Origin of the sequence: Streptomyces sp. NPDC058246, from assembly GCF_042881985.1 — a bacterium.
Classification (GTDB): Bacteria; Actinomycetota; Actinomycetes; order Streptomycetales; family Streptomycetaceae; genus Streptomyces.
This window is the reverse complement of the sequence record NZ_JBHVWZ010000018.1, coordinates 57,120-114,387: the sequence shown is the minus strand read 5'-3', so window position 1 is coordinate 114,387 and position 57,268 is coordinate 57,120. Positions and strand designations below refer to the sequence as shown.

Here is a 57,268-nt window from a genome sequence, read left to right as displayed (position 1 = left end):
CCCTCGCCATCGGCGTCTACTGCGCCCTCGCCGGGCGCGACGTCTCCGACGCCCTCCTCCTCGCCGTCAACCACTCAGGCGACAGCGACTCCACCGGATCCCTCTGCGGCAACCTCCTCGGCGCCCGGTACGGCGACCACCGTCTTCCCCAGGAATGGCTGGAGCGGGTCGAGGGCCGCGCGCAGATCGCCGCGCTCGCGGACGACTTCGCCGCGGAGTGCCTACGGGGGTGAGGGCGGGGTGGGCACGAGTCCCCAGCCAGTCCTGCGCCGAGGCCGAGGCCGTTAGGCCGATACGGGGGTCCGGGGGCGGAGCTCCCAGGTACGGGACCGGAAGCGGTGGAGGGGGCGAAATCCTGTGGCAGGCTGAGGAAGAGCCCCCGCACCCCCGAACCCCGCGTCGTACGAAAGGACCGAGGTCATGGCTGTCGAACCGTTGTCGCAGAAGGAGATCGAGGAGCGCCTGGCGGAGCTGCCGGGCTGGTCGGTGGACGGCGACCGCCTCGCCCGTTCCTACCGCCTCGGCTCGCACTTCGCGGCCACCGCGATGGTCGTACACATCGCCCAGGTGCAGGAGGAACTCGACCACCACTCCGACCTCACTCTCGGCTACAACACCGTCTCCCTCACCGTGAACACGCACAGCGTCGGCGGCGCCGTCACCGAGCTCGACTTCGCCCTCGCCCGCAGGGTGGAGGACCTGGCCCCGGGACATGGGGCGAGGTGACCACGTGCTGGACTACGACGAGGAAGCCGACGAATACGACGCCACGCGGGGCGGCGAGCCCCGCGCCGCCGCGGCCGCCGACGCCGTGCTCGGCCTCGTCCCCGAGAGCGCGCACAGCCTGCTCGACGTCGCCTGCGGCACCGGGATCGTGACACGACGGCTCGTCGCCGGGCGGCCTGGGCTCCGGGTGACGGGCGCGGACGCCGCGCACGGCATGGCCCGACGGGCGGCGGCGCGCCTACCGGGGGCCGTCGTCCGCAGCGACTCCCGTCAACTCCCCTTCGCCGACCGCTCGTTCGACGCCGTGTCGGTCATCTGGCTGCTGCACCTGCTGGCGGACGCGGGGACCGTCGTCGCCGAGGCCGCCCGCGTCCTGCGCCCCGGCGGCGTCCTCGTCACCACTGTCGACAAGGCCGCCGCCCACCACGTGGACAGCGACATCGACGCGCTCACCGCGCCCTACCGCACGGAGCGCGCCACGGACGAGGCCGGACTCGTCACGGCGTACGCCGCCGACCACGGGCTGCTCCCCAGCGGTACGGCCCGCTTCCGGGGCCACGGCCAGGGACGGACACCGCGCCGGCTGGCCCGCTACGTCCGCAGCGGCGAGATCTACGCGGCGGGCGGCACCGCGCTCGCCGAGCGCATCGAGGCGCTACGGGACCCGGACTCGCCGCGTCCGGACCCCGAGTTCACACTGCGGGCGTTCCGGAAGCCCTGAGCAACCCGAGTGCCGCGTTCACGCGGCTCGCCGCCGGGTGAACTCCATGACCCAGTTCGTCACCCACGTCCTCTCCCCGTCCACGGAGAACGCCTGCTCCCAACGGCCGTCGTCCCCGAGATCCCCGACCACAGGAACCGCACCCGCACGTGCTTCCCGTCGTGCGTGTCGTCCCCGTAGAACTCGCCCCGCCCGTCACTGAATTCACCGATCACCGGTGGGAAGAGCCTGCCGCTGCGGCTGGAGGACCAGTTCAGCGACCACTCCCGCGTCGCGGGGTCGAAGAGTCGCAGAGTGAGCCCCGTCCAGCCCTGCCCGGGCACCGCCATCTCATCCAGATTGGCGGCCCCGTCGAACAGGCTCCAGCAGCGGCTCGTGGCCGGGAACTCCTCCCAGCCGCTGCCGGCGTCGAGGAAGTCGGTACGGCGGCGGTGGTGCACGTCCCACTCGCCGTGGAAGAAGTCGAAGTCGTGCGCGCCGCTCATGAGCGGTCCCCCGTGGTTCCCGCGGGCAGGGAGTCGGTCAAGTAGGCCTCCAGATCCGGGACTTCCGGCGCGAGCAGGTGCCGTACCCAGGCGTCCCGCTCGTGCAGGATCGGCGGCAGCTCCCAGACACAGCCGATCCACGGAAGGCCGGGCGTGATGAAGTGGGCGGGGTCCCGGTCCGGGCAGCCCAGCACTGGCTGGCCCGCCGACGCGCCCCGGAAGTGCAGGACGTTGTCCCACACCCAGCTGTAGGCGTTGAGGTACGCGCCGTCGTCGCCGCCCCGGTGCAGGACGACGAAGGTCGCGGGCGGGGTGCCGTCCGGCTCGGGGAGCAGCTCGGGCAGTATCGCGTACGCCGCCTTCTCCACCTCGGGTGCGATGCCCGCCGGGTCGGCGGTGACGTGGTAGCGCTTGATCCACCGTCCCGCCACCTCGATCGGCGGCGGCACGGTCAGCAGTTTCTCCAGGAAGGCCATGTGAGGAAGCTAGGCCCGCTTCACTGACACCTTCTGTCAGTGAAGTCTGGGATTCTGGAGCGGTGAAGTCAGCACGGCTCGTCTCGATCCTTCTGCTCCTGCAGACCCGCGGCCGGATGACGGCCGCCGAGCTCGCCGAGGAGCTGGAGGTGTCGGTGCGGACCGTGTACCGGGACGTCGAGGCACTCGGGGCGGCCGGCGTCCCGTTGTACGGCGACGCGGGCCACGCCGGCGGCTACCGCCTCCTGGACGGCTACCGCACCCGTCTCACCGGCCTGACCACCGACGAGGCCGAGGCCCTCTTCCTCGCCGGCGTCCCCGGACCCGCCGCCGAACTCGGCCTCGGTTCGGTCCTGGCCGCCGCCCAGCGGAAGGTGCGCGCCGCCCTCCCGCGCGAGCTGCGCGCGCACGCCGACCGGATCAGCGGCCGCTTCCACCTCGACGCTCCCGGCTGGTACGCGGACGCCGGCGACACCCCGTACCTCCCCGCCGTCGCCGACGCGGTCTGGAACAGCCGGGTCCTGCACATCCGGTACCGCCGCTGGCGCGAGCCCACCGACGTGGAGCGCCGCCTGGAGCCGTACGGCCTGGTCCTGAAGGCGGGCCGCTGGTACGTCGTCGCGGGCCCGGGCCCCCGTACCTTCCGCGTCGACCAGATCCTCGAACTCAGCGCATCCGACGAGGAGTTCACCAGGCCGGACGACTTCGCTCTCGCCGCCTACTGGTCCGCCTACCAGCGGGACTTCCACGAGCGACTGCACCGTTCGCAGGCGGTCGTCCGACTGTCCCCGGGAACCCGGCTGAGCGGCCCGGCGGGAGACGCGGTGGCGGCCAACGGCCGTCCCGACAAGGACGGTTGGACCCGCGCCACCGTTCCCATCGAGTCCGTGGACCACGCCCACCAGGACTTCCTGCGCCTCGGCACGGACATCGAGGTCCTCGAACCCGCCGAGCTGCGGCAGCGGATCGCCGAGACGGTCACCACGCTGGCCCGCAGGTACGCGACATAGCGGAGAACGCCGGCCGACGAGCGGCCGCCGTATCCGAGCCGCTTCATCGGCGACGGGGACCGACGCGTACGTGTGGAGGAAGCCTCCGGGCGAGTCCGACGGATCCACGCCGTGACGGCTCGCCGGGGTCAGCCCTCCCGGAACAGGCCCCGGCGGATCGCGAACTCCACCGCCGAATAGTCCCCGTCGGGACGGTCCAGCTCGTAGGGCACCGCCGGATACAGCGGCGGCTGCGCCATGAGACGGGGGCGGCTGCCATGGTGCGGCTGGGCCGCGTGCACCAGGAACGGGTGGCACAGGTAGACGTCACCGGGGCGGCCGGTGGCGTACCCGAGCGGCCGGTGCGCGGACGCCTCCACCAGCCGCGGGGCGATCTCGAGTCCGGACACGCCGTCCTCGCCGTACGGCTCCAGCAGTGGCGGCACGTCGAGGTGCGAGCCGACACGGATACGGGTCGGGGCGTCCTCCTCGGTCACCTCGCTGAACAGGAACAGCATCAGCAGCGCCCGGTCCCTCGACCGCAGATTGGCGTAGTGCCAGGTCGCGCCCTCGGGAAGATAGCTGCCCTCGATGTGCCAGCCGGCGTCGTCCGGCTCCTGCGTGTGCGGGAACCGCAGCGGGAAGCCGCCCAGGGAGTAGCGCGGCACCCAGCGGCCGGCGCCCACCAGCAGGTCGAACGCCTCATGCAGGGCAGGGGAGTTGGCCGCAGCCGCGAACGGCCCCTGCGCCATGCCGCCGACCCGGACCACGGGGTCCTTCCAAGTGCCGGGGTCGTCCGGGTCGTACCCGGTCTCCTGCCACAGCAGCCGCGCGCAGTCCTCGGCGACACGCGGCGGGAAGGCGCCCTCGATCCTCACGAAACCGTCTTCGAGGAAGCGCTCCACCAGCTCGTCGTCCATCGGGCCATCGTCGGAGATCCGCCCCCCGCGCCGCATCCTGTTTTTGCCGCCTTCGCAACAGGACTGGCCCGTGCGCGGTGCGTCGTCGCACGCTGGCCGCACCCGAACGAGAGGCTGACACCATGGCGCACCGCCCGCACCACGATCCCGGTCATGATCAAGGTCACGACCACGACCACGGCCATGGTCACGGCCACGGTCCTGACGGCACCGACATCGACTGGGCCGAGATGGCCCCGCATCTGGAGTCGCAGGCGGAGCTGTTCGCCCCCGTGTACCAGAAGGCGATGGCCTGGCTGGCGGAGGAGGTGACCGATCCGGGGCTGATCGTCGACGCGGGCAGCGGTCCCGGTGTGGTGTCGGGTCTGTTCGCCGAGGAGTTCCCCGGCGCGCGGGTCGTCGCGGTGGACGGCGCCGAGCCGTTGCTGGAGCGGGCCCGCGCCCGGGCCGCCCGCCAGGGCTTCGCCGACCGGTTCGGCACCATCTCCGGTGAACTCCCCGGCGTACTGGCCGAGTTGGAGTACCCGGCCGACCTGCTGTGGGCGAGCCGCAGCCTGCACCACCTCGGCGACCAGCGGGCCGCGCTCACCGCCTTCGCCCAACGGCTCGCTCCCGGCGGCACCCTGGCCCTCCTCGAGGGCGGCCTGCCCCACCGCTTCCTGCCCCGGGACATCGGCATCGGCCGGCCGGGACTGCAGGCGCGGCTCGACGCGGTGGAGGAGGAGTGGTTCGCGCGGATGCGGGCCGACCTCCCGGGCAGTGTCGCCGTGACCGAGGACTGGCCGGCCCTGCTGACCGCCGCGGGGCTGAAGCACACCCGCACCCGCAGCTTCCTGCTGGACGTGCCCGCACCGGCGCCCGACCGGGCCCGCGCCTACGTCGCCGCGTCCCTCGCCCGCCTCCGCGGTGCCCTCGACGAAGCCGTCGACGCCGACGACCGCGCCACCCTGGACCGCCTCCTGGACCCGGCGGACCCGGCGAGCGTGCACCGGCGACCGGACGTGTTCGTGCTGTCGGCGTACACGGTGCACACGGCCGTACGGCCCGGGTAAGTCCCTCGCCGAGCGATTCCGGGGCCGAGATCAGCACCGCCCCGGCCGCGCGTACACGCTCACCCGGGCGCCCAGCGCCGCGCGCGTCCCGCACTCCTCGAAGTGCTCGGCGAGCAACCGCCGCTTCGCCGCCTCCTGAGGTGTGGCGTCCACGGGCTGCCCTGCCGGATCGCGCAGGACGACGATCCGCCGCGCGGCGAGGACACGGGACCGGACGACGGACGGGGCGACCTCGGTGCCGTACAGCGTGCCGGAGTCGGCCGGGCCGCGGTCCAGGGCCAGGTCGCGCGGGCCGCGCACGGAGTCCGGGTCGACCAGGGACCAGACGCGGCGCCGCGCGGGCAGGTAGAGGACGCCGTCGGCGCCCTCGGCCGCCGCGCGGACGGCCGCGGCCACCGCGGTGACGTCGTCGACGCGGCTCTGCGGGGTACGCAGGTGGAGGGCGACCGGCAGCAGTGCCGCGACAGCAGCCCCGGCGGCGAGCAGCGCGCCGGCCCGGATCAGGCCTCCCGCGCGCGCGAGCCGGTCCAGTGCCGCGCCGGCCAACAGGGCGGTACCCGCCTGGCCGTAGAGGACGTAGCGGTCCACGTACAGCGGCTTGACCAGCGACACCAGCAGGAGCAGCAGCCCGGGGAGGACGAACAGGGGCAGCGCCAGCGGCACCAGGCCCACGCGCCCGGCGCTCCGGCCCCGCGGCAGCAGCGCGGCGCAGGCGGTGCCGAGGGCCGCCACCCCGGCGAAGCCCACGAGCGCCCCGGCCCCGATCCCCCCGATCCAGGACACCTGCTCCGACTGGCCCACGCTGAACGCGGCCGGCGCGGCCACCCCCACCGCGACCGCGAGCGCGGCCCGCGCCCACGCCCGCCGGGCCGCCCGGGGTACGGCCACGGCATGCGCGGCGAGCACCAGCACCGCGAACTCGTGCAGCAGACAGCCGGCCAGGAGGACGGCAGCGTAGGCGACCCAGGACCGGCGGGTGCGCGACTCCACCGCGCGTACCAGCAGATACGACGCCCAGACCACCAGCGCGCACACCAGCGCGTACGAACGGCCCTCCTGCGCATACCGCTGGACCGGCGGCAGCAGCGCGAACACCACCCCGGACAGCAGCCCCGCGCGCGGGCCGGCGAGCCGGTGCCCGAGCAGCGCCAGCGTCCCGGCCGCCGCGGCGACCGACAGCACCGACGGCAGCCGCAACACCAGCAGCGGGTCGGCCCCGGCGAAGACCCGGAACAGGCCGTGCATCAGCAGGTAGTACAGGCCGTGCACGGCGTCGACGCGCTCCAGTGTCCGCCCCAGCTGGGGCAGTCCGCGCCGCGCCATGTCGTACGTCACCGCCTCGTCCCGCCACAGGCTGCCCTCCCGCCGTACGCCCCACAGGCCGAGGGCCAGGGACAGGGCGACGGGGGCGAGCGCGTGCGGACGGGGGCGACGGCGGGCCACCGGCGGGGCGGTGACCGGGAGGACGGCCCTCGGGGACCGTGTGGTGGTGGCGATGGCGGACTCCGGTGCGTGTCGGGACGACGGGCCCCGGTGAGCGGGGCCGCGTGGCGGTGCACCGACGAGTCCAGCCACGGACGGATTGATGGGCAGCCCTGGTCACGGGCGCCAATCAATCGACGTACCGGCGTTGTTAGCGTGGAGGACGGCAGCGATCGACGGGGGAGACGCATATGGGGCGCCGGGAGAAACCGCTGGATCCGGGAGCCGGGGTGGTGCAGCGGTTCGCGTACGAACTGCGCAAGCTGCGCGACGAGGCGGGCACGCCGACCTACCGCGCGATGGCGTCGAGGGCCGGGTACTCCGGGCCCACACTGTCGGCGGCGGCAGCGGGGGAGCGGCTGCCCACCCTGCCGGTCGTCACGGCGTACGTCACGGCGTGCGGCGGCGACCCCGAGGAGTGGGAGCGGCGCTGGCGGGCGGCGGTCGCCGAGGCGGCGGGCGCGCACGCCACCGACGACGAGGAGGAGGGCCCCTATCCGGGCCTCGCCCGGTTCGACACCGGCGACCGGGACCACTTCCACGGCCGCGACGACCTGATCGCCGAACTGGCCGCCCTCACCCGCCGCACCAGGTTCGGCGCGATCGTCGGCGCGTCCGGCAGCGGCAAGTCGTCACTCCTGCGGGCCGGTCTGATACCCGCGCTCCGCGAGTCGCCCGACCCCGGACAGCGCCCCGCCGCCCTCCGCGTCCTCACCCCGGGCGCCCACCCGGCCCGCACCCACGAGGCCCTGTTCACCCCGCACGACGCCCCCGGTGACACCCTGCTGGTCGTCGACCAGTTCGAGGAGGTCTTCGCGCTCTGCGCCGACACGGCCGAACGTGAACTGTTTCTCGGCAGGCTGCTCACCGCGTGCGACCCGGTGTCCCGGCTGCGCGTGGTCCTGGCCGTCCGCGCCGACTTCTACGGCCGCTGTGCCGAACACGCCCTGCTCGCCGAGGCGTTGCGCGACTCCACGCTGCTCGTCGGGCCGATGCACGCGCAGCGGCTGCGGGAGGCCGTGGTCCGGCCCGCCGTCGCGCGCCGGCTGGTCGTCGAACGCGCCCTGACCGCCCGGATCGTCGCCGACGTCGCCGGCGAACCCGGCGGACTGCCGCTGATGGCCCACGCCCTGCGCGAGGTCTGGCGGCGGCGCGCCGGCAAGACCCTCACCCTCGCCGCCTACGAGGCCGTCGGCGGCATCCGCGGCGCCGTCGCCCACACCGCGGAGGAGGTGTACGCCCGCAGCACCCCCGCCGAGGCCGCCGCCACCCGCGCCCTGCTGCTGCGCCTGGTCACACCAGGCGACGGCACCGAGGACACCCGGCGCCCGGCCGACCGCGCCGAACTCGGCACCGGCCGAACGACCGCCCGCGTCCTCGAACGCCTCGTCCGCGCACGCCTGTTGACCGTGGACGGCGACACCGTCGACCTCGCCCACGAGGCGCTGCTCGGCGCCTGGCCCCGGCTGCGCGGCTGGGTCGACGCCGACCGCGAACGCCTGCGCGCGCACCGCCGCCTCACCGAAGCGGCCCGGAACTGGGCCGAGTTGAAGCGGGACACCGGGGCGCTGTACCGGGGCGTGCGGCTGACGCAGGCGCGCCAGGCGTTCATCGAACAGGGCCCGTACCGTGGGGAGTTGAGCGCACTCGAACGCGACTTCCTGACGGCGAGCGTCGAGTCGTACGACCGCGGGCGGCACACCGCGGCCCGGACGGCCCGTCGCCTGCGCGGGCTCAGCGCAGGGCTCGCCGTGCTGCTCTGCCTCGCCGTGGCCGCGGGGACGGTCGCCTGGCGGCAGAGCGGGGTCAGCGCACGCCAGCGCGACCAGGCCGAGGCCCGCCGGATCGCCGCGCTCACGGACACCCTGCGCGCCTCGGACCCGCGCACCGCGATGCGCCTGGCCCTCGCCGCCTGGCACACCGCGGACCTGCCGGAGACCCGGACGGCGCTGCGCACGGCGGCCGCGCAGAGCGAGCAGGACGTGTTCACCCAGCCGGAAGAGGGCGGCCGAACCCCCAACGCGCCCGCCTGGCTCAGCCACGACGGCCGCGTTCTCTCCACGGTGGTGCACGACAGGGTCGTGCAGTGGGACGTGCGGACCCACCGGCGCATCCGCTCCGTGGAGCGCCGCGGGCTGTCCGCGGGCGTGGTCGACGTCAGCGCGGACGGCCGGCTCGTCGCCTACCGGGACCCGGGTCGCGGGGGCGCGGTGATCGGCGGACTGACCGATGGCAGCACCCGTCGGCTCGGCGCCGGCTCGTGGACGGACACCGACGGCGCGTTCGGCCCGAGCGGACGCACCTTCCTCGTCCGGCGCGCCGCGGGCGGGCATGCGACGCTCGAAGTCTGGGACGTGCGACGGCAGCGCGTGCTCTTCCGGTACGACCACGGCGCCGACGACGGCGCACTGCCGACGCAGAGCGGCGACGGCCGCTATCTGGCCTGGTGCTCGGAGTACGGCGGGCGGTTGCGGATCCTCGACATCGTCGAGCGGCGCCCGGTCACCACCCGGGTGCCCGCGGCGACCGAGCGGGCGCTGTGCCGGGGGGACGAGCTCACGTTCACCGCCGACAGCCGGGCCGTGGCGACGGCGGCCTCGGACGCCATCGTGACCTGGGACTTCCGCACCGGCCGGGAAAGGCCCCGGCTGCCCCTGGCGGGCGGCGGACACGTCGTGGAGTTCGCCGGTGACTACGCCCTGACCTGGAGCGAGGGCACCTTCGCACTGTGGCGCACCGACTTGCCGGCGCCCGCGGACGACGGCCGGCGCGAACCGCTGCTCACCTTCCCGATCGCCACCTCGGCGGTCGGCGACATCCGCCTGGACCTGGCCGACGGCGTGCTGCGCTACCGCGAGGGCGGCCGGACCAGCGCCGTGGGCACCTTCACGCTGCACGGGCTTACGGGCCGGGCGTGGCGGGACGGGGCGGCCAAGACCGCCGCGTTCGACAGCCGGGGCCGTCCGGTCCGGCCGCCGGCCACCGGGCAGGGCTCCGAGCAGGTGGCCGTCGACCCCACGGGCCGTGTCGCGCTGACCACCGAGGGAACGCTCGTCGACGTGTCAACGGGCAGACGCCGCAAGGGAGTCAAGGGAATCGAGGGAGAGGACATCCTCCGCACGGGTGCCTTCAGCCGCGACGGGAGGTACCTCGCCGCGGCCGACTACCGTGGCCGTGTGACCCTCTGGGACGCGCACACCTGGCGCAGGACCGCCGTGCTGAGGCAGGTCGGCTCCACCGCCGACGGGACGGCCCTGGCGTTCTCCGCCGACGGCGCGCTGCTCGCGGCCGGCATGCCCGACGGCTCCGTCGAGGTGTGGGAGACGGCGTCGCCCGCCCTGCCGCCTGCCACCCTGCCGGTCGGGGACGGGCCGGTGCTCGCCCTCGGATTCACCCCGGGCGGCGACGAGATCCACGCCGCCACACCTCATCTGCCCGACCGCTCCGGCCCGTTGACGCCGTCGAGGGCCTCGGCCACGGTGTGCGCACGTGCCGGAGGCGGCCCGACCTCGACCGAGTGGCACCGCTACCTCCCCTCCGTGCCGTACCGCACCCCCTGCGGTGACGCTTGACTTCGAGAGCGCTCCAGGTGATGAACTCCCCTTCGTCCGACTCGACACAGGGGGTATCACCATGACCGACTCTCCGGTCGCGCTCATCACCGGCGGTGGCAGCGGCATCGGCGCAGCCGTCGCCCGGCAGCTGCTGGACGCCGGACAGCGGGTCGCCGTCACCGGCCGCGGCGAGCGGCGCCTGCGCGACTTCGCGGCCGAAATCGGCGACTGTGAGCGCCTGTTGACGATCGTGGGGAACACGGCCGAGTACGCCGACGTGCGGTCGGCGGTCGACAGCACGCTGAAGGCCTTCGGCCGGCTGGACACGGTCGTCGCCAACGCCGGTACCGCCACCCACGACTCGGTCGCCGACGGCGACCCGGCGGGCTGGACCGAGATGGTGCTGACCAACGTGCTCGGCCCCGCGCTGCTCGTCCGCGCCTCCATCGACGCCCTGAAAGAGACCCGTGGGCGGATCGTCCTGGTCGGCAGTGTCGCCGGGTTCGTGCCGACCCCCGGCAACCTCTACGGGGCGACCAAGTGGGCGGTGACCGGTCTCGCCGAGAACACCCGCCGTCAGGTCACCGAGTTCGGCGTCGGGGTGACGCTGATCGCCCCCGGCCGCGTGGAGACCCCGTTCTGGGACAGTTACGGCAGCCTCCCGCCCGGCCATCTCCTCACCGCCGACCAGATCGCCGACTCGGTCGTCTGGGCGATCCGGCAGCCCGACGGCGTGGACGTCAACACCGTGGTCGTACGGCCCATCGGGCAGCCCAACTGACGTACGCGGGAGGCCCGGTACCGCACCCAGGCCGCGGTACCGGGCCCTTCTCCCCTCCCGGCTCAGTTGTTCTGCAGGAACTGTTTCGCCAACTGGTCCCCGAGAGACACCGCCGCGCTGTGGCTCTCGATGGGGGAGACCTTGGAGTTCTTGAACAGGATGTACGTCACGCCGGAGTCGGTGCCGCCGGTCGCCGGGTCGGGGTCGATACCGAGCGCCTTGGCCGTGGCGTACGAAGCCTCGCCGATGATCTTCGTGGGGCCGGTGTCGCCGACGACCGCGTACTCGACCTTGTTGTTGTAGATCACGGCGACCACCCCGCCGCCCTTGATGCCCGCGCTGGAGTAGTTCCAGATGCTGCTGGAGCTGGGCACGACGACGTACGGCAGCGACTCGGCCTTCAGGGGCTTGTCGTCGGACTGGTGGAAGGCCGTGTCGTTCTGGTACCAGGGGTCGCGGTTCTCATTGCAGTTGGTGGTCCGCTGGCCGTCGCAGTCGATGTCCATGTCGGCCTTCCAGAACACCGCGCCGTTCTTGCCGCACACGGGGACGGTGGCCGAGGTCTCGTCGTCGGTCTTGTACTTGCCGTTCGATATCTGTGAACAGGACGTCACCTTGGCGAGCAGGTCGGCCGCGCTGACCGAGCCCTCCCGTGCGGACGTCGGGGCGGTGGTGCCGGAGGCGTTCGCGGGGAGCACGCCGGCGGCGAGCAGGGCGGCCCCGGAGGCCGCGGCGAGGGTCAGTGTTCGGATGCGCACTGTGGGGGACCCTTCTGTTAGGAAAGTTTCCTTACCGAGTGCCGTACAAGGTGGACCTCTTTACGTGGCCGCGTCAAGTCCCCTGGCGCAAAGGCGGGAGCTCTGTGTCGTTTGCGGTGATTCGCCACCGAGAGAAGACTGGAGATATCGAACATTCCGGATATTCGGGCCGGATCTTCCCGTGCAGTCAGTCACGCATTCCCGGAAGGCGAGGGGCCATGTTCGTACGCAGCGTTTACGTGACCGGCGATCCCGCCAAGGTCGACACGGCCATCAGAGCCATGAACACGGAGGGGCGGGACCTGCTGGAAGAACGCCCCGGCTACCGCGGAGCGGACGTCTTCGTGGACCGGGAACTCGGCAAACTGCTCGCGGTCAGTTGGTGGGAGTCCGAGGAGTCCCGGCACAACAGCGACGAGGTGATGCGCGAACGCCGGTCGGCGCTCCTGGAGCCGTTCGCGGGGACCGTGTCGGTCCACAACTACGAGGTGGCGGTGTTCCACGGGGTCCAGCACCCGAGGGCGGGCGGCGGACTGCGGGTCAGCAGGCTGGAGTTCGACCCCGCGGACACGGACCTGCTCGCCGACACGTTCCGGGCCACCGTGCTCCCACGGCTCGAGACCCTCGGAGGGCTGGCCAGGACGTCCCTGTTCGTGGACCGTGAGCGTGGACAGGGGATGGTCGGCGCCCTCTTCGCCGACCGCGAGTCCCTCGCCGCGTCCCGCGCCGGCCAGGCGGTCGCCCGGCACGAGGGGGCGGCCAAGGCGCATGTCACCGTGACGGGACTGGAGGAGTTCGAGGTCGTCCACGCGGACGTGCGCGTCGACTGACGCTCCCCGTACGGGGGTTGGCCGACGGGGTGGCCCGGCGCGCTACGTGGCCCGGCGCGCGTAGGCCCCGCCGTGCCGGATGCACGTACGCCCCGCCGTGCCGGATGCACGTACGCCCCGCCGTGCCGGATGCACGTACGCCCCGCCGTGCGGGAGGCCGCGCGGCGGGGCGTACGTCGTACCGAAAGTGCGGTCGTACCGAAGCGGGCGTCAGCCCATGTCGAACGTCGCCGGGTCGGGACCCAGGCGACGGTCCTCGTTCAGAGCCGTGATCGCCGCGATGTCCTCGGCGTCCAGGGAGAAGTCGAAGACCTCGATGTTCTCCTTGATCCGGGACGGGGTCACGGACTTGGGGATCACGATGTTGCCCAGCTGGATGTGCCAGCGCAGCACGATCTGGGCCGGGGTGCGCCCGTGCTTCTGGGCGATGGCGACGATGGCCGGGACCTCAAGGAGGCCCTTGCCCGAGCCGAGCGGCGACCAGGCCTCGGTGGCGATGCCCTGCTCCGCGTGGAACTCGCGCGCCGCGCGCTGCTGGAGGTGCGGGTGCAGCTCGATCTGGTTGACGGCTGGGATGACCGACGTGGCGTCGAGCAGCTTCTCCAGGTGCTCCGGCAGGAAGTTGGAGACGCCGATGGCCTTGGCGCGCCCGTCCGCGTAGAGCTTCTCGAAGGCCTTGTACGTGTCGATGTACTTGCCCCGGGACGGCAGCGGCCAGTGGATCAGATACAGATCGATGTACTCCAGGCCGAGCTTCTCCAGTGAGGTGTCGAAGGCGCGCAGCGTCGACTCGTACCCCTGGTCGCCGTTCCAGAGCTTGGTGGTGACGAAGAGATCCTTGCGGGGGATGCCGGCGGCGGCGATGGCCTTGCCGGTGCCCTCTTCATTGCCGTAGATCGCCGCTGTGTCGATGCTGCGGTACCCGGCCTCCAGTGCGGTGGTGACCGCCCGCTCCGCCTCGTCGTCCGGCACCTGCCAGACGCCGAAGCCCAGCTGCGGCATCGCGACGCCGTTGTTCAGGATGATCGGGGGGACCTTGCTCACGAGCTCTCGATCCTTCAGTCGTCGGGTGGTACTCCCATGGTCAACGATCACGGGCCGTGATGCATTCCTGACCGGTGGATTCCCTGTGGATTCATGGTGAGGACCGGTATTGGGCGCGGGGTCCGCGTCGAGGTTGGCCGGAAATGGGTCCGGCCTTCTCGGTCCGGACCATCGACCGGATCACGTCGGCGAGCGCTAGCCCATCAGTGGTCCGACCGTGACCGCGACAGCCGTGCGCGACGACGGCGCCGGCGCTGTGCCCGGCTCAGGCCCGGTACAGCGCCTCGACCTCCGTCGAGTACGCCTTCTCGATCGCCTTCCGCTTCAGCTTCAGCGAAGGCGTCAACAAGCCGTGCTCCTCGGTGAACTGGTGGGCCAGTATCCGGAACGTGCGGATCGACTCGGCCTGCGAGACCAGCGTGTTCGCGGCGACCACCGCGCGCCGCACCTCGGTCTCCAGGTCCGGGTCGCGCACCAGCTGCGCGGGCGACAACCGCGGCTTGCCGCGCATCTGGAGCCAGTGCTCGACGGCCTCGGAGTCGAGGGTGACGAGGGCCGCGATGTACGGCCGGTCGTTGCCGACGACGATGCACTGGGCGACCAGCGGATGGTCGCGGACGCGCTCCTCCAGCACCCCCGGCGAGACGCTCTTGCCACCGGAGGTCACCAGGATCTCCTTCTTGCGCCCGGTGATGGTGAGATAGCCGTCCTCGTCCAGGGAGCCCAGGTCACCGGTGGCGAGCCACCCGTCGTGCAGGGTGGCGTCGCTGGCCTTCTGGTTGTTGAGGTAGCCCTGGAAGACGTTGCCGCCGCGCAGCCAGATCTCGCCGTCGTCCGCGATGTGCACGGTCGTGCCGGGGATGGCCTGGCCGACGGTGCCGAACCGGGTGCGCTCGGGCGGGTTGGCGGTCGCGGCCGCCGTGGACTCGGTGAGCCCGTACCCCTCGTAGATGACGACGCCCGCACCCGCGAAGAACAGTCCGAGCCGCCGGTCCATCGCCGAGCCGCCCGACATCGCGTGCTTGACCCGGCCGCCCATCGCGGCGCGCACCTTGGAGTAGACGACCTTGTCGAAGAACTGGTGCTGCATGCGCAGGCTCGCGGAGGGGCCGGGCCCGATGCCCCAGGCCTTCGACTCGATCGCGTCCGCGTAGCGCACGGCGACCTCGACGGCCTTCTCGAAGGGGCCCGACTTGCCTTCCTTCTCGGCCTTGCGGCGGGCCGCGTTGAACACCTTCTCGAAGATGTACGGCACGGCGAGGAAGAAGGTGGGCTGGAACGCGGCCAGGTCCGGCAGCAGGGCCGCGGCGTTCAGCTGTGGCTGGTGGCCGAACTTGACCTTCCCGCGGATCGCCGCGACCTGCACCATCCGCCCGAAGACATGCGCGAGCGGCAGGAACAGCAGGGTGGTCGCCTCGTCACCCCGCTTGGAGTGGAAGACGGGCTCCCAGCGCTCGATGACCGTGTCCGCCTCGAACATGAAGTTCGCGTGGGAGATCACACAGCCCTTGGGGCGACCGGTGGTGCCGGAGGTGTAGATGATCGTCGCGACCGACTCGGGCGTGACCGCGCGCCGGTGCCGGTGCACCACCTCGTCGTCGATGTGCGCGCCCGCCTCGTACAGCTCCTGCACGGCGCCCACGTCGAGCTGCCACAGCTTGTGCAGCTGGGGAAGCCGGTCGACGACCGTGGCGATCGTCATGGCGTGGTCCTCGTGCTCCACCATGACGGCCGACACCTCGGCGTCGTACAGCATCCAGAAGACCTGCTCGGCGGAGGAGGTGGGGTAGACGGGCACGACCTGGGCGCCGATCGTCCACAGGGCGAAGTCGAAGAGCGTCCACTCGTAGCGCGTACGGCACATGATCGCGACCCGGTCCCCGAACCGGATGCCCTGGGCGAGCAGGCCCTTGGCGAGAGCGAGTACCTCGTCGCGGAACTCGGCGGCGCTCACATCGCGCCACTGCCCCCGTTCGTCCTTGCGGCCGAGGGCGATACGCAGCGGGTCCTCCTGGGCATGGTCGAAGACGACGTCGGCCAGGCCGCCCACCGGCGGCGCCGACGCCAACGGAGGGTTGGTGAACTCGCGCAATCCCGCTCCTAGTGGCGCTCCGCACAGCGCCGTGAAAGCTACCCCACCCGGCCGTCGGGCGGGAGGGGGGTCCAAGCGCCGGGTGTCGCGCCATATGCACAGGTCAGTCGTGGAAATGCCCGCACAAGGGGAAGGGCCGGACAGAATCGCTTACGGTTCCGTAGGTTTCTGGCCCGTAATCTCCACGGAATCTGTACGACCCGATTACGGTACGCGGCGCCTCGGATACCGGACGTGGAACATCCGCTTCCGGCCGCTGCGCGGTCCCCGCGGGGCCCTGGTGACGTCCCTCGCGCCGTCCCGTGCGGCCTCCGGGTACGTGGTGTCGAGCCGGCCCCGGAGGCTTCGGGGCCGGCTCCGACCGGCGTCTCGGGCGGCACCGGCGAGAGCCGGAAACCAGCCATCCGCCGTCACCTGCCGGACGCCGTCACCGACGAGACGCCGTCACCGTCTCGGCCGGTGCCGCGGCCTCGCTCGCCGCAGGGCGCGGTGTCCGCACCAACACCAGTACCAGCGCACCGGCGATCATCCCCGTCACACCCGCGGCCACCGACACCGTGTCGAGCCCCGAGGCGAAAGCCGCCCGCAGCGTGTGCTCGGACAGCGCGCCCCGCAGCGCTCCGGCGCCGCCGCCCGCCAGCGTGTGCGCCGCCTCGTGCGACAGCGTGTGCTGCATGCGGGAGGTGAGCACCGTGCCGAAGACGGCGACCCCGAGCGCGTACCCGAGCTGCCGGACCGTGTTGACCGCGCCGCCCGCCATGCCCGCCCGCTCCGGCGGCACCGCGGCGAGCGCGGCACCGGCGATCGCGGGGGAGACGAACCCGGTGCCGATCCCCACCAGCACCAGACCCGGGACCAGCGCCGTCCAGCTCGCGCCCGCGTCCAGCACGGCCTGGCAGAACACGCCCGAACCGATCAGCAGCAGCCCGCCGCCTATCGTCAGCCGCGCGGGAACGCCGTGCAGCAGCTTTCCCGCGAGGATCGCGACCACCACCGAGGCGCCCGTCATCGGCAGCAGCGTGAGACCGCCGCGCACCGGGCTCATGCCCAGCACCGTCTGCATCCAGATCGAGAGATACGGGATGACACCGAACGCCGCTCCGTTGAAGGCGAGCGCGCCCACCATCACGCCCACGAAGGCGGGCTTGCGCAGCAGCGACAGATCGAGCAGCGGATGGGCCACCCGCCGCTCGACGAGGACGAAGGCGACCAGCGCCAGCGCCGCGAGGGCGAACGAGCCCGTCGTGACCGTCGACGTCCAGCCGTCGGAGCCGGCCCGCACCACCCCGTACGTCGTCGCCCCCGCGAAGCACGCGAACGCCGCCGTGCCCGCCCAGTCGATGCGCATCCCGCGGGGACCGCGTGATTCGGGCACCACCTTCAGGGTCAGCCACACTGACGCCACGCTCACCGGCAGGTTCACGAAGAAGATCCACCGCCAGCCGGGCCCCTCGGTGAGCAGGCCGCCGAGCACCGGACCGACCGCCGCCGCACCGCCGCTCACCGCGCCCCACACCCCGAGCGCCGCCGACCGCTGCCGTCCGTGGTAGACCGAGCCGAGCAGCGGCAGGGTCGTCGCGAACATGGCCGCCGCGCCCAGGCCCTGCACCGCACGGGCGGCGACCAGCATGCCCGGCCCGGACGCCAGCCCGCACAACAGCGACGCCACCGCGAACAGCGTCACGCCCGCCACATGCACCCGGCGCCGGCCGAGGATGTCCGCCGCCGCTCCCACCCCGAGCAGCAGAGCGGCGAGCGCGAGCGCGTAGCCGTCGATCACCCATTGCAGATCACTCAGCGACGCGTGCAGCGCCCGCGCCATGTCCGGCAGGGCGACGACGGCGATCGTCACGTCCAGCAACAACATGAACGTCCCCAGGCACACCGCGGTGAGCGGCCCCCATGTGCGCATGTCCTCAACTCCTCGTCGTACGGTTACGTGTGCCTCCGTACGATGGGGTTGTTCCGGTTGATCGCGGTGACCGCGGGCGTCCGATCGGCGTAATCCGACAAGGGCAGGCCTCATGGAGATGGAATCCCACACCTTCGACAAGCTCGATCTGCAGCTGCTGGCGGCGCTCGAGCTGAACGCTCGCGCGCCCTTCAGCCGGATCGGAGCGGTGCTGGGCGTCTCCGACCAGACGATTGCGCGCCGCTATCGCAGGCTGTGCGCCGAGGGCGGGCTCCGCGTCGTCGCCGTCCGCGACGCCCAACGGCTCGGCCAGGACCAGTGGATGCTGCGGCTGCGCTGCGCCCCCGACAGCGCCGAGGCCATCGCGCAGGCGCTGGCCAAACGCCCCGACACCGCGTGGATCGGCCTTGCCGCGGGCGGTACCGAGGTGCAGTGCATGACGCGCCCCCGCAGCCCCGGTGACCACGACGACCTGCTGCTCGGCAGGCTCCCGCGCACCCCGAGCGTCGTGGAGATCCGCGCCCACCAGCTGCTGCACCGCTTCTACGGCGGCCCCCAGGGGTGGCTCGGCAAGTTCGCCGTGCTGACGGACGAGCAGATCGCCGGGCTGCGCCCCGAGCCGTCCGGGGGCACCGGACCCGCGCGGATCGACCCCGAGGACGAGCCGCTGGTCGCCGCCCTGGAACGCGACGGACGCGCCACCTACCCCGAGCTCCAACGGGCCACCGGCCGCTCCGAGTCCGCCGTCAAACGCCGGCTGGCCGGGCTGATCGCCTCCGGAGCCGTGTACATCGACGTCGAGTACCACTCCGAGATCCTCGGCTACCCCCTCGCCGCCTGCCTGTGGATCACGGCCGCCCCCGCCGCCCTCCACTCCGTCGGCGAGGCTCTTGCCACCCACGACGAGATCGCCTTCGCCTCCGCGACGGCGGGCTCCTCCAACATCGTCGTGACCGCCGTCGCACGCGACACGGCCGCCCTGTACGCCTACCTGAGCGGCCGGCTCGGCAGCCTCGAAGGCGTCCAGTACGTCGAGACGACCCCCTTCCTGCGCCGGGTCAAGCAGCTCACGTACGCGCGGCCGGCCCGCCAGCGTCCGGTGTGATCCGAAGAGGCCGGGTCCGCAGAGGCAGGGTCCGCAGAGGCCGGGTGGGTTCGGAGAGGAGGTGAGCCGAGCGCAGTGACCCGAGCGGCGGGGAGCCGGGAGCCAGTGACCGAAGGGGCGGAGCCGAGAGGCGGTGAGCCGAGAGGCGGACTCTAGGCCTGGAACTCCGTGAGATCGATCCCGTACACCCGCAGATCGTGCCCCGTACCTGGGTCCCGTGCCGTGCTCTCCGCGTGCATCCCGAGTTTGTCCAGCACGTTCGCGGACGCGGTATCGCTCGTCCGGCAGACGGCGACGACCCGGTCGAGACCGCGGTCCTGAAGAGCGAACTCGAGCGTGGCCTGGGCCGCCTCCGAGGCGTACCCCTGCCCCCAGAACGGCCGCCCCAGCCGCCAGGCGACCGCCACCTGGTCCGCGACTTCGGGCGGCGAGTCCACCACGTGGAGGCCGACCGCTCCGGCCAGCTCGCCGGATCCCAGGAGCTCGACGGCGAAGATCCCGAAGCCCTCCTCGTCCCACTCCTCCTCCCACGCCTCGATGTCCTCGGCGGTCTCCTCCAAGGAGCGCCCCGCACCGTCGCCGATCCAGCGCATCACCTCGCGATCGGCGTGGATCTCGGACAGCGGGACGAGGTCGTCGTCGAGCCAGCGGCGCAGGAGAAGACGGGGGGTGCGGATCTCGGTCATGGCCCCATCCTGCCTTGCCGGTCCGGTACCGGGATCTAGGGTGCCGTCCCGGCGGCGGTGAGCAGGTAGACCCCGTAAAGGAAGGAGGCCGCGGCCAGTGCGGTGAGCAGGGCGACGACCGCGCGGGGGCGGGCGCGGGACAGCGGCAGGGCGATCGGGAACAGCAGCGGGAACGCGGGGAGCAGCAGGCGGGGTCTGCTCGCGAAGTAGTGGGCGCTGCCCAGGGCCATCACCAGCAGAACCGCGCTGAAGACGAGCAGCGGCAGGGGTTGCCGGTCCAGCACGCACAGGGCGAACAGCAGCACAGCGCCGAAGGCGATCCAGGCCGCGACGTAGTACGAGAAGCTGTTGTGGTGGGTGACCAGGTGCACGAGCATGTGCAGGGTGTAGCGGCCGAAGTCGAAGCGGGAGCCCCAGGCGGCCTGTACGCCGAAGTAGCCCGTGGGGCTGTGGACCTGCGCCCCGACCCACGCGATGTAGCTCAGCCAGCCGACCGGTGCCACGCACGCGGCGACCCAGGTCCGCGCGCCGATCGGTTCGCCGTCGTGTCGTCGGCGCCGTGCGTCGACCGCGAGGGCGGCGATCACGGCGGCGACCACCGCCACACCGTTGGGGCGGCACAGCCCGGCCGGCACCGCGAGGGCCGCGGCGGTGAGCCGATGGCGTGAAAGGGCGGCGTACAGCGCCCAGGCGCCGAAGGCCATCATCACGGGCTCCGTGTACGCGGCCGTCAGGATGACGGCATGCGGCAGGACGGCCCACAGTGCCACGAGGGCGACGCCGACGCGTCGCCCGTAGAGCAGTTCGCCGACCGCGTAGACGCCCCAGGCGGCGACGACCGCGCCGGTCCAGGCGATCAGGAGCGCGGCGTCGACCTCGCCGATCCGCAGCACGCTGTGGAGAGCGCGGATCATCCCCGGATACAGGGGGAAGAAGGCCCGGTCGTCGTAGAGGACGGCCTGGCTCCGGCCGCCGGGGACGATGGTGGTGCCGTAGCCCTGCCGGGCGATACGCCAGTACCACTTGCTGTCCCACTCCAGGCCCAGCACCGTCCGCGGATGCCGGCCGATGTGCCGGGACCAGACGGCCAGCACCGCCATGCCGGTCAGCCGCACGGCCACGAACAGCGCCAGCGCGGGCATGGCCCTGCGCAGTGTGGGCCGGGCTCCGGGCGGCAGGGCGAACCTCGGCCGCCGACGGCTCCGCACCGCCTGCGGGCCGTGGTCGGCCCGCGGATCCGACAGCGGCGACACGCGTTCGGCTCCGGACACGGACAGCTCCCTTCGGCCGTTGCGGAGGACGACCGAACGGCGCGACGACCCCATGGGGTTCAGGTGAACGGAGGCATGAAAAGTCTGAAAGGCCCGACTCTCCGATTCTTGCGGCAGCCACCCCACCGCGCACGCCTGCTGAGCCGGACGGACCGTCCGCCGCACGTCGTGGCAGCCACCCCGCCGCGCACGCCCGCTGAGCCGGACGGCAGTCACCCCGTCCGCCGCACGTCGTGGAAGCGACCCCGCCGCGCACGCCTGCTGAGCCGGACGGCGCTCGCCCCGTCCGCCGCATTTCGTGGCGGCCACCCTGCCGCGCACGCCCGCCGCTGAGCCGGACGGCGCTCGCCCCGTCCGCCGCACCTCGTGGCAACCGCCACCCGCGGACGACGTGATCCGGGCGGCGACGCCTCTAGCCGCGCGGTCCCGGCTGCCGCCGTAGCAACCGGTCGCCGCCCCCGAGGATCGCCCCCGCCAGGGCGTCCGCCGCCCCCTGCGCGGACGGCCGCCGCCGGCCGTGGACGAGGACGAAGTCGACCTCGCCGAGTTCCGGCAGCCCGGCCCGCTCCGGGACCCGCACCAGACCGGGCGGGACGAGTCCGCGTGAGTGGGCCATGACGCCCAGGCCCGCGCGGGCGGCGGCGATCAGGCCGTTGAGGCTGCCGCTGGTGCAGGCGATGCGCCACGGCCGCCCCTGCCGTTCCAAGGCCTCCAGGGCGAGGGCGCGGGTGATGCCCGGCGGAGGGTAGGCGATCAGCGGGACCGGGCGGTCGGGGTCGAGCCGCAGGCGTTCCGCGCCGATCCACACCAGGCGGTCGTGCCAGACGAGTTCCCCGCGCGGGTCCTCGGGGCGCCGTTTCGCCAGCACCAGGTCGAGCCTGCCCGCCGCGAGCTGCTCGTGCAGGGTGCCGGAGAGCTCGACCGTCAGTTCCAGGTCCACCTCGGGATGGTCGTACCGAAAGCCCTCCAGAATCTCCGGCAGCCGGGTCAGGACGAAGTCCTCGGACGCGCCGAAGCGCAGCCGGCCGCGCAACCGCGTCCCGGTGAAGAACGCCGACGCCTGCTCCTGCACCTCCAGGATCCGGCGCGCGAAGCCGAGCATCGCCTCGCCGTCCTCGGTGAGCTCCACGGAGTGCGTGTCGCGCGAGAACAGCTGGCGGCCGGCGGTGTCCTCCAGGCGGCGGACGTGCTGGCTGACCGTGGACTGACGCAGTCCGAGCCGCCGGGCGGCCTGGGTGAAGCTCAGCGTTTGGGCCACCGCCAGGAAGGTACGCAGCTGCGACAGGTCGTACATGTCCTCACGTTATCGCGAACCGTGATGACAGTCAGAGACGTATGACGGATTCCCGATTGCGGCCCGGAGGAGGACGATGGAGAGGGCACGACCCGACCTCGACCGACGACGCACAGAACCGAGTAAGTGGAGCACCGTGAAACGCCTGCAGTGGCCGAGTTGGATGCCGATCGACCCCTACGTCCTGCTGTTGCTCGGGACGGTGGGCCTGGCAGCCCTGCTCCCGGCGCGCGGCACGGGCGCCGAGGTCGCCTCGGGCGCGTCCACGGCCGCGATCGCCTTCCTCTTCTTCCTCTATGGGGCGCGTCTGTCCACCCGTGAGGCGATGGAGGGGTTCAAGCACTGGCGGCTCCACGCCACGGTCCTGGCCTGCACCTTCGTCGTCTTCCCGCTGCTCGGTCTGGCCGCCCGCGGACTCGTGCCGGTGTTCTTGACGCACGACCTCTACACCGGTCTGCTCTTCCTCACGCTCGTGCCCTCGACCGTCCAGTCGTCGATCGCCTTCACCTCGATCGCGCGCGGCAACGTGCCCGCCGCGATCTGCGCGGGCTCCTTCTCCTCGCTGGCGGGCATCGTCATCACCCCGCTGCTCGCCGCCGCCCTGCTGGGCGGCAGTGGCGGCGGGTTCTCCGCGGACTCGCTCGTCAAGATCGTGCTCCAGCTACTGGTGCCGTTCCTCGCTGGGCAGCTGCTGCGCCGCTGGATCGGCGGTTTCATCGCCCGGCACAAGAGGATCATCGGCTACGTCGACCGCGGCTCGATCCTGTTCGTCGTCTACACCGCGTTCAGCGAGGGCATGGTGCACGGCATCTGGCACCAGGTGAGCCCGGTCAGGCTCGGTGGACTGCTGGTCGTCGAGGCCGCGATCCTCGCGGTGATGCTCACGCTCACCTGGTTCGGCGCGAAGGCCCTGGGCTTCGGCCGGGAGGACCGGATCGCGATCCAGTTCGCCGGGTCGAAGAAGTCCCTCGCCTCCGGACTCCCCATGGCCGGCGTGCTGTTCGGCGCGCACGCCTCGCTCGCCGTGCTGCCGCTGATGCTCTTCCACCAGATGCAGCTCATGGTGTGCGCGGTGATCGCCAAGCGGCGCGCCCGCGACCCCGAGGCCGCCGAGACGACAGCGACCGGGGACGGCGGCACGGCTACGCGTCCGGTCCGGCCAGGTGCACAGTCACGAATCGCGGTCGATACAGGGACACGTTCCGGCTGAGGTTCGCCTGCGCCCCGGCGCCCGTGGCGTCCAGCCAGTTGACGTCGTAGCTGAGCACGAGCCGGTCGCCGTCGCTCAGCTCCGGGTGCGCTTGCGGGTTGTACGCCGCCACGTCGCCCTGGGGCAGCGACGGGCTGAAGCTCCGGGTGGGCCCCTGCCAGGGCCCGGTCGGCGCACACGCCCAGTACGAGGTGATCGTCGTCAGGCCCGCGGTGCCTGCGGCCATCGTGAACAGCACGTAGGTGCCGCCGTCGCGCACCACCGTGAACGCGCTGCCCACCCCCGTGCGCTGCCCGTCCCCGAGCACCGGCGCCGGACGCGCCCGCGCCGCCCATCCCGAGCCGTCCCAGTACTCCCAGGCCCCCGGCTCGGCGAGCCTGCCGTGCGGCACGCGTGCGACGTACGCCTTCGAGACGGGGCGGGAGGCGGCCCGGCCGTCGTCGCCGCCGAAGACGTACGTCCAGTCGCCCGCGTCGACCGCCGAGGTGCCGAACAGCACCCGCTGGGAGGCGTCGACGACGGAACGCTGGTCGAGGACCGTGGTGATGCCTTCGAGGCGCAGGTCGGGCAGCGAGAGCGTGGCGACCTCGGTGGCGGTGGGCACGCCGTAGATCCAGGGGGCCTGGCCCGTCGTACGGGTCCACAGCAGGACGCGGACGACCTGCTGCGCGGAGCTGGGGGAGCGGGGCTCGACGCGGGCCGCGACCGGCCAGCGCCACTGCTGCGGCCCAGGGTCCGGGAACAGCGGCGCGGGAAGCGTGGTCAGCAGCCGGCCCTCGCGGGACATCACGACGGCCGAGTTGCGCACGAGGGGCGCGCTCGGGTCGCGCCAGGCGTACGACTCGCCGACCGGGTTCGGGGGCGCGTGCACCAGGCCGAGATAGGTGTCGGAGAACAGCCACAGGACCCGCCCGTCCGGCAGCCGCACCGAGTGGGTGCCGTCGCCGCCGGTCCAGTCGTCGGTGCGGCCGGCGTCGTCGCCGTAGCGGGCGAACTCGCCCGTGAGCTTCGCGTCCGAGGACCAGGACGTGAGCGTACGAGGAGTGCAGCCGCCGCCCTCCCGGTCGTGGTCCGGGAGGGCGGTGAGCAGCACGGCCGCGCAGACCAGGGCCAGCAGGATGCCGAGCCCGGTCCCGTTCCGCCGTCGTGCTCGTGTGTCGTCGGGCACGGACGGGACGTTAGTGGCCGCCGCTCACATGGTCCATGGGCAGCCACAGGACGGTGTCGCGCGTCACCGCCCGGGAGGGCGCCGCGGACAGCTCCTCGTCGCTCAACGCCCGGTCGTACACGCGTACGTCGTCGATCGCGCCGGTGAAGTACGCCCGGCTGTCCATCCGTTGGCCGATGTGCACCCCGAAAGGCGAGTTGCGGCTGACCGATCCGGGCACGTCCGCCGTGCTCACCGTGGTGCCGTCGACGAACAGCGTGAGCTGCCCGCCGCCCCGGCGCAGCGCCAGATGATGCCACTCGCCGTCGTTGTACGCGCCCGTGGTGCGCACGGAAGCCGTTCTCGGGGCCGCCGCGCCGTTCCTGGTGGTGATCAGCCCGGTGATCCGGTTGGAGGCGGGCTCTCCGCGCACCCACACCTGCGGCTGGGTCGTCCCGATCCCGCCCATCCACAGCAGCGGCTGTTCACCGGTGGTCGCGGTGTAGCGGAACCACAGGGACGCCGTGAAGTCCTTTGTGCCAAGCGGAAGTTGGTCCTGATAGGGCAGTCGTACGGCGTCGTCGGTGCCGTCGAACGCGAGCGCGCCGCCCGATACGCCGTCCGTCTCCCGGGCGCCGCCGAGAACCGCGGCCCGCCGGGTGCCCGGGGCGAGGTCGGCCGTCGTGGGATCCGCTCCGCGACGTGGCGCGAGCCAGTCCTCGGTGAACCGGGCGAAGCGGATCTCGTCGCGCGCGTCGACGGCGCCGCCCTCGTAGAGCAGGCCCACCGTGTCGCCGTCGACGCGGGCCATGTCCGAATAGCCGGACCAGTCCGTGGTGACGACCGTGCCGCGATCGACGCTGTCCCAGGTGCGTCCGCCGTCGTACGAGGAGCGGATCATCATGGTCCGGCGGCGGTCCGGGTCGCCGGGGCAGGCCAGCAGCAGCCGGTCGCCGAGGCGCAGGACGGAGCCCTGGACCTGGGGCGTGTAGAGGTCCGGGATGTCGCGGAAGGGTGAGTCGAAGCTGTCGCCGCCGTCCCGGCTGACGGCCTGGGTGCGGTGGCCGAGGTCGGTGCCGTCCTGCTCGCGGCCGGAGACCAGGATCGAACCGTCGGTGCGTTCGGCGAGCGTCATCTCGGACGGCTTCTGGCGGAAGGTGCCGTCGTCGGCGATCGGCCACGAGTCGGTCGCACCGATGTCCCAGTGGTCGCCGCCGTCGTCACTGGTGATGAGCGCGGCGTTGTTGGCGGTGACCCGACTGCCGTTCCATGTCTCGGTGTTGACGCCGAAGACGAGCCGTCCCGCGTGCTTGCCCCGGGTCAGCTGGATGCCGTGCACGGGGCCGGTGGCGTACCAGGAGTTCCAGTCGGCGGGAAGGATCTCGTCGCTCAGATCGCGCGGCTGCGACCAGGTCAGTCCGTCGTCGTCGCTGTACTGCATGTGAGGGGTGCGGTCGCAGGGGATGGAGCAACTCGCGCTGTCCGTACGGCCCGTGTTGTACGTCTCGGCCAGCAGAATGCGGCCGGTCTCGCGGTCCACGACGGGCGCGGGGTTGCCGTGCGTGTCGCCGCCGCCCTCGTTGACGACCTGGAGCGGACCCCAGGTGCGCCCGCCGTCGGTGGAGCGCTTGACCACGATGTCTATGTCGGCGGCGTCACCGCAGTTGAGCACCCGTCCCTCGGCGAACGCCAGCAGCGTGCCCTCGGCCGTCTTCACCACGGCCGGGATACGGAAGCAGGCGTAGCCGGGATCCTGGGAGGCCTTGAAGAGCACCTGCTGCTCGAACTCGCCTGTGCTGAATCGCAGTTGGGCGCCCGTGGGGCTCGTCGTTCCGGCACCCGCGGGGCTCGCCAGGGTGAGCAGCGCGGAGACGGTGAAAGCGGCGGTCAGCGCGGATCTGAGACGTGCGCGGCGAGGTAATCCCGAGCGGGCGGGGGGAGCGGATCTGCGTGCGGGGGGAGTGGATCTCAGGCGTGCGCGGAGACTTGACGGCATGGTGCGGCCTGCCCTTCATGCGTCTGAGCAATCCGGATACTCTGGACATCCCACGTCCAACGTTATCGACACAGACGCTACGTGGGTTGTCAGGCGCCCCACAAGAAGCGTGCACCGGTCGAGTGCCCGCCCGATCCCTCGTCGGGCCGGACATTGACGGAGCGTCAGGGGAGCAGTACCACCTTGCCGAGGTTGCTCCGTGACTCGATCGCGGCGTGCGCCTCGACGGCGTCCTCCAGCGCGAACTCCCCGTGGACGGCGGGCTTGAGCGTGCCGGCCGTGAACAGCCGCCACAGCTCCCGGCGCCACCGTTCGTACAGCTCCGGCTCCCCGCGGGCGATCCGCGCCATCTGGAAGCCGATCACCGACTTGGCACCCACCAGCAGGTCGTACGCCTGCACGCTCCCGCCGCCCGAGCTGTACGCGACGAGCCGCCCGCCGGGGGCGAGTGCGGCGACGGCCAGGGTGAGCAGGTCGCCGCCGACCGCGTCGAGGGCGTAGTCGACGGGGGTGCCCCAGTCGTCGGTGTCGTAGGCGATCACCTCGTCGGCGCCGAGGCCGCGGACGAACTCCGCCTTCCCGGGGTCGGACACCGCGCCGACGACCCGCGACGCGCCCCGCAGCCGGGCGAGTTGGACGGCGAGATGGCCGACACCACTGGCCGCCGCCGTGACGAGGGCCGACTCGCCGGCCGTGGGGCGTGCCGCTTCCAGGGCGCCGAGCGCGACCAGACCGCTGCGCACGAGGGCGACCGCGTCGACGGCGCTCGCGCTCTCGGGGACCGGCGAGGCCATGGCCTCGTGCAGGAGCGCGTAGTCGGCGTATCCGTGTCCGAAGCAGAGCCCGGTGACGCGGTCGCCCGCTCCGAAACGGGTGACGCCCTGGCCTACGGCGACGACCTCGCCGGCGAGCTCGCCGCCCAGCGGGATCGGCTCGGCAGCCTCGGTCACCTTGCGGACGACGGGGAGGGTCACCCCGATCGCCTCGGTGCGGACGAGCAGCTCGCCGGGCCCGGCGGTGGGCACGGGAACGTCCTCCAGGAACAGTGGACCGCCGGTGTGCTCGTACCGGACGCGACGCATCGCACCTCCATTGATCGGGATCGGCGGCCTCGGTGGGCCGGGGGATCCGAGGGTGGGGATTCACGGCGGGACCTCGAGGTACGTCGGGAGACCTACGAGGTTCGTTGGGAGTCCCAACGATATCCCGGGATTCGTTGGGATGTCCAACGGTTGTTCGCTACCCTGAGGGCATGTCCGCCCCCCTGCCCGCGATCCGCGCCCTCCCCAGCTGGCTGCTCGGCCGGGCCGCCGCCCGTGGCCGTACGCTCGTCGCCGAGGCCCTGGCCGGCGAGGGCGTGAAGATGTGGCACCACGTGGTGCTCTCCGCCGTGTCCGACCTCGGTCCCCTCGCCCAGGCCGAACTCGGCCGCGGTATCCAGCTCGACCCCAAGGACCTGGTCGGCGTCCTGAACGACCTTCAGGCCGCCGGACTGGTCGTCCGTGAACCGGACCCCGGGGACCGCCGCAAGAACGCGGTGTCCCTCACCGAGGAGGGCGCCCGTGTGCTGGGGCGCTGCGAGACGGCGGCCCGCGAGGCGAACGACAGACTGCTGGAGCCGCTCTCGGCAACGGAACGGGAGCAGTTCATGGGCCTGCTGACGCGGATTTCCGGCACGGAGGCACGGCCGAACTGAGGCACGGCCGAGCTGAGTCGCGGCCACGCGGAGGCAGAGCCGCACGGAGGCAGAGCCGTAGAGCCGTACGGAGTCGCAGCCGTACGGAGGTGTGGCCCGGCTGAGCCGTGGCCGGGCTGAGCCGTGGCCGGGCTGAGCCGTGGCCGGCCCGCAGGTGGAGCAGCGCCGTAGGCGGGGCCGGGCCGCAGATGGGGCCGGGCCGCAGGTGGAGCGGGGCTGAGGCGGGGCCCCTCCGGCGCAGGGGGCGCTCCCCGCCGTTCGGGGCCCCGCCGCCGTGACGCGGGGAGCCGCTCAGCCCTGGGTGGCCGCGGCCCGCAGGGCGATGCGGTGCTCGCCCGCGTACACGTTCATGGAGGTGCCGCGCAGGAAGCCGACCAGGGTCAGGCCGGTTTCCGCGGCCAGGTCGACCGCCAGCGACGACGGAGCCGAGACCGCCGCGAGCATCGGGATGCCCGCCATGACGGCCTTCTGCGCCAGCTCGAAGGAGGCCCGGCCCGAGACCAGCAGGACCGTCCGGGAGAGCGGCAGCGTGCCGTTCTGCAGCGCGCGGCCGACCAGCTTGTCGACCGCGTTGTGCCGGCCCACGTCCTCCCGTATGTCGACCAGCTCGCCCTCCTCGGTGAACAGCGCGGCCGCGTGCAGGCCCCCGGTCCGGTCGAAGACCCGCTGGGCCGCCCGCAGCCGGTCGGGGAGGCTGGCGAGCAGCTCGGGTTCCAGCCGCACCGGGGGAGTGGTGTCGCCCTTCGTGTCGTCGATCGTCCAGCGGGCGGTCGTGCGGACCGCGTCCAGGCTCGCCTTGCCGCACAGGCCGCAGGAGGACGTCGTGTACACGTTGCGTTCGAGCGTGATGTCGGGGATGACGACGCCGGGTGCGGTCCGCACGTCGACGACGTTGTACGTGTTGGAGCCGTCCACGGTGGCGCCCGCGCAGTACACGATGTTCTGCAGCTCATCGGCCCTGCCGAGCACTCCCTCGCTGACCAGGAAGCCCGCGGCGAGCGCGAAGTCGTCGCCGGGGGTGCGCATGGTGATGGCGAGGGGTTTGCCGTTGAGGCGGATCTCCAGTGGTTCCTCGGCGACCAGCGTGTCCGGGCGGGTGCTCACTGCCCCGTCCCTGATGCGGATCACCTTGCGTCGTTCCGTGACTCGTCCCATGTCCTGATCAGCCCCGGTTCTGTACGTGCTGGTAGCCGAAACGGCCCTTGATGCAGAGGTTGCCGTGGGTCACCGGACTGTCGTGCGGCGAGGTGACCTTCACGATTTCATTGTCCTGCACGTGCAGGGTGACGCCGCAGCCCACTCCGCAGTACGCGCACACCGTGGTCGTCTCGGTCTGCGCCGACTCGTCCCAGGTACCCGCCGCACGCATGTCGAACTCCGACCTGAACGACAGTGCCCCCGTCGGGCACACCTCGATGCAGTTGCCGCAGTACACGCACGCCGAGTCGGGCAGCGGTGCGTCGTGCTCCGCGGCGATCCGGGCGCCGAAGCCGCGCCCGGCGACGGAGATCGCGAAGGTGTTCTGCCACTGGTCGCCGCAGGCGTCCACGCACTGATGGCACAGGACGCACTTGTCGTAGTCGCGGACGTAGAGGTCGTTGTCGATCTTCGGTTCCTCGTCGAGGCGGGCAGCGTCGGGTCCGAAGCGGTCCGGTCGCGCGCCGTACTCCTCGATCCACTCGGCGGCTCGTGGAGTGGTCGACAGGTCGGCCGAGGACGCGAGGAGTTCGAGGACGATCTTGCGGCTGTGCCGGGCGCGCTCGGTGTCGGTGTGCACCTCCATGCCGGCTTCCGCCGTGCGGGAGCAGGCGGGGACCAGGGTGCGCGAGCCCTCGACCTCGACGACGCAGACCCGACAGGTGCTCCTGGGCGTGAGGGTGTCGCCGTGGCACAGCGTGGGCACGTCCTTGCCCGCGTCCCGGCAGGCGTCCAGGATCGTCGCACCCTCGCAGACCCTGACCTCGGCACCGTCCAGGGTGAACGCGACGAGCCGGCGGGGCGGCGCGAGCGGCAGCGCGCTCATGCGTACACCCCCAGGCGGTCGACGGCGGACTCCACGGCGTTCCAGGCGCTCTGCCCGAGACCGCAGACCGAGGCGTCCCGCATCGCGCGGCCGACCTCTCTGAGCAGCGCGAGGTCGTCGGCGGCGGCAGCGCCCGAGCGGTCCGCGATCCGGCGCAGCGCCTCCTCCTGGCGTACGGTCCCCACCCGGCAGGGCACGCACAGCCCGCACGACTCGGCGCGGAAGAACTCGGCGATGCGCAGCAGCAGCCGGGGGAGCGGGACCGTGTCGTCGAAGGCCATGACCACGCCCGCGCCCAGCGCGGTGCCCGCCTGACGGGTGCCTTCGAAGGTGAGCGGGATGTCCAGTTCGTCGGGTCGTACGAAACCGCCGGCCGCGCCGCCCAGGAGCACCGCACGCAAGCGATCGCGTACGCCCGCCGACTTCAGCAACTCGCCGAGCGTCGCCCCGAACGGCAGCTCGTGGACGCCGGGCCGGTCCACGCTCCCCGACACGCTGTACAGCTTCGTGCCGGTGGAGCCCGGCGTGCCGGTCGCCGCGTACGCCGCCGCCCCCTTCGTCAGGATGGGCAGCACGTTCACCAGGGTCTCGACATTGTTCGTGGCAGTGGGTTTGCCGAACAAACCCTTCTCCACCGGGAAGGGCGGTGTCGTGCGCGGCTCTCCCCGGTAGCCCTCGATCGAGTGGAACAGGGCGGTCTCCTCGCCGCAGACGTACGCGCCCGCGCCCCGCCGGACCTCGATGTCGAAGGCGTACCCCTGGCCGAGGACGTCGTCGCCGAGCAGACCACGCGCGCGTGCCTGCCCGATGGCGTGCTCCATGCGACGCAGGGCGCGCGGGTACTCGCCGCGCAGGTACAGATAGCCGTGGTGCGCGCCGATCGCGTACGCCGCGATGGTCATCGCCTCGACGAGCGCGTACGGATCGCCCTCCATGAGCACTCGGTCCTTGAAGGAGCCCGGCTCGGACTCGTCCGCGTTGCACACCAGGTAGTGCGGATGGTCGGGGCTGGACGCCGTACCCAGCCACTTGCGGCCGGTGGGGAGGGCCGCGCCGCCGCGCCCGGCCAGGCCCGCGTCGGTCACCTCGCGGATCACCCCGGCGGGTCCGATCGCGAACGCCCGGCGCAGCGCGGTGTACCCGCCGTGCGCCCGGTAGTCGTCCAGGTCGGACGGGTTCACCACGCCGACACGGCGGAGCAGTATCAGGGACGGGTCGCCCGCCTGGGGCACCGCACGCGTGGCCGGTGGTTCCTCGGCCGCCGAGTCGGGCGAGCTCGCGGCGAGCACCGCCCGCTCGACCGTGGCGGGTGCCGCCACCGCCGTACGGACCGGGTCTCCGGCCTGGACCGCGAGGGCGGCCGGAGCGCGCTCGCACAGGCCCAGACAGGGGCCGCGCTCGACGGCGACACCGCTGCCGGGGCCGAGCCGCGACTCGATGCCCGCGCACAGCTGCGCGGCACCGGCCGTCGCGCAGGCCAGGTCCGTGCACACACGCAGCACGGTCCTGGGCCGCGGCTCGACGGAGAACATCGAGTAGAAGGACGCGACCCCGTACGCCTGTGCCGGCGGCACGGTCAGCCGCCGGCACAGATAGGCGAGCGCACCCTCACTGATCCAGCCGATCCGGTCGTTGAGGGCGTGCAGCCCCGGCAACAGCAGGTCACGGCGCTCCCGGGCCACCCGGCCACCGCGCGCCCACCTCAGGTCGGCGTCCGACCGCTCGTCGGCGCCCTCCCATGCCGACGTCGCAGGACCGAGCAGCGTGTCGACCGCCGCCCGCTCCTCGTCCGTCGGCCTGCTGTCACCGAAGCGCAGATCCACGTCCTGTCTCAGCCCCTCACCACGGTCGCGACGGGCAGCTTCTCGATCCGGATCGCCGACGCCTTGAACTCCGCCGTTCCCGCGATCGGACAGCTCGCCCCGATCGTCAGCCGGTTGGTGTCCACCTCGTCCGCAAAGTGCAGGGTCATGAACGCGAGGCCGGGCCGCAGCGCCGTGTCGACCCACACCGGCGCCACCACCGAACCCCGCCGTGAGGAGACCTGGACCTCCTCACCGACCACCACTCCGTAGTGCTCCGCGTCCTCCGGGCACAGCTCGATGGACTCGCCGCGCCGCAGTGGCGATGCGTAACCGCCGCTCTGCGCACCGGAGTTGTACGAGTCGAGGCGGCGCCCCGTGGTGAGCCGGATCGGGTACTCCTCGTCCGTCAGGTCGACGGGCGGATCGTGCTGGACGAGACCGAAGGGCGCGCGCCGCCCCCGCTCGGCCGGGTCGGACGCCCACAACCGCCCGTGCAGATAGGTCGGTTCGAGCCGGTCGATGTCCGGGCTCGGCCACTGGAGACCCTGGTGCGCCTCCAGCCGCTCGTACGTCATCCCGTGGTGGTCCGGCGACAGCGACCGCAGCTCGTTCCAGACGGCCTCGGCGTCCGCGTACTTCCAGTCGTGGCCGAGGCGTCCGGCGAGATCGCAGAGGATGTCGATGTCGTCGCGCGCCTCGCCGGGCGGGGTGACCGCCGCCCGGACCCGCTGAACCCTCCGCTCACTGTTGGTCGTCGTGCCCTCGGTCTCGGCCCAGCCGGCGGCCGCGGGCAGCACGACGTCCGCCGACTCCGCCGTCTTCGTCAGGAAGATGTCCTGCACGACCAGGAAGTCGAGGGCGCGCAGCCGACGTCGCGTCCGCTCGCTGTCGGCCTCCGACCGCGCCGGGTTCTCGCCGATGCAGTAGACGGCCCTGAGCGTGCCCTCCTCCATGGCCTCGAACATCTCCGTCAGGTTCAGCCCGTAGTGCGGCTCGATCACGGTGTCCCAGGCAGACCCGAACGTGAGCCGCGCCTGCGGGTCGAGGACGTCCCGGAAGCCGGGCAGACGGTTCGGGACGGCGCCCATGTCCGCGCCGCCCTGCACGTTGTTCTGCCCGCACAGCGGCTGGAGCCCGGAGCCGTAGCGGCCCACGTGCCCGGTCAGCAGGGACAGATTGATCAACGCGCGGACGTTGTCCGTGCCGTTGTGGTGCTCCGTGATGCCCAGCGTCCAGCACAGCTGGGCGCGCTCGGCGCGGGCGTACGCGTGCGCCAGCTCCCGTATGGCGGAGGCCGGTACGCCCGTCACCTTCTCCGCGAGCGACAGGGTCCAGGGCTCGACGAGTCGTCTGTACTCGTCGAATCCGCTCGTAGCCCGCTCGATGAAGGTGTGGTTGGCGAGCCCCGCCCGGATGATCTCCCGGCCGATCGCGTGGGCCATCGGGATGTCGGTGCCGACGTTCAGTCCGAGCCAGCCCTCCGCCCACTCGGCCGTCGACGTACGGCGCGGGTCGACCACGTACATCCGGGCGCCGTTCCTGATCCCCTTCAGCACGTGCTGGAAGAAGACCGGGTGCGCGAGGCGGGCGTTGGAGCCCCACAGCACGAGGAGATCGGTCTGCTCGACCTCCTCGTACGACGAGGTCCCGCCGCCCGAGCCGAACGCCGCCGAGAGACCGGCGGCGCTCGGCGCGTGACAGGCGCGGTTGCAGGAGTCCACGTTGTTCGTGCCCATCACGACCCGCGCGAACTTCTGCGCCACGTAGTTCATCTCATTGGTCGCGCGGGCGCACGAGAACATCCCGAAGGCGCCGCGCGCCCGGCCGAGCCCCTCGGCGACGCGGGTCAGCGCCTCGTCCCAGGTGGCCTGCCGGAGCGGCTGGTCGCGGGAGTCCCGGATCAAGGGGTGGGTGAGCCGGGCGTAGGTCTTCGGGCCGCGTCCCGTCATGCGGCGGTCCGCAGCGCGAGCAGATCGGAGATGGCGTGGACGGTCCGCAGCGTCGGCACCGGGACCTCGGTGATCTCCGCCAGCTCCACGACGGCCGCGAGCAGCACGTCGAGTTCCATGGGCTTGCCCCGCTCCAGGTCCTGGAGCGTGGAGGTGCGGTGGTCGCCGACGCGCTCGGCGCCGGCCAGGCGCCGCTCGATGGAGACGCCGACCTTGCAGCCGAGGGCCTCCGCGACGGCGAGCGTCTCGGTCATCATGATCTCGATGACCTTGCGCGTGCCGCCGTGCAGGCACATCTGCCGCATCGTCGCGCGGGCCAGCGCGCTGATGGGGTTGAAGGAGATGTTGCCGAGCAGTTTGAGCCAGATGTCGTTGCGCAGGTCCTGCTCGACCGGGCACTTGAGCCCGCCCGCCCGCATGGCCTCGCTGAACGCCTGACAGCGCTCCGAGAGGGAACGATCGGGCTCGCCGATGGAGAACCGGGTGCCTTCGAGATGGCGTACGACTCCCGGTCCTTCCAACTCGGTCGCGGCATAGACCACGCACCCGATGGCCCGTTCGGGCGCGAGCACCGCACTCACCGCGCCGCCCGGGTCCACACTCTCGATGCGGTGGCCGTCGTGCGGGCCGCCGTGCTGGTGGAAGTACCACCAGGGGATGCCGTTCTGGGCGGCGATGACCGCCGTGGTGTCGTGCAGGAGTGGCTCGATCAGCGGCCCGCACGCCGCGTACGAGTTGGCCTTCAGGCCGAGGAAGACGTAGTCGACCGGGCCGATCTCGGCCGGGTCGTCGGTGGCATGGGCCCGCGCGGCGAAATCGCCGCGCGGGCTGAGGACTCTGACTCCGTGCTGCCTCATGGCCGCGAGATGCGGTCCACGGGCGACGAGGTGCACTTCGGCGCCTGCGCGGTGCAGCGCGGCGCCGACGTAGGCGCCGATCGCACCGGCGCCGAGAACGGCGACTTTCACTGTGTGGCGCTCCGTTCGGTCGAGGGTACCGAGGAACTGCCGAACTCTGTCGACGAAATATTGTCTACAGGATGGAACCGGCCGCAGCAAGGGCTGGAGCGAGGGTTGGGGCAAGGCTTGGAGGTCGGCGGTGCGGCGCGTGAAGGGCCCCTCCGAACGGGACCGCGGGACCGTTCACCCGGCCCCATCGACCGTTCGTCGCGTCAGGAGTACCGCTCATCGCATACGGTCGACGAGTTTTCGCCGGGCGGCTTCCCCATCGGGCAACCGCTTCCTATCGTTCGGGATCATGAGCCCCCCTGTCGCACCGCCCGGCTGGAGCCGCTGGCTCGTTCCGCCGGCCGCTCTGTCGGTCCACCTCTCCATCGGCCAGGCCTACGCCTGGAGCGTCTTCAAGCCGCCGCTCGAATCCGCGCTCGACCTCAGCGGAACCCAGAGCGCGCTGCCCTTCCAGCTCGGCATCGTGATGCTCGGCCTGTCGGCCGCGTTCGGCGGCACACTCGTCGAGCGCAACGGCCCGCGCTGGGCGATGACCGTCGCCCTGATCTGCTTCTCCTCCGGCTTCCTGATCGCCTCCCTCGGCGCCGCCACCGAGCAGTACTGGCTGATCGTCTTCGGCTATGGGTTCGTGGGCGGTATCGGCCTCGGCATCGGCTACATCTCGCCCGTCTCCACCCTGATCAAGTGGTTCCCGGACAGGCCCGGCATGGCCACCGGCATCGCGATCATGGGCTTCGGCGGCGGCGCGCTGATCGCCTCCCCCTGGTCCACCCAGATGCTGAAGTCCTTCGGCTCCGACTCTTCCGGGATCGCGCTCGCCTTCCTCGTGCACGGGCTGACGTACGCCGTCTTCATGTCGCTCGGCGTGCTGCTGGTCCGGGTCCCGCGCGGCGAGAAGCCGGTCGCGTCCGCGCCGAGCGCGCTCGACGGCGTCCAGGTCTCCGCCCGGAACGCCGTCCGCACCCCACAGTTCTGGTGCCTGTGGGTCGTGCTGTGCATGAACGTGACCGCGGGCATCGGCATCCTGGAGAAGGCCGCCCCGATGATCACGGACTTCTTCGCGGACACGTCCACGCCGGTGTCCGTCTCCGCCGCCGCCGGCTTCGTCGCCCTGCTGTCGGCCGCCAACATGGCGGGCCGCATCGGCTGGTCGTCGACGTCCGACCTGATCGGCCGCAAGAACATCTACCGGCTCTACCTCGGGATGGGCGCGCTCATGTACGCGCTCATCGCGTGGTTCGGGGACTCCTCGAAGCCGCTGTTCATCATCTGCGCGCTGGTGATCCTCTCGTTCTACGGAGGCGGCTTCGCGACGATTCCCGCGTACCTCAAGGACCTCTTCGGCGGCTACCAGGTCGGAGCGATCCACGGCCGGCTGCTCACCGCCTGGTCCACGGCGGGCGTCCTCGGCCCGTTGATCGTCAACTGGATCGCGGACCACCAGGAGGCGGCCGGCAAACACGGCTCGTCCCTCTACGGCCTCTCGTTCCTGATCATGATCGGCCTGCTCGCGGTCGGTTTCGTCGCCAATGAGCTGGTACGTCCCGTCCATGTCCGGCACCACATTCCCGCACCGAGGGAGGCCGTCGATGTCCAGCGAGAGCAGTCCGCCCAGTAGGCGGGGACTGATCGCCTTCGCCTGGCTGTGGGTGGGGGCGCCCCTGTGCTACGGCCTGTACGAGCTCGTCCTCAAGGCCAAACAACTGTTCACGGGGTGAGGTGCGGGCGGGTGTACGGATCCCGCGGCGTACGGTCCCGGTGCGCGGAGGGAATTCCGCGAGCCGCGGTCCCGGTGCGCGTACGGGATCACGCGAGCCGCGGTCCCGGTGCGCGTACGGAATCCCCGCCGCCTGCGGGACCGGGCGCCCGTGCGGAACGGCTTCGGGCGTCCGAAGGTCTGACAGAAGCCGACAAGCCTGGCGCCCCTTTCCTGTCCCATCACGTGCCGTCGTACCCGTGAGTCACTGATCAGACTGGTGGATCCCGCTACCCAAGGCAACGAGGGGGACCACTCATGAACGGCTCACGGATCGCCGCCGTCGGCCACTACCAGCCCGCCAAGGTACTCACCAACGAGGACCTGGCGGGCCTGGTCGACACCAGCGACGAGTGGATCAGGAGCCGCGTGGGCATCCGTACGCGCCACATCGCCGGGCCCGACGAGCCCGTCGACGAGCTGGCCGCGCACGCCGCCGCCAAGGCGCTCGCGGCGGCGGGGCTGACCCCGGCCGACATCGACCTGGTCCTGGTCGCGACCTCCACGGCCGTCGACCGCTCCCCGAACATGGCCGCCCGGGTCGCCGCCCGGCTCGGCATCCCGTCGCCCGCCGCCATGGACGTCAACGTCGTCTGCGCGGGCTTCACCCATGCGCTGGCCACCGGCGACCACGCCGTCCGCGCGGGCGCCGCCACCCGGGCGCTCGTCATCGGCGCCGACAAGATGTCCGACGTGACGGACTGGAGCGACCGTACGACCTGTGTGCTCGTCGGCGACGGGGCGGGGGCCGCCGTGATCGAGGCGTCCGACGATCCGGGGATCGGGCCGGTGCTGTGGGGCTCGGTGCCCGAGATGGGGCACGCCGTACGGATCGAGGGCACGCCCGCGCGGTTCGCCCAGGAGGGGCAGAGCGTCTACCGCTGGGCCACCACGCAGCTGCCGGCCATCGCCCGCAAGGCCTGCGAGCGTGCGGGACTCGCCCCCGAGGAACTCGCCGGGGTCGTCCTGCACCAGGCGAACCTGCGCATCATCGAGCCCCTCGCCGAGAAGATCGGCGCGGTCAACGCCGTCGTCGCACGCGACGTCACCGACTCCGGCAACACCTCCGCCGCGAGCATCCCGCTCGCCTTCTCCAAGCTCGTGGAGCGCGGGGAGATCACGACGGGCGACCCCGTCCTGCTCTTCGGCTTCGGCGGGAACCTGTCGTACGCGGGACAGGTCGTCCGCTGTCCGTGAAGTGCGCGCGTTCCGCCGGTGTCCGTGAGCTGGACGTGTTCCGCCGGTGCCCTCCCTGTTCGACCCCTCGTACGACCGGTGCGACGGGGTCAACTCCCGTGCCTCCTGGCGTTTGTGCGCCGTAGACTGTAGGCGAAAGACAATTCATAATTGGCTTTCATATTTGCAGCGACGGCGCTGCCCAGGAGGGACCGTCATGTTGTCGACGACAGGACTGCCGCAGGGTGCGGTACCCAAGCTCGAACGGCCCGGCCCGCTGCGCGACCGCGTCTACGAGGCGCTGCTCGAACTCATCACCACCCGCGCCCTCCAGCCGGGCCAGCATCTCGTCGAGAGCGAACTCGCCGGGCATCTCGGGGTGTCACGGCAGCCCGTGCGCGAGGCGCTGCAGCGACTGAGCACCGAGGGCTGGGTCGATCTGCGGCCCGCCCAGGGCGCGTTCGTGCACGAACCCACCGAGGAGGAGGCGGACCAACTTCTCACGGTCCGTACGCTCCTGGAGGCCGAGGCCGCCCGGCTCGCCGCCGCCAACGCGGGCGCCGAGGCCATCGCCGCGCTGGAGCAGCTGTGCGCGGAGGGCGAGCGCGCGGTCGCGGCCGACGACGTGGACGGCGCGGTCGCGACGAACGCCCGGCTCCATGCGAAGGTCATGGAGCTCGCGGGCAACACGGTCCTCGCCGAGCTGGCCGCGCAGGTCGACCGACGGGTCCGTTGGTACTACACGCCGGTCGCCCGGCAGCGCGGACACCAGTCCTGGATCGAGCACCGGGAACTGATCGCGGCGATCGCGGATCGCGACGAGCAGCGCGCGACAGCGGTCATGCGCGCCCACACGGAGCACACGCGGAAGATGTACCACGAACGGGAGAAGTAGCCGGGTGGTCACTCACGGCCCCCTGTGGTGATCAGCCCGCGGCCACTGGGGACCCGGTCGCGGGCCGGCACGGTGACCACCGTGCCTCCGCCCCCAGCATCGCCACCAGCACCCCCACCAGCGCGAGGAGTTCGGCGAGCGCCGACAGGCGGACGCCGAGCGGCGTGGTGGCCAGGGTGACGGGCACCGCCGCCGCGCGTAGGTCACCGGGAAGAGCCGCAGGACAAGGGCCGCAGGACCGCCCGGAACGCCACGTCGCCCGTGAGGAAGAGGGCCACTCCGCCGGCGAGCGCGACGGCGGGAGCGGTGTGCAGATGCTCGGTGAGATGCCCGAGCGACTTCTTCGCGCCCGCCGCGAGACAGGCGATGCCGAGCAGCATGGGCAGGAAGGCGCGTATCCACGAAGTGCGCCGGGTCGAGACCGCCCGACTGGGCGCGCAGGAACGCCGCTTCACGCCCGCCCCTGAGCCGCGGACCGTGCTCGGCCATGAACGGCGTGACGAAGTGGAGCGCCGGCGCGAGCAGCCACAGACCCAGGATGCTGACCCTGCGCCCGGTCTCATCCCGTCCGGCGGTCCCTGCCTCGACCACTGCCGCGTTCATGTGTTCCCCAGAACCGATGATGCGCAGATCGTACGCGGCCGCTCCTGTGGTCCGCAGGCCTCTCTTTGTCCTGTGAGTGGAGAAAGTTGGCAGCAATTCCTGCGCGACTTCTTCCCACTCCCGGCAGCCGCTGCTACGTTCCCCTCGAAAGCAGGACCGGCGAAGTGGCCGGAACCCGACGGACGCAGGCCGATCGAGGCGGGGAGGGGCTCGTGAGACGTATGACGGCACGACCCGCGAACGCGCATCAGGCCCGGCTGCTGCGCCTGTTGCGCGACGGCGGCCCCAACTCCCGTGCCCAGCTGGGAGATCAGGTCGACCTCTCGCGGTCGAAACTGGCCGTCGAGGTGGAACGGCTCCTCGAGACCGGCCTCGTGGTGGCCGACGGACTCGCCGCATCCCGCGGTGGGCGCCGCTCCCACAACATCCGGCTGGCGCCCGCGCTGCGCTTCCTCGGCGTCGACATCGGCGCGACCTCGATCGACGTGGCCGTCACCAACGCGGAGCTGGAAGTGCTGGGGCACATCAACCAGCCCATGGACGTCCGCGAGGGCCCGGTCGCGGTCTTCGAGCAAGTCCTGTCCATGGCCGCGAAGTTGAGGGCCTCGGGGCTCGCGGAGGGGTTCGACGGCGCCGGGATCGGCGTACCGGGGCCCGTCCGTTTCCCCGAAGGCGTCCCGGTCGCCCCGCCGATCATGCCGGGCTGGGACGGCTTCCCGGTCCGGGAGGCGCTCAGCCAGGAACTCGGATGCCCGGTCATGGTCGACAACGACGTGAACCTGATGGCCATGGGGGAGCAGCACGCGGGCGTCGCACGCTCCGTGGGCGACTTCCTCTGCGTCAAGATCGGCACGGGTATCGGCTGCGGCATCGTCGTCGGCGGTGAGGTCTACCGCGGTACGACGGGCAGCGCCGGCGACATCGGGCACATCCAGGCCGTGCCCGACGGACGGCCCTGCGCCTGTGGCAACCGGGGCTGCCTCGAGGCCCACTTCAGCGGCGCCGCGCTCGCCCGCGACGCCACGGACGCCGCCCAGCAGGGACTCTCCGAGGAGCTGGCATCCCGGCTCGCGGCGGCAGGCACGCTCACCGCCGTCGACGTCGCCGCCGCGGCAGCGGCCGGCGACGCCACCGCCCTCGATCTCATCCGCGAGGGCGGCAACCGGACCGGCCAGGTCATCGCCGGCCTGGTCAGCTTCTTCAACCCCGGTCTCGTGGTGATCGGCGGTGGGGTGACGGGTCTCGGCCACACCCTGCTCGCCGCGATCCGCACCCAGGTCTACCGCCAGTCGCTGCCGCTGGCGACCGGCAATCTTCCCATCGTCCTGGGCGAGTTGGGCCCCACCGCCGGAGTCATCGGCGGAGCCCGGCTCATCAGCGACCACCTGTTCTCACCCGCGTAACTCCCGCCCTCGCGGGACCACCAGCACAGCGCCCTGCTCTGCCCTGCCTGAAAACGCTTGCTCCGCACGCGCTCCGCCCTGCAACCGGCCCGCACGCCTGCCAAGGGGAACCGTCATGGCACCAGAACCACCGCTGCTCACCATGTCCGGCATCACCAAGTCGTTCCCCGGCGTCCGGGCCCTCGACGGCGTCGACCTCGACGTCCAGGCCGGCGAAGTGCACTGCCTGCTCGGCCAGAACGGCGCCGGGAAGTCCACCCTCATCAAGGTCCTGGCCGGTGCCCACCAGCCCGACGAGGGCACCATCGGCTGGCGCGGAGAACACGTCACCCTCAGGTCGCCGATCGCCGCCATGCGCCTCGGTATCGCCACCATCTACCAGGAACTCGACCTGGTGGAGGGCCTGTCGGTGGCCGAGAACGTCCACCTCGGCCATGAACCCACGACAGCCGGTTTCGTCGTACGGGGAAAGGCGGCCAGAGCGTCAACAGCCGGTCTGCTCAAGCGACTTGGGCACCCGGAGATCGACCCGGCGCGGCTCGTCGGCGAGCTGTCGGCCGCCCAGCAGCAGATCGTCTCCATGGCCCGGGCGCTCTCCCACGACGTACGTCTGATCGTCATGGACGAGCCGTCGGCCGCCCTCGACCCCGACGAGGTCGACAACCTCTTCCGCATCGTGGGCGATCTGACCGCGGACGGCGTCGCCGTCGTCTACATCTCGCACCGCCTCGAGGAGATCCGCCGCATCGGCGACCGCGTGACGGTGCTGAAGGACGGGCGCGCGGTCGCGGGCGGACTGCCCGCCAAGTCCACGCCGACACGTGAGGTGGTGGCGCTGATGACCGGGCGCACCGTCGAGTACGTCTTCCCGGACCGGCCCGGGTCACGGCCTCCGGCCGCACCGGTGCTCACGCTCCAGGGCCTCGCCCGCGACGGGGAGTTCGCGCCACTCGACCTCGACCTGCGCCCCGGCGAGATCGTCGGCCTGGCCGGGCTCGTCGGCTCCGGGCGCTCCGAGATCCTGGAGACGATCTACGGGGCACGGAAACCGACCGCCGGTCACGTCAGCGTGGACGGACGGCCGTTGCGCCCCGGCAGCGTACGCGCCGCCGTCCGCGCCGGACTCGGGCTCGCCCCGGAGGAGCGCAAGGCGCAGGCCCTGCTGATGCTGGAGTCCGTCACCCGCAACGTGTCGGTCTCCTCCATGTCCCGCTTCGCGCACGGCGGTTGGATCGACCGTCGTGCCGAACGCGGCGCGGCCCGGGCCGCGACCCGCGAGCTGTCTCTGCGCCCCGACAACCCGTCGGTGCCGATCCGGACGCTGTCCGGCGGCAACCAGCAGAAGGCCGTCCTGGCGCGCTGGCTGCTGCGCGGCTGCCGGGTACTGCTCCTCGACGAACCCACCCGCGGGGTCGACGTCGGGGCCCGCGCCGAGCTGTACGCGGTCATCCGCCGCCTCGCCGACGAAGGCCTCGCCGTGCTGCTGGTCTCCAGCGAAGTACCCGAGGTGCTCGGCCTCGCCGACCGCGTGCTGGTGCTCCGCGAGGGGCGCGTCGTCCACACCGCGCCCGCCCGGGAGCTCGACGAACACCGTGTACTCGACCTCGTCATGGAAGGGACATCATGACGCAGCCCGCGTCACCGCCCAGGCCCGGTGACACCCGGAAGACATCGCCGACGGACGGCGACGGATCATGGCGGACGCTCGCGGCCCGCGCCGACGTCCGTACCCTCTCGCTCCTCGGGGTGCTCGCCGCCCTGATCGTCATCGGGGGCATCACCAAGCCCGACGAGTTCCTCGACACCCGCAACCTCCAACTCGTGCTCACCCAGGCCTCGGTGATCGGGGTCGTCACCGTCGGCATGACGTTCGTCATCACCTCCGGCGGCATCGACCTCTCGGTCGGCGCGATCGTCGCGCTCTCCTCGGTGTGGGCCACGACGGTCGCCACCCAGGAGTACGGCTTCGCGGGCGTCCTCTTCACGGCCGTGCTCGTCGGCCTCGGCTGCGGTCTCGTGAACGGCCTGCTCATCGCGTACGGCGGGATGGTCCCGTTCATCGCCACGCTCGCCATGCTCGCCTCGGCCCGCGGCCTCGCCCTCCAGATCACCGACGGCAAGACGCAGATCGTCACCATCGACGGGATCCTGAAACTCGGCGAGCGCGACTCGTACCTCCTCGGCGTACCGCCCCTGGTGCTCGTCTTCGCCGTCGTCACCGTCATCGGCTGGCTGATCCTCAACCGCACCACCTTCGGGCGGCGCACGGTCGCCGTCGGCGGCAACGCGGAGGCTGCCCGGCTCGCCGGCATCGACGTACGACGCCAGCGGCTGTACCTCTATCTGCTCTCCGGACTGTGCTGCGGCATCGCCGCCTTCCTGCTGATCATCCTGTCCGGATCCGGCCAGAACACCAACGGCAACCTGTACGAACTCGACGCCATCGCCGCCGCGATCATCGGCGGGACCCTGCTCAGCGGGGGCCGCGGCACCATCACCGGCTCGGTGCTCGGCGTCCTGATCTTCACGACGATCACCAACATCTTCGCGCTGAACAACCTCCAGAGCGACGTCCAGCAGATCGCCAAGGGCGCGATCATCGTCGCCGCGGTCCTGGTCCAGCGGCGCACAGCACGCACGACCTGACACGACCTGACACGGGAAGGGTCCACCGCCATGCCAGAACCCACGAGCCGCACCGGCCCCACCGGCCACACGAGTCGCAGAGGACTGCTCTTCGGTACCGCCGCCGTCTCGGCCGGTGCCCTCCTCGCCGGCTGCACCAGCAACGACACCAAGAACGAGAAGACGGCCGCCAACAGCCAGCCGGCCGCCGACGACAAGCCCGGTAAGCACGTCACCATCGGCTTCGCGGGCCCGCAGGCCGACCACGGCTGGCTCAACGCCATCAACGACAACGCCAAGAGCCGCGCCAAGAAGTACGCGGACGTCACCCTGGAGATCACCGAGGGCTCCAACGACACGGCCGCGCAGATCGGCCAGATCGAGACACTGATCAACAAGAAGGTCGACGTCCTGGTCGTGCTGCCCGCCGACGGCGCGGCGCTCACCCAGGTCGGCCTCAAGGCGATGCGCGCCGGCATCCCCGTGGTCAACCTGGACCGGATCTTCAGTTCACCGCAGGCGTACCGCTGTTGGATCGGCGGTGACAACTACGGTATGGGTCTCAGCGCCGGCCACTACATCGGCGAGAAGCTCAAGGACAAGAAGAACGCCCGCGTCATCGAACTCGCCGGGCTCGACAACCTCGAGCTCACCAAGCAGCGCACCCAGGGCTTCGACGCCGCCCTGAAGAACTATCCCAACGTCAAGAAGGTCGCCCGGCAGGCCGCCGAGTTCACCGTCGAGTCCGGGCAGGCCAAGATGGCCCAACTCCTCCAGGCCCAACCGAAGTTCGACGCGCTGTGGAACCACGACGACGATCAGGGCGTCGGCGCCCTGCGCGCCATCAAGCAGGCCGGGCGCGACGACTTCCTGATGGTCGGCGGCGCCGGCGCGCTCTCCGCCTTCCAGGCCATCGACGCCGACAACAGCGTTCTCAAGGCCACCGTCCTGTACCCGCCCACCATGGCCGCGTCCGCGATCGACCTCGCTCGCGCGCTCGGCCAGGGCAAGGGCGTCGGCGGCCTCGCCGAGTTCGAGATCCCCGCGTCGCTCACTCTCTACTCGGCCGTCGTCGACAAGGACAACGTCCAGCAGTACATGGCCACCGGCTTCAAGTGAGATGCCCTGCCCCGGGGGCCCTGTCCGGCAGCAGCAGACCGGGCCCCACCCCCCACCGTGTCACGACGACGAGGAGGACATCCGCATGGGACAGCCGCACCAGGGCGACGAGGCCGAGAAACCGTCATTGGGCGTGGGCATGGTCGGTTACGCGTTCATGGGCGCCGCCCACTCGCAGGGCTGGCGCACCGTGGGCCACGTCTTCGACCTGCCACGCAATCCGGTCCTCGCCGCCGTCTGCGGCCGTGACGGACAGGCTGTGCGGGCCATGGCGGACCGGCACGGCTGGGCGGCGGCCGAGACCGACTGGCGGGCCCTGATCGCCCGGGACGACGTCGACCTCGTCGACATCTGCACCCCCGGCGACAGCCACGCCGAGATCGCCCTCGCCGCCCTGGCCGCGGGCAAGCACGTGCTGTGCGAGAAGCCCCTCGCGAACACGGTGGACGAGGCCGTCGCCATGGCCGCGGCCGCCGAAGCGGCGGCCGCTCGCGGACAGTTGGCCATGGTCGGCTTCAACTACCGCCGGGTGCCCGCCACGTCGCTCGCCCGGCAGATGGTGGCCGAGGGGCGCCTGGGCACCTTGCGGCACGTACGGGTGACGTACCTCCAGGACTGGCTGGTGGACCCGGAGTTCCCGCTGACCTGGCGGCTGCGCAAGGAACTGGCCGGGTCGGGGGCGCTCGGCGACCTCGGCGCGCACATCGTCGACCTCGCGCAGTATCTGGCCGGGGAGCCGCTCGTCGGAGTCTCCGCCCTCACCGAGACGTTCGTACGGCAGCGGCCGCTGCCCGGCGGGGCGTCGAGCGGGCTGTCGGCCGTCGCGGAGGCGGGCGACGCCGGAGGCGGGTCGGGGCCCGGGTCCGGCAGTTTCACCGGCTCCGGCTCTGACTCTGACTCCGGGTCCGGCACTGTAACCGGCTCCGGCTCTGACTCTGACTCCGGGTCCGGCACTGTCACCGGCTCTGCCTTCGGGTCCGGATCCGGGGCCGGCGTGGGCACGGTCACCGTCGACGACGCCGCCCTGTTCACCGCCCGCTTCGCCTCCGGCGCCCTCGCCTCCTTCGAGGCCTCCCGCTTCGCCACCGGGCGCAAGAACTCTCTGCGCATCGAACTCAACGGTGAGCGCGGCTCGTTGGCCTTCGACCTGGAGCGCCTCAACGAACTCTCGTACCACGATCACACCGAACCCGGCGCGCACGCGGGATTCCGTCGCATCCTCGTCACCGAGCCCGACCACCCCTACCTGGACGCCTGGTGGCCGCCGGGCCACGGACTCGGCTACGAGCACACCTTCGTGCACCAGGCCCGCGACCTCGTGCAGGCCATCGCGGCGGGCCACGCTCCGGTGCCGTCCTTCGCCGACGGGCTGCAAGTGCAGCGCGTGCTCGCGGCGGTGGAGGAGAGCGCCGAGAAGAACTCCGTCTACACACCCATCGCGGTCTGAGGAGGCCCGGTATGCCGCGCAATTTCACGCTCTTCACCGGCCAGTGGGCCGACCTGCCGCTGGAAGAGGTCTGCCGACTCGCCCGCGAATTCGGTTACGACGGGCTCGAACTCGCCTGCTGGGGCGACCACTTCGAGGTCGACAAGGCGCTCGCCGACCCCTTGTACATCGAGTCCCGGCACGCGCTCCTCGACAAGTACGGCCTCAAGTGCTGGGCGATCTCCAACCACCTGGTCGGCCAGGCCGTCTGCGACGCCATCATCGACGAGCGCCACCGGGCCATCCTGCCCGCCCGCATCTGGGGCGACGGCGAGGCGGAGGGCGTACGGCAGCGGGCCGCCGCCGAGATCGCCGACACCGCACGCGCGGCGGCGGCCTTCGGCGTCGACACCGTCATCGGCTTCACCGGCTCGGCGATCTGGCATCTGGTCGCGATGTTCCCGCCCGCCCCCGAGTCGATGATCGAGCGCGGCTACGAGGACTTCGCGACGCGCTGGAACCCGATCCTGGACGTCTTCGACGCGCAGGGCGTGCGGTTCGCACACGAAGTCCACCCGAGCGAGATCGCGTACGACTACTGGACCACGCACAAGGCACTGGCGGCGGTCGACCACCGTCCCGCCTTCGGCCTGAACTTCGACCCGTCCCACTTCGTGTGGCAGGACCTCGACCCGGTCGGCTTCCTCTACGACTTCCGCGACCGGATCTACCACGTCGACTGCAAGGAAGCCCGCAAGCGGCTCGACGGACGCAACGGCCGCCTCGGCTCGCACCTGCCCTGGGGCGACCCGCGGCGCGGCTGGGACTTCGTCTCCGCGGGCCACGGCGACGTCCCCTGGGAGGACGTCTTCCGCATGCTGCGCTCCATCGACTACGCGGGCCCCGTCTCCGTCGAGTGGGAGGACGCCGGCATGGACCGCCTCCAGGGCGCGCCCGAGGCCCTGACCCGCCTCAAGGCATACGACTTCGAGCCGCCGTCGGCCTCGTTCGACGCGGCGTTCGGCGGCAACGACTAGGCCGCGCAGCACAGTTCGGCGCAGCACAGTTCGGCGCAGAAGAGTTCATCGCACTCCGGGGTGACGGCGCACCCCGGCGTACCGCCGCACCGCGGCACCCGCCCGTACGACCAGCCCCTTCATGGAGGCATTTCGTGCACCCGTACGTCAGAAACAGGAAGAACACGAGCCACTCGAGACGTCCGAGACTCCGCGGGGCACTCGCCCTGCTCAGCGGCGCGCTGCTCGCGGCCGCTTCCCTCACCCTGACCGCACCCCAGGCAGGCGCAGCCGTCGCCGGGCAGGACAGCGCGGTCGCCCGGCAGAACAGCGCGGCCGCTGCGGAGGACTTCCAGCAAGTCACCCTCGCCAAGGGCGAGCCCGAGGTCGGCGAGCCCATGTCACTCGCCGTGCTCCCCGACCGCTCGGTCCTGCACACCTCACGCGACGGTGAACTCCGCCTCACCGACGCGGCGGGCAACACCAAGATCGCGGGCAAGCTCGACGTGTACTCGCACGACGAGGAAGGCCTGCAAGGCGTGGGCATCGACCCCGGCTTCGCCACCAACCGCTACATCTACCTCTACTACGCGCCGCCCCTGAACACCCCGGCGGGCGACGCCCCGGAGACCGGCACCGCCGCCGACTTCGCTCCCTTCGACGGAGTCAACCGCCTCTCTCGCTTCGTCCTCAAGGCCGACGGCACGCTGGACAACGCCAGTGAGAAGAAGATCCTCGACGTGCAGACGTCCCGTGGCATCTGCTGCCACGTCGGCGGCGACATCGACTTCGACGCGGCCGGAAACCTCTACCTCTCGACCGGGGACGACTCCAACCCCTTCCAGTCCGACGGCTTCACCCCCATCGACGAGCGCGCCGACCGCAACCCGGCCTTCGACGCCCAGCGTTCGGCCGGCAACACCAACGACCTGCGCGGCAAGATCCTGCGCATCAAGGTGAACGCCGACGGCTCGTACTCCATCCCCGACGGCAACCTCTTCGCGCCTGGCACGGACAAGACGCGCCCCGAGATCTACGCGATGGGCTTCCGCAACCCGTTCCGCTTCAGCGTCGACAAGGCGACCGGCATCCTGTACGTCGGTGACTACGGCCCGGACGCGGGCGCGGCCGACCCGGCCCGCGGCCCCGGCGGCCAGGTCGAGTTCGCCCGCGTGACCGGCCCCGGCAACTTCGGCTGGCCGTACTGCACGGGCAAGAACGACGCCTACGTGGACTACGACTTCGCGACCAAGACGTCCGGCGCGACCTTCGACTGCAACGCGCCCAAGAACAACTCGCCCCACAACACCGGCCTCACCGACCTGCCCCCGGCCCAGGCCGCCTGGATCCCCTACGACGGCGGGTCCGTCCCGGAGTTCGGCAGCGGCTCGGAGTCCCCCATGGGCGGTCCGGTCTACCACTACGACGCCTCGCTCGACTCGCCCGTGAAGTTCCCGCAGGCGTACGACGGGAACTTCTTCGCCGGAGAGTTCGGCCGCCGCTGGATCAAGCGGATCGTGTCGGACGGCAGCGGCACCGTGCAGTCCATCAACGCCTTCCCCTGGACGGGCACCCAGGTGATGGACATGGCCTTCGGCCCCGACGGGGCGCTGTACGTCCTCGACTACGGCACCGCCTGGTTCGGCGGCGACGAGCACTCGGGCCTGTACCGCATCGAGAACGCCACCGACGGCCACTCGCCCGTACCGCAGGCCGCGGCCGACCGCACCTCCGGACAGGCACCCCTCAAGGTCAGCTTCTCCTCGGCCGGTTCGACCGACGCCGACGGTGACGCCCTCACCTACAGCTGGGACTTCGGCGACGGCGGCAAGTCGACCGCGCCGAACCCGACGTACAAGTACAAGAAGAACGGCACCTACACCGCCACCGTGACCGCCAAGGACCCGGGTGGCCGTACGGGCAGCGCCAGCGTCCAGGTCGTCGTCGGCAACACCGCGCCCAAGGTGACGCTCGAACTGCCCCGGGACGGCCAGCTGTTCAGCTTCGGCGACACCGTGCCCTTCAAGGTGAAGGTGACCGACCCGGAGGACGGGACGATCGACTGCTCCAAGGTGAAGGTCAACTTCATCCTCGGCCACGACAGCCACGGTCACCTGCTGACCTCCGCCAACGGCTGCTCCGGAACCATCGCGACCGGCGCGGGCAACGGCCATGACGACGACGCGAACATCTTCGGTGTCTTCGACGCCGAGTACACGGACGGCGGAGGCGGCGGACAGGCCTCGCTGACCAGCCACGACCAGCATGTCACCCAGCCCAGGCACCGCCAGGCCGAGCACTACGGCACCGCTTCGGGGATCACCGTGCAGTCGAAGGCCACCGCGCACGGCGGCAAGACGGTGGGCGACATCAATAACGGCGACTGGATCGCGTTCAAGCCGTACGTGCTGAGCAACGCCACGAAGATCACGGCACGTATCTCGTCCGCCGGATCGGGCGGCACCCTCGAGGTCCGCGCGGGCTCCGCCACCGGCCGCCTGCTCGGCACCGCGACCGTACCGGTGACCGGCGGCTGGGACACCTTCCAGGACGTGACCGCGGATCTCTCCGGTGCGCCGCGCGGCACCACCACGCTCTACCTCGTCTTCAAGGGCAGCGGCACCGGCGCGCTCTACGACGTGGACGACTTCACCTTCACGACGAGCTGAAGGGCTGTGTGACTGTCATGCGCGCATCAGCACAGATGCTGACGGTGGGTGCCGCGGCCGCTCTGCTCATCGGCTGCGTGTCGGGACCGGCCGCGTCGAAGGACGCGGACGAGAGCCGGGTCCTGGTCTTCTCCAAGACCGCCGGCTTCAGGCACGACTCGATTCCCGAGGGCATCGCGGCCGTACGGGACCTGGGCACGGAGGGCGGCTTCGCCGTCGACGCCACCGAGGACGCGGGCGCCTTCACCACCCGCAACCTCGCCCGGTACGACGCCGTGGTCTTCCTGTCCACCACGGGTGACGTCCTCGACGACACCCAACAGGCCGCCTTCGAGCGGTACATCGAGCGGGGCGGCGGCTACGTGGGCATCCACGCGGCCGCCGACACCGAGTACGACTGGGCCTTCTACGGCGGTCTGGCGGGCGCCTACTTCCAGTCGCACCCCGCCATCCAGCCCGCGACGGTCGACGTCGAGGACCGGGCCCACCCGGCGACCTCGGACCTGCCGAAGGCCTGGGCCCGCACGGACGAGTGGTACAACTACCGCTCCAATCCGCGCGATCACGCCCACGTCCTCGCCTCGCTCGACGAGTCGTCGTACACCGGCGGCACGATGAGCGGCGATCATCCGATCGCCTGGTGCCAGGAATACCGGGGCGGCCGCGCCTTCTACACCGGGGGCGGCCACACCAAGGAGTCGTACGCCGAACCGGCCTTCCGCCGGCACCTGTCGGGCGGCATCCGGTACGCCATCGGCGACGCCCAGGCGGACTGCCGCCCGGAGAACGGCTACCGGCCGCTCTTCGACGGCACGGCCCAGTCCCTGTCGGCGTGGAAGCAGGCGGGTCCGGGTTCGTTCTCGCTGTCGGACGACGGCACGCTCACCTCGCACGGCGGTCTGGGGATGCTCTGGTACACCGGATCGGGGGCCGACTCGGGGGCCGACTCGGGGGGCGACTCCGGCTTCGGCTCGTACTCGCTGAAGCTGGACTGGAAGGTGGCCGGGGACGACAACTCCGGTGTCTTCGTGGGCTTCCCGGCCTCCGACGACCCCTGGTCCGCCGTGAACAACGGCTACGAGATCCAGATCGACGCGACCGACGCCCCCGATCGCACCACCGGGGCCGTGTACAGCTTCCAGTCCGCCGACATCAAGAAGCGCGACCGCGCGCTCAACCCGCCGGGGGAGTGGAACACGTACGAGATCCGCGTGGAGGGCGAGCGGCTCCGCGTCTGGCTCAACGGCGTGAAGGTCAACGATTTCACCAACACCGATCCGGCACGGAGTCTGCGTGACGGGCACGTCGGCATCCAGAACCACGGAGCCGACGACCAGGTGTCCTTCCGCGACATCCGGATCAAGGAACTGCCCACGAAGCCCGCGACACCCCTCCCACACGGGGCTTCGTCGGGCAACTGAGCGGCGGCGGGCGGGAGACGCCGTACTCCCGCCCGCCGTCCCGTCCCTCGCTGCTCCTGGCTGACGTATCCCCGGCCGACGTATTTCCTGGCCGACGTAACTCCCGGCTGACGTATCTCCTGGCTTACGCACGATGAGGAGGCTGCTGCCCATGTCCGTGTCCCCTGCTGATCCCCGGGTGGGGGTGTGGCTGATCGGAGCGCGCGGCTCCGTCGCCACCACCGTCATCACCGGCTGTGCTGCCGTCACCGCCGGGCTGCACGCCCCCACGGGCATGATCACCGAAACCGACCTCTTCGCCGACTGCGGCCTGCCCGCGCTGTCGTCCCTGGTCTTCGGCGGCCACGACACGGTGGACTGCCCGCTCCCGAAACGGGCGGAGGCCCTGGTCGCCGGTGGCGTCCTCCCGCACGGCCTTCCCTCGGCGGTCGCGGCCGAACTGGCCGCCGCCGACCGGGAGATCCGCCCCGGTGGCCCCACGCCCGGCGACACCCACGACCCGGCCGAGCTCGTCGACGCCTTCGCCGCGGACATACGGGACTTCGTCCGCCGGTACGGCCTGTCCCGGGCGGTCGTGGTGAACGTGGCCTCGACAGAGCCCGCCCTCGCAGAGCCCGTCCTCGCAGACCCTGCCATCGCAGGGAAGGCCGTGGTCGAGACCGCCCGCGGAGCGGCGGCATCCGTGGGGGCCGCTCACGGAGGGGCGGCGCTGCCCCCGAGCTCGCTCTACGCGGCGGCGGCGTTGCGGGCCGGCTGCCCGTACGTGAACTTCACCCCCTCGACGGGTCTGCACCACCCGGAGCTGACATCCCTGGCCGAGTCCAGTGGGCTGCCCTACGCGGGCCGCGACGGCAAGACCGGCCAGACGCTGCTCCGGTCGGTGCTCGGCCCGATGTTCGCCGAGCGCGCGCTCGCCGTCCGCGCCTGGTCCGGCACCAACCTCCTGGGCGGCGGCGACGGCGCCGCGCTCGCCGACCCCGCCGCCGCCGCGGCCAAGAACGCCGGCAAGGAGCGCGTACTGGCCGACACCCTGGGCGCCGCTCCGGAGGGCGAGACCCACATCGACGACGTCCCCGCCCTCGGTGACTGGAAGACCGCCTGGGACCACATCGCCTTCGACGGCTTCCTCGGCACCCGGATGATCCTCCAGACCACGTGGCAGGGCTGCGACTCCGCACTCGCGGCCCCCCTCGTCCTCGACCTCGCCCGCCTGACCGCACGCGCCCACGAGGCCGGCCTCACCGGATCGTTGAGCGATCTCGGCTTCTACTTCAAGGACCCGGTGGGGGAGGGCCCCTCGGCACTGGGGGACCAGTACGCGGCCCTGGCGGCCTTCGCGGCGCGACTTCGGGAACTTTCCGGGGAGGGACTGTGAGGGTGTGGGGGCTTGGCGGGAGTGGGTCGAGTGCGCCGAATGGGTCGAGCGGGGCGGGTGCGCAGGGTCCTCTGGGTCCGCGGACGGGGCTGGGCGCGTCGGGTGCGTCGGGTAGGCCGGCTGGGCGGGGAAGTTCGGGTGCGACGGGTGGGGTGGACGCGCGGGCCGGCGTAGCTGCGGCGGGTGGGCCGGGCGAACCCGCGCAGGTGGGGGCGCGGGCCGGGTCGGATCCAAAGGTTGGGACGGGCGCGTCGGCCGACTCGGTCCCGAGGACCACGAGAGCGCAGGCGGGGGAGAGCGCGCAGGCGGCGGAGAGCGCGCGGGCTGGGAAGTGGGTGCGTGCGGCGAAGTGGGTGCGTGTGGGGAAGGGGGCGCGTGCGGGGAATGCGGCGCATGCGAAGGGCTGGGACCGGGCCCGGTCCTGGGCCGAACTACTCCGGCTCCCGGCCCTGTTCACCGTCCCCGGAGACGCGCTCGCGGGGGCCGCCGCCGTCGGCGCACGCCCCAACTCCCGCACCCTGCTCGCCATCGGTTCCTCCCTCTGCCTGTACGAGGCGGGCATGGCCCTCAACGACTGGTCCGACCGCGCCGAGGACGCCGTCGAACGCCCGCACCGCCCGCTGCCGTCGGGCCGCATACACCCGGCCGCAGCGCTGACTGCGGCCGGAGTCCTGACAGCGGCGGGCCTAGCCCTGGCGGCACGCGCGGGTCGCCCGGCCCTCGCGGTCGCCGCGCCCCTCGCCGCCACGGTCTGGGCATACGACCTGAAACTCAAACGAACCCCCGCCGGACCTGCGGCCATGGCCGCCGCCCGCGGCCTGGACGTACTCCTCGGCGCGACGGCGGCCGCGAGCACGCATCCCAGCCGGGACACCCGCCCGGGCGCCGCGACCACCGCCCATACCCCGCGTGGCCGGATGGGGCGTCTCGGCTCGGCGGCCACCGGAGGCGCCGAGCGCGACGTGTCCGTGCCCCCTGGCGCGCGGACCACCGCCGGTACCCCTCGCGGTTGGAGTCGGCTGCTTGGTTCGTCGGTGCCTGATGGTGCCGTGGGCGGTGGGTCTGTGCCTCCTGGTGCGGCGGCCACTGTCGGTACAGCTCGCGGTTGGGGCCGGCTCTTTGGTTCGTCGCTGGCTGGTGGTGCCGTGGCCGGTGGGTCTGTGCCTCCTGGTGCGGCGGCCACTGTCGGTACGGCTCGCGGTTGGGGCCGGCTCTTTGGTTCGTCGCTGGCTGGTGGTGCCGTGGGCGGGGTGTCCGTGCCGCCAGGTGCGGTGACCATCGAACGTCGTCCTCGCAGCCGGAACCGACCTCTCGGCTCGGTGACCGTCGGAGCTTCCGCACGCGACCGGGAGGTGATCGCGGGTGCGGCGACCGTCGGGGGTACCCGAGGCCAGGACCTGGTCCTCAGCGTGACGGCCGCCTGTCGTACTGCCCTCCCCGCCGCTCTCGCCCTGGCCGCCCACACCTTCGCGGTGACCACGGTGTCGCGCGGTGAGACGCAGGGCGGTTCGTCGGTGGCACCGTTGGCCGCGCTGGCCACGACCGGAGTGCTGGCCTGGGAACTGGCGAACGGCCGATCCGGCACGCGCCCGCCTGTCGGTGAGGCTCCAACAGGCGGGCCCCCAGGGCATGACGGCACGCGAGCGGGGTCGGGCCGGCAACAGGCCCCCTCTGTACGCCCCGGCCCCTCACCGCACCCCGTGTCAGACACCCTCCGCGGCGCCCTCACCCTCGCGTTCGCCGCCACCTCCGCCCGCCCCCTCTTCCACGCCGCCCTGAACCCCTCACCCGCGCTCACCCAGCGAGCCGTCGGCGGCGGAATCCGCGCCATGATCCCGCTCCAAGCCACCCTCGCGGCCCGCGCGGGCGCACCCGTGACCGCCCTCCTGACAGCCGCACTCGCCCCGGCCGCCCGCACGTTCGCGAGGAAGGTGAGCGTCACATGACCCCGAGCCCGTGCCCGTCCGAGCAGGCGACCGCGCACGCGAGGCCGGATCCTTCCTCCCACCCCCTCCGGTTCGGCTACGGAACCAACGGCCTCACCGACCTCCGTCTCGACGACGCCCTCGCCCTCCTCGCCGACCTCGGCTACGACGGCGTGGGCCTGACCCTCGACCACATGCACCTGGACCCGCTCGCCCCGGACCTGGCCGCCCGTACCGGGAAGGTGGCCCACAGGCTGTCGGCACTCGGCCTCGGCGTCACGGTGGAAACCGGCGGCCGCTATGTCCTCGACCCACGACGCAAACACGGCCCCTCGCTCCTCGACCCGGACGCGGACGACCGTGCGCGCCGCGTCGACCTGCTCGTCCGTGCCGTCCAGGTCGGCAGCGATCTCGGCGCCCACGCCGTGCACTGCTTCAGCGGAGTCACCCCGCCCGGCACGGACGAGGACACCGCCTGGAAACGCCTGGCCGAGGCGCTCACCCCGGTGCTGGACGCCGCCACCCGCGCCGGCGTCCCCCTCGCCGTCGAACCCGAACCCGGCCACCTGCTCTCCTCCCTCGCCGGCTTCCACCGCCTGCGCCGAACACTCGGCGACCCGGCCGCGCTCGGGCTCACCCTGGACATCGGTCACTGCCAGTGCCTCGAACCCCTCCCTCCCGCCGACTGCGTACGCGCCGCCGCCCCCTGGCTGCGTCACGTCCAGATCGAGGACATGCGCCGCGGCATCCATGAACACCTCCCGTTCGGGGACGGGGAGATCGACTTCCCGCCCGTACTCGAAGCCCTGGCCTCCACCGGCTACCAGGCGCTCACCGTCGTCGAACTGCCCCGCCACTCCCATGCGGGCCCCCACTTCGCCGAACAGTCCCTCCCGTTCCTCCACCGCGCGGCCCGGGCGACCCCCACAGGCCCCGAAGGGAGAACCCCGTGAACCACCCCCACCGAACCCAGCGCGACCAGTCCAGTCCGCCCGGCCACGACCGCCATCACCCCCACGCCAACCAGGCCGGCCCCCCGTCCCACCCGGCCCTCGCCGCCCTGCACGCCCGCCTCGACAGCCACCTCGGTGGAGCCGCCCGCGCCTGGCTCGACCAGGCCCTCGACGAGGCGGCCGCCCACCCCGGCATCCACGGGCCCATCTCCGTCTGGGAGTTGCGGATCGCCGAGGCCGGACGCCGGTGCGGGCCGCAGTACGCCGACGCCGCCCGCGTCCTCCTCCTGCACGCCGCCCGCGCCGATCCGGACGCACTCACCCGCGTCTACCGCCAGGGCACCGCCGCCGAACGCCGAGCCGTCCTGCACGCCCTCCCTCACCTCGTGCCGGGCCCCGACGCGCTGCCCCTCGTCGAGGACGCCCTGCGCACCAACGACACCCGGCTGGTCGCGGCCGCCGTCGGCCCCTACGCCGCCCGCCACCTGGACGCCCACAACTGGCGGCACGCCGTCCTGAAGTGCCTGTTCACCGGCGTCCCCGTCGACGAGGTGGCCGAACTGCCCCGGCGCGCCCACGCCGACGCCGAACTCGCCCGCATGCTCGGCGACTACGCCGAGGAACGCGCCGCCGCGGGCCGTCCCGTACCCGAGGACCTGTACCGCGTCCTGGCGCTGACGGAGCCCACCCAGCCCGCCGAGCGAACCGATCCCGCCAAGACCGCCGAGCCCATCGAACCCACGGCCACCCCCACCGGCACGCCCGGCAGCCCCGGCGCGTCGCCCAGTCCCGGCATGTCGGAGAACCCCGGCACGTCGGGCACCCCCGGCAAGGAGTCCTGATGCGCATCTTCGACCCCCACATCCATATGACGTCACGGACCACCGACGACTACGAGGCCATGCACGCCGCGGGCGTCCGCGCCGTCGTCGAGCCCTCCTTCTGGCTCGGCCAGCCCCGCACCTCACCCGCCTCCTTCCTCGACTACTTCGACTCCCTGCTCGGCTGGGAGCCCTTCCGCGCCGCCCAGTACGGCATCGCTCACCACTGCACGCTCGCCCTGAACCCCAAGGAGGCGAACGACCCCCGCTGCGTCCCGGTCCTGGACGAGCTGCCCAGGTATCTCGTCAAGGACCAGGTCGTGGCCGTGGGCGAGATCGGCTACGACTCGATGACCCCGGCCGAGGACAACGCGCTCGCCGCCCAGCTCCAACTCGCGGCCGACCACGAACTGCCCGCGCTCGTCCACACCCCCCACCGCGACAAGCTGGCCGGCCTGCGCCGCACCCTGGACGCCGTCCGCGACTCCGCCCTGCCCCCGGACCGGGTCCTCGTCGACCACCTCAACGAGACCACCGTGAAGGAGGCCAAGGACAGCGGCTGCTGGCTGGGCTTCTCCGTCTATCCGGACACCAAGATGGACGAGGAGCGGATGGTCGCGATCCTGCGGGAGTACGGGCCGGAGCGGGTGCTCGTCAACTCGGCCGCGGACTGGGGGAGAAGCGATCCCCTCAAGACCCGCCGGGTCGGCGACGCCCTGCTGGAGGCCGGGTTCACCGACGACGAGGTCGACCGGGTGCTGTGGCGCAATCCGGTGGCCTTCTATGGGCTCAGCGGCCGGCTGAACCTCCTGGGCACGAATCCGGGTGTCACCCACGAGGGCAACTCCATCCTCCGCGGCGGGGAGTGAGCGATGCGCTTCCGCCACCCCGACGGCTCCACCGTCCACCTCGCCTACTGCACCAACGTCCACCCGGCCGAGACCCTCGACGGTGTCCTCGCCCAGCTGCGCGACCACTGCGAACCCGTCCGCCGCCGCCTCGGCCGCGACCGCCTCGGCATCGGCCTGTGGCTCGCCAGAGACGCCGCCCGCACCCTGGTCACCGACCCGTCCGCGCTGCGCGGCCTGCGCGCCGAACTCGACCTCCGGGGCC

48 protein-coding genes and 2 pseudogenes (2 of these 50 only partly in view) are annotated in these 57,268 nt (G+C 72.1%); 29 read left to right on the top strand and 21 right to left on the bottom strand.

The features are described from left to right. The 3 genes from ACFVXA_RS25240 to ACFVXA_RS25230 all read left to right on the top strand — a co-directional run. A protein-coding gene (locus ACFVXA_RS25240) for an ADP-ribosylglycohydrolase family protein (protein ID WP_390026793.1) crosses the window boundary here: on the top strand, positions 1-233 show its final stretch. 865 nt of this gene lie to the left of the window's left edge; the window shows 233 of its 1,098 coding nt (coding positions 866-1,098); the start codon falls outside the window, past its left edge; its stop codon occupies positions 231-233. A gap of 187 nt (positions 234-420) precedes the next feature. Then, on the top strand, positions 421-726 hold the full coding sequence (locus tag ACFVXA_RS25235; RefSeq protein ID WP_383745005.1) for a 4a-hydroxytetrahydrobiopterin dehydratase: 306 nt from the start codon (positions 421-423) through the stop codon (positions 724-726). A 4-nt stretch (positions 727-730) separates the two neighbouring features. After that, positions 731-1,447: a methyltransferase domain-containing protein gene (locus ACFVXA_RS25230; protein WP_383745113.1), complete on the top strand. Its 717-nt coding sequence runs from the start codon at positions 731-733 to the stop codon at positions 1,445-1,447. Between the two features lie 18 nt (positions 1,448-1,465). Here ACFVXA_RS25230 and ACFVXA_RS25225 read toward each other — a convergent pair. Further along, positions 1,466-1,932, bottom strand: a pseudogene (locus tag ACFVXA_RS25225) (hypothetical protein). Further along, a complete protein-coding gene (locus tag ACFVXA_RS25220; protein ID WP_362028690.1) occupies positions 1,929-2,408 on the bottom strand; it encodes a hypothetical protein in 480 nt (159 codons plus the stop codon). Before ACFVXA_RS25220 ends, ACFVXA_RS25225 begins: the two are co-directional and overlap by 4 nt. A gap of 62 nt (positions 2,409-2,470) precedes the next feature. Between ACFVXA_RS25220 and ACFVXA_RS25215 the strand changes: the two genes are divergently transcribed. Next, on the top strand, positions 2,471-3,418 hold the full coding sequence (locus ACFVXA_RS25215) for a helix-turn-helix transcriptional regulator (RefSeq protein ID WP_390026792.1): 948 nt from the start codon (positions 2,471-2,473) through the stop codon (positions 3,416-3,418). Between the two features lie 128 nt (positions 3,419-3,546). Here ACFVXA_RS25215 and ACFVXA_RS25210 read toward each other — a convergent pair whose 3' ends face one another. Then, positions 3,547-4,317, bottom strand: coding sequence for a phytanoyl-CoA dioxygenase family protein (locus tag ACFVXA_RS25210; RefSeq protein WP_384022477.1), 771 nt, complete (start codon positions 4,315-4,317; stop codon positions 3,547-3,549). A 122-nt stretch (positions 4,318-4,439) separates the two neighbouring features. On the opposite strand from ACFVXA_RS25210, the gene ACFVXA_RS25205 reads away from it, so the two are divergent. Next, complete coding sequence (locus tag ACFVXA_RS25205) at positions 4,440-5,369, top strand: class I SAM-dependent methyltransferase (protein ID WP_390026790.1); 930 nt, start codon at positions 4,440-4,442, stop codon at positions 5,367-5,369. Positions 5,370-5,399: 30 nt separating this feature from the next. Here the strand turns inward: ACFVXA_RS25205 and ACFVXA_RS25200 are convergent, their stop codons facing one another. Beyond that, positions 5,400-6,812, bottom strand: coding sequence for a glycosyltransferase family 39 protein (locus ACFVXA_RS25200; RefSeq protein WP_390026787.1), 1,413 nt, complete (start codon positions 6,810-6,812; stop codon positions 5,400-5,402). A 230-nt stretch (positions 6,813-7,042) separates the two neighbouring features. Between ACFVXA_RS25200 and ACFVXA_RS25195 the strand changes: the two genes are divergently transcribed. Further along, the gene (locus ACFVXA_RS25195; protein WP_390026784.1) at positions 7,043-10,423 is read left to right on the top strand and encodes a hypothetical protein; all 3,381 of its coding nucleotides are present in this window, start codon (positions 7,043-7,045) and stop codon (positions 10,421-10,423) included. Between the two features lie 61 nt (positions 10,424-10,484). Then, positions 10,485-11,186, top strand: a complete 702-nt coding sequence (locus ACFVXA_RS25190) for an SDR family oxidoreductase (protein WP_390026782.1) — start codon at positions 10,485-10,487, stop codon at positions 11,184-11,186. A 62-nt stretch (positions 11,187-11,248) separates the two neighbouring features. Here the strand turns inward: ACFVXA_RS25190 and ACFVXA_RS25185 are convergent, their stop codons facing one another. After that, positions 11,249-11,944, bottom strand: a complete 696-nt coding sequence (locus ACFVXA_RS25185; protein WP_390026780.1) for a glycoside hydrolase family 75 protein — start codon at positions 11,942-11,944, stop codon at positions 11,249-11,251. Positions 11,945-12,162: 218 nt separating this feature from the next. On the opposite strand from ACFVXA_RS25185, the gene ACFVXA_RS25180 reads away from it, so the two are divergent. Then, positions 12,163-12,774, top strand: a complete 612-nt coding sequence (locus tag ACFVXA_RS25180) for an antibiotic biosynthesis monooxygenase (protein WP_362028710.1) — start codon at positions 12,163-12,165, stop codon at positions 12,772-12,774. Positions 12,775-12,984: 210 nt separating this feature from the next. On the opposite strand, the gene ACFVXA_RS25175 is transcribed toward ACFVXA_RS25180, so the two are convergent. The 3 genes from ACFVXA_RS25175 to ACFVXA_RS25165 form a co-directional block, all read right to left on the bottom strand. Beyond that, entirely contained in the window at positions 12,985-13,776 is a 792-nt protein-coding gene (locus ACFVXA_RS25175) for an aldo/keto reductase (RefSeq protein ID WP_362028897.1), read from the bottom strand. Positions 13,777-14,083: 307 nt separating this feature from the next. Further along, on the bottom strand, positions 14,084-15,910 hold the full coding sequence (locus ACFVXA_RS25170; protein ID WP_362028712.1) for an AMP-binding protein: 1,827 nt from the start codon (positions 15,908-15,910) through the stop codon (positions 14,084-14,086). A 427-nt stretch (positions 15,911-16,337) separates the two neighbouring features. After that, on the bottom strand, positions 16,338-17,822 hold the full coding sequence (locus tag ACFVXA_RS25165) for an MFS transporter (protein ID WP_390026778.1): 1,485 nt from the start codon (positions 17,820-17,822) through the stop codon (positions 16,338-16,340). 112 nt (positions 17,823-17,934) lie between these two features. Here ACFVXA_RS25165 and ACFVXA_RS25160 point away from each other — a divergent pair, with 112 nt between their 5' ends. Further along, positions 17,935-18,927, top strand: a complete 993-nt coding sequence (locus ACFVXA_RS25160) for an Lrp/AsnC family transcriptional regulator (protein WP_389469792.1) — start codon at positions 17,935-17,937, stop codon at positions 18,925-18,927. Positions 18,928-19,079: 152 nt separating this feature from the next. Here ACFVXA_RS25160 and ACFVXA_RS25155 read toward each other — a convergent pair whose 3' ends face one another. The 3 genes from ACFVXA_RS25155 to ACFVXA_RS25145 all read right to left on the bottom strand — a co-directional run bounded on the left by ACFVXA_RS25155 (position 19,080) and on the right by ACFVXA_RS25145 (position 22,178). Continuing rightward, the gene (locus tag ACFVXA_RS25155; protein WP_362028721.1) at positions 19,080-19,613 is read right to left on the bottom strand and encodes a GNAT family N-acetyltransferase; all 534 of its coding nucleotides are present in this window, start codon (positions 19,611-19,613) and stop codon (positions 19,080-19,082) included. Between the two features lie 35 nt (positions 19,614-19,648). Beyond that, positions 19,649-20,884, bottom strand: coding sequence for a hypothetical protein (locus tag ACFVXA_RS25150; RefSeq protein WP_389754758.1), 1,236 nt, complete (start codon positions 20,882-20,884; stop codon positions 19,649-19,651). A gap of 412 nt (positions 20,885-21,296) precedes the next feature. Further along, the gene (locus tag ACFVXA_RS25145; protein ID WP_390026776.1) at positions 21,297-22,178 is read right to left on the bottom strand and encodes a LysR substrate-binding domain-containing protein; all 882 of its coding nucleotides are present in this window, start codon (positions 22,176-22,178) and stop codon (positions 21,297-21,299) included. 136 nt (positions 22,179-22,314) lie between these two features. On the opposite strand from ACFVXA_RS25145, the gene ACFVXA_RS25140 reads away from it, so the two are divergent. Further along, positions 22,315-23,388: a bile acid:sodium symporter family protein gene (locus tag ACFVXA_RS25140; protein ID WP_383908351.1), complete on the top strand. Its 1,074-nt coding sequence runs from the start codon at positions 22,315-22,317 to the stop codon at positions 23,386-23,388. Here ACFVXA_RS25140 and ACFVXA_RS25135 read toward each other — a convergent pair. From ACFVXA_RS25135 to ACFVXA_RS25125, 3 genes are all read right to left on the bottom strand, one after another. Then, complete coding sequence (locus tag ACFVXA_RS25135) at positions 23,321-24,556, bottom strand: DUF4185 domain-containing protein (protein WP_390026774.1); 1,236 nt, start codon at positions 24,554-24,556, stop codon at positions 23,321-23,323. The two genes, ACFVXA_RS25140 and ACFVXA_RS25135, sit on opposite strands and share 68 nt — an antisense overlap. A 10-nt stretch (positions 24,557-24,566) precedes the next feature. Beyond that, on the bottom strand, positions 24,567-26,531 hold the full coding sequence (locus ACFVXA_RS25130; RefSeq protein WP_390026772.1) for an exo-alpha-sialidase: 1,965 nt from the start codon (positions 26,529-26,531) through the stop codon (positions 24,567-24,569). Between the two features lie 164 nt (positions 26,532-26,695). Next, entirely contained in the window at positions 26,696-27,613 is a 918-nt protein-coding gene (locus tag ACFVXA_RS25125) for a zinc-binding alcohol dehydrogenase family protein (protein WP_390026770.1), read from the bottom strand. Positions 27,614-27,783: 170 nt separating this feature from the next. Between ACFVXA_RS25125 and ACFVXA_RS25120 the strand changes: the two genes are divergently transcribed. Beyond that, a complete protein-coding gene (locus tag ACFVXA_RS25120; RefSeq protein ID WP_383908362.1) occupies positions 27,784-28,227 on the top strand; it encodes a MarR family winged helix-turn-helix transcriptional regulator in 444 nt (147 codons plus the stop codon). Between the two features lie 291 nt (positions 28,228-28,518). Here the strand turns inward: ACFVXA_RS25120 and fdhD are convergent, their stop codons facing one another. The 5 genes from fdhD to ACFVXA_RS25095 are packed head-to-tail and all read right to left on the bottom strand — an operon-like array spanning position 28,519 to position 34,972. Beyond that, positions 28,519-29,382, bottom strand: coding sequence for a formate dehydrogenase accessory sulfurtransferase FdhD (fdhD, locus tag ACFVXA_RS25115; protein WP_362028744.1), 864 nt, complete (start codon positions 29,380-29,382; stop codon positions 28,519-28,521). A gap of 7 nt (positions 29,383-29,389) precedes the next feature. Further along, positions 29,390-30,250: a 2Fe-2S iron-sulfur cluster-binding protein gene (locus ACFVXA_RS25110; RefSeq protein WP_362028747.1), complete on the bottom strand. Its 861-nt coding sequence runs from the start codon at positions 30,248-30,250 to the stop codon at positions 29,390-29,392. Beyond that, positions 30,247-32,073, bottom strand: a complete 1,827-nt coding sequence (locus ACFVXA_RS25105; protein WP_390026768.1) for an NAD(P)H-dependent oxidoreductase subunit E — start codon at positions 32,071-32,073, stop codon at positions 30,247-30,249. The genes ACFVXA_RS25110 and ACFVXA_RS25105 overlap by 4 nt, the downstream gene beginning before the upstream one ends. Before the next feature lie 8 nt (positions 32,074-32,081). Continuing rightward, on the bottom strand, positions 32,082-34,004 hold the full coding sequence (locus ACFVXA_RS25100; RefSeq protein ID WP_390026766.1) for a molybdopterin oxidoreductase family protein: 1,923 nt from the start codon (positions 34,002-34,004) through the stop codon (positions 32,082-32,084). After that, positions 34,001-34,972, bottom strand: coding sequence for a 2-dehydropantoate 2-reductase (locus ACFVXA_RS25095; RefSeq protein WP_362028756.1), 972 nt, complete (start codon positions 34,970-34,972; stop codon positions 34,001-34,003). The genes ACFVXA_RS25100 and ACFVXA_RS25095 overlap by 4 nt, the downstream gene beginning before the upstream one ends. A gap of 289 nt (positions 34,973-35,261) precedes the next feature. Here ACFVXA_RS25095 and ACFVXA_RS25090 point away from each other — a divergent pair, with 289 nt between their 5' ends. The 4 genes from ACFVXA_RS25090 to ACFVXA_RS25075 all read left to right on the top strand — a co-directional run bounded on the left by ACFVXA_RS25090 (position 35,262) and on the right by ACFVXA_RS25075 (position 38,799). Beyond that, positions 35,262-36,590 (top strand): OFA family MFS transporter, encoded by a 1,329-nt coding sequence (locus tag ACFVXA_RS25090; RefSeq protein WP_390026764.1) that lies wholly within the window; start codon positions 35,262-35,264, stop codon positions 36,588-36,590. After that, the gene (locus ACFVXA_RS25085) at positions 36,562-36,690 is read left to right on the top strand and encodes a hypothetical protein (RefSeq protein ID WP_362028761.1); all 129 of its coding nucleotides are present in this window, start codon (positions 36,562-36,564) and stop codon (positions 36,688-36,690) included. Before ACFVXA_RS25090 ends, ACFVXA_RS25085 begins: the two co-directional genes overlap by 29 nt. 296 nt (positions 36,691-36,986) lie before the next feature. Then, positions 36,987-37,925: a beta-ketoacyl-ACP synthase III gene (locus tag ACFVXA_RS25080; RefSeq protein ID WP_362028764.1), complete on the top strand. Its 939-nt coding sequence runs from the start codon at positions 36,987-36,989 to the stop codon at positions 37,923-37,925. 196 nt (positions 37,926-38,121) lie between these two features. Further along, on the top strand, positions 38,122-38,799 hold the full coding sequence (locus ACFVXA_RS25075; RefSeq protein ID WP_362028767.1) for a GntR family transcriptional regulator: 678 nt from the start codon (positions 38,122-38,124) through the stop codon (positions 38,797-38,799). 31 nt (positions 38,800-38,830) lie between these two features. Here the strand turns inward: ACFVXA_RS25075 and ACFVXA_RS25070 are convergent, their stop codons facing one another. Together ACFVXA_RS25070 and ACFVXA_RS25065 are read right to left on the bottom strand one after the other, a co-directional pair. Beyond that, a complete protein-coding gene (locus tag ACFVXA_RS25070; protein WP_383745064.1) occupies positions 38,831-38,986 on the bottom strand; it encodes a hypothetical protein in 156 nt (51 codons plus the stop codon). Positions 38,987-39,002: 16 nt separating this feature from the next. After that, on the bottom strand, positions 39,003-39,254 hold the full coding sequence (locus tag ACFVXA_RS25065; RefSeq protein ID WP_383908373.1) for a low temperature requirement protein A: 252 nt from the start codon (positions 39,252-39,254) through the stop codon (positions 39,003-39,005). A gap of 369 nt (positions 39,255-39,623) precedes the next feature. On the opposite strand from ACFVXA_RS25065, the gene ACFVXA_RS25060 reads away from it, so the two are divergent. From ACFVXA_RS25060 to eboE, 14 genes and pseudogenes are all read left to right on the top strand, one after another. After that, positions 39,624-40,805: an ROK family transcriptional regulator gene (locus ACFVXA_RS25060; RefSeq protein ID WP_362028775.1), complete on the top strand. Its 1,182-nt coding sequence runs from the start codon at positions 39,624-39,626 to the stop codon at positions 40,803-40,805. Between the two features lie 115 nt (positions 40,806-40,920). Further along, positions 40,921-42,432 (top strand): sugar ABC transporter ATP-binding protein, encoded by a 1,512-nt coding sequence (locus ACFVXA_RS25055; RefSeq protein WP_390026762.1) that lies wholly within the window; start codon positions 40,921-40,923, stop codon positions 42,430-42,432. After that, a complete protein-coding gene (locus ACFVXA_RS25050) occupies positions 42,429-43,451 on the top strand; it encodes an ABC transporter permease (protein WP_390026760.1) in 1,023 nt (340 codons plus the stop codon). The genes ACFVXA_RS25055 and ACFVXA_RS25050 overlap by 4 nt, the downstream gene beginning before the upstream one ends. A 30-nt stretch (positions 43,452-43,481) precedes the next feature. Beyond that, on the top strand, positions 43,482-44,549 hold the full coding sequence (locus ACFVXA_RS25045) for a substrate-binding domain-containing protein (protein ID WP_390026758.1): 1,068 nt from the start codon (positions 43,482-43,484) through the stop codon (positions 44,547-44,549). An 85-nt stretch (positions 44,550-44,634) separates the two neighbouring features. Further along, a complete protein-coding gene (locus tag ACFVXA_RS25040) occupies positions 44,635-45,996 on the top strand; it encodes a Gfo/Idh/MocA family protein (RefSeq protein WP_390026756.1) in 1,362 nt (453 codons plus the stop codon). Positions 45,997-46,007: 11 nt separating this feature from the next. Next, positions 46,008-47,012, top strand: a complete 1,005-nt coding sequence (locus ACFVXA_RS25035) for a sugar phosphate isomerase/epimerase family protein (RefSeq protein WP_390026754.1) — start codon at positions 46,008-46,010, stop codon at positions 47,010-47,012. A gap of 134 nt (positions 47,013-47,146) precedes the next feature. Beyond that, positions 47,147-49,660: a PQQ-dependent sugar dehydrogenase gene (locus tag ACFVXA_RS25030; protein ID WP_390026752.1), complete on the top strand. Its 2,514-nt coding sequence runs from the start codon at positions 47,147-47,149 to the stop codon at positions 49,658-49,660. A gap of 17 nt (positions 49,661-49,677) precedes the next feature. Further along, positions 49,678-51,081: a ThuA domain-containing protein gene (locus ACFVXA_RS25025; protein ID WP_390026749.1), complete on the top strand. Its 1,404-nt coding sequence runs from the start codon at positions 49,678-49,680 to the stop codon at positions 51,079-51,081. Between the two features lie 151 nt (positions 51,082-51,232). Then, positions 51,233-52,456 carry an inositol-3-phosphate synthase gene (locus tag ACFVXA_RS25020; RefSeq protein WP_390026746.1) on the top strand — a complete coding sequence of 408 codons (1,224 nt, stop codon included), beginning with the start codon at positions 51,233-51,235 and terminating at the stop codon, positions 52,454-52,456. Between the two features lie 359 nt (positions 52,457-52,815). Continuing rightward, positions 52,816-53,311 (top strand): annotated as a pseudogene (locus tag ACFVXA_RS25015) (UbiA family prenyltransferase); the annotation flags it as partial. Positions 53,312-54,398: 1,087 nt separating this feature from the next. Beyond that, a complete protein-coding gene (locus ACFVXA_RS25010; protein WP_384022535.1) occupies positions 54,399-55,334 on the top strand; it encodes a sugar phosphate isomerase/epimerase family protein in 936 nt (311 codons plus the stop codon). 107 nt (positions 55,335-55,441) lie between these two features. After that, complete coding sequence (locus ACFVXA_RS25005) at positions 55,442-56,176, top strand: EboA domain-containing protein (RefSeq protein WP_390026818.1); 735 nt, start codon at positions 55,442-55,444, stop codon at positions 56,174-56,176. Continuing rightward, positions 56,176-57,024 (top strand): TatD family hydrolase, encoded by an 849-nt coding sequence (locus ACFVXA_RS25000; protein ID WP_390026743.1) that lies wholly within the window; start codon positions 56,176-56,178, stop codon positions 57,022-57,024. Before ACFVXA_RS25005 ends, ACFVXA_RS25000 begins: the two co-directional genes overlap by 1 nt. Before the next feature lie 3 nt (positions 57,025-57,027). Further along, positions 57,028-57,268, top strand: partial view of a metabolite traffic protein EboE gene (gene eboE / locus ACFVXA_RS24995; RefSeq protein WP_384022540.1) — the start only. 929 nt of this gene lie beyond the right edge of the window; the window shows 241 of its 1,170 coding nt (coding positions 1-241); the start codon lies at positions 57,028-57,030; its stop codon lies beyond the right edge, outside the window.

What these genes read in the sequence shown, in the direction of transcription:
- ACFVXA_RS25080 (WP_362028764.1), top strand. Translation starts at nt 36,987, where the DNA reads ATGAACGGCTCACGGATCGCCGCCGTCGGCCACTACCAGCCCGCCAAG.
- ACFVXA_RS25175 (WP_362028897.1), bottom strand. Translation starts at nt 13,776, where the DNA reads ATGCCGCAGCTGGGCTTCGGCGTCTGGCAGGTGCCGGACGACGAGGCG.
- ACFVXA_RS25205 (WP_390026790.1), top strand. Translation starts at nt 4,440, where the DNA reads ATGGCGCACCGCCCGCACCACGATCCCGGTCATGATCAAGGTCACGAC.
- ACFVXA_RS25025 (WP_390026749.1), top strand. Translation starts at nt 49,678, where the DNA reads ATGCGCGCATCAGCACAGATGCTGACGGTGGGTGCCGCGGCCGCTCTG.
- ACFVXA_RS25155 (WP_362028721.1), bottom strand. Translation starts at nt 19,613, where the DNA reads ATGACCGAGATCCGCACCCCCCGTCTTCTCCTGCGCCGCTGGCTCGAC.
- ACFVXA_RS25090 (WP_390026764.1), top strand. Translation starts at nt 35,262, where the DNA reads ATGAGCCCCCCTGTCGCACCGCCCGGCTGGAGCCGCTGGCTCGTTCCG.
- ACFVXA_RS25060 (WP_362028775.1), top strand. Translation starts at nt 39,624, where the DNA reads ATGACGGCACGACCCGCGAACGCGCATCAGGCCCGGCTGCTGCGCCTG.
- ACFVXA_RS25125 (WP_390026770.1), bottom strand. Translation starts at nt 27,613, where the DNA reads ATGCGTCGCGTCCGGTACGAGCACACCGGCGGTCCACTGTTCCTGGAG.
- ACFVXA_RS25075 (WP_362028767.1), top strand. Translation starts at nt 38,122, where the DNA reads ATGTTGTCGACGACAGGACTGCCGCAGGGTGCGGTACCCAAGCTCGAA.
- ACFVXA_RS25180 (WP_362028710.1), top strand. Translation starts at nt 12,163, where the DNA reads ATGTTCGTACGCAGCGTTTACGTGACCGGCGATCCCGCCAAGGTCGAC.
- ACFVXA_RS25210 (WP_384022477.1), bottom strand. Translation starts at nt 4,317, where the DNA reads ATGGACGACGAGCTGGTGGAGCGCTTCCTCGAAGACGGTTTCGTGAGG.
- ACFVXA_RS25020 (WP_390026746.1), top strand. Translation starts at nt 51,233, where the DNA reads ATGTCCGTGTCCCCTGCTGATCCCCGGGTGGGGGTGTGGCTGATCGGA.
- ACFVXA_RS25195 (WP_390026784.1), top strand. Translation starts at nt 7,043, where the DNA reads ATGGGGCGCCGGGAGAAACCGCTGGATCCGGGAGCCGGGGTGGTGCAG.
- ACFVXA_RS25100 (WP_390026766.1), bottom strand. Translation starts at nt 34,004, where the DNA reads ATGACGGGACGCGGCCCGAAGACCTACGCCCGGCTCACCCACCCCTTG.
- fdhD (WP_362028744.1), bottom strand. Translation starts at nt 29,382, where the DNA reads ATGGGACGAGTCACGGAACGACGCAAGGTGATCCGCATCAGGGACGGG.
- ACFVXA_RS25040 (WP_390026756.1), top strand. Translation starts at nt 44,635, where the DNA reads ATGGGACAGCCGCACCAGGGCGACGAGGCCGAGAAACCGTCATTGGGC.
- ACFVXA_RS25045 (WP_390026758.1), top strand. Translation starts at nt 43,482, where the DNA reads ATGCCAGAACCCACGAGCCGCACCGGCCCCACCGGCCACACGAGTCGC.
- ACFVXA_RS25160 (WP_389469792.1), top strand. Translation starts at nt 17,935, where the DNA reads ATGGAGATGGAATCCCACACCTTCGACAAGCTCGATCTGCAGCTGCTG.
- ACFVXA_RS25220 (WP_362028690.1), bottom strand. Translation starts at nt 2,408, where the DNA reads ATGGCCTTCCTGGAGAAACTGCTGACCGTGCCGCCGCCGATCGAGGTG.
- ACFVXA_RS25085 (WP_362028761.1), top strand. Translation starts at nt 36,562, where the DNA reads ATGTCCAGCGAGAGCAGTCCGCCCAGTAGGCGGGGACTGATCGCCTTC.
- ACFVXA_RS25055 (WP_390026762.1), top strand. Translation starts at nt 40,921, where the DNA reads ATGGCACCAGAACCACCGCTGCTCACCATGTCCGGCATCACCAAGTCG.
- ACFVXA_RS25165 (WP_390026778.1), bottom strand. Translation starts at nt 17,822, where the DNA reads ATGCGCACATGGGGGCCGCTCACCGCGGTGTGCCTGGGGACGTTCATG.
- ACFVXA_RS25010 (WP_384022535.1), top strand. Translation starts at nt 54,399, where the DNA reads ATGACCCCGAGCCCGTGCCCGTCCGAGCAGGCGACCGCGCACGCGAGG.
- ACFVXA_RS25120 (WP_383908362.1), top strand. Translation starts at nt 27,784, where the DNA reads ATGTCCGCCCCCCTGCCCGCGATCCGCGCCCTCCCCAGCTGGCTGCTC.
- ACFVXA_RS25050 (WP_390026760.1), top strand. Translation starts at nt 42,429, where the DNA reads ATGACGCAGCCCGCGTCACCGCCCAGGCCCGGTGACACCCGGAAGACA.
- ACFVXA_RS25190 (WP_390026782.1), top strand. Translation starts at nt 10,485, where the DNA reads ATGACCGACTCTCCGGTCGCGCTCATCACCGGCGGTGGCAGCGGCATC.
- ACFVXA_RS25235 (WP_383745005.1), top strand. Translation starts at nt 421, where the DNA reads ATGGCTGTCGAACCGTTGTCGCAGAAGGAGATCGAGGAGCGCCTGGCG.
- ACFVXA_RS25035 (WP_390026754.1), top strand. Translation starts at nt 46,008, where the DNA reads ATGCCGCGCAATTTCACGCTCTTCACCGGCCAGTGGGCCGACCTGCCG.
- ACFVXA_RS25110 (WP_362028747.1), bottom strand. Translation starts at nt 30,250, where the DNA reads ATGAGCGCGCTGCCGCTCGCGCCGCCCCGCCGGCTCGTCGCGTTCACC.
- ACFVXA_RS25145 (WP_390026776.1), bottom strand. Translation starts at nt 22,178, where the DNA reads ATGTACGACCTGTCGCAGCTGCGTACCTTCCTGGCGGTGGCCCAAACG.
- ACFVXA_RS25000 (WP_390026743.1), top strand. Translation starts at nt 56,176, where the DNA reads ATGCGCATCTTCGACCCCCACATCCATATGACGTCACGGACCACCGAC.
- ACFVXA_RS25130 (WP_390026772.1), bottom strand. Translation starts at nt 26,531, where the DNA reads ATGCCGTCAAGTCTCCGCGCACGCCTGAGATCCACTCCCCCCGCACGC.